Source organism: Vibrio sp. SG41-7 (genome assembly GCF_014164465.1).
Taxonomy (GTDB): Bacteria; Pseudomonadota; Gammaproteobacteria; order Enterobacterales; family Vibrionaceae; genus Vibrio; species Vibrio splendidus.
The window spans coordinates 41,034-98,704 of the sequence record NZ_JACJFF010000003.1 but is presented as its reverse complement, the minus strand read 5'-3'; the positions used below and the strand labels follow the sequence as shown (position 1 = coordinate 98,704).

The window sequence follows — 57,671 nt, the reverse complement described above, 5'->3', positions numbered from 1 at the left end:
TTTAGGATCGCGCTCGTTAAAGTGCGCCACAGTCCCCGCCCAAATGTCATCCAGTGTTGAACGGAATACTTGCTTCTCTAGCTTCAGACGCTCTTCTACTGGAATCGCTTCAATAGAATCGTAACGTGTATAAAGCTCGTAAAGTTTGTTGGCACGCATTGGGAACAAGGTGCCACGCTTAACCACTTGCAGTTTCACGCCCATTTCGAACATGTCTGCTGCCGGAGCCATAGTCACGTCTGCCATTTCTGTTGTTGAAAGCAGCTTACGTGTGTGTTCGCTCGCGCCAGCCTCAACACACGCTTGGTTGATTGAACCGGTAACAATGTAAGCAGCACCCATGTTAAACGTCGCTAGAGCAGCATCAGGCGTACCTATGCCACCACCACAGCCAACACGCAGCGGAGTTTTGAATTGGTACTGTGCTTGGATTTGCTCTTTCAGTGCAAGAATCGTTGGCAGTAGGGTAACCAGTGGGCGGTTATCGGTATGACCACCAGAATCGGCTTCTGCAGTAATGTCATCAGCCATAGGAACCAGCTGTGCCAGTTCCATCTGTTCTTCTGTGATTCGGCCTTCATCAACCAAAGCTTGCAGCATTTTTACAGGAGAAGGCTGCATGAATTTACTCGCGACTTCAGTACGGCTTACCTTAGCAATAACCTTGTTGCCAATCTGTATCTCACCTTGCGCATCGCGGCTAAGACCTGCTGCACGGTAGTGAACGATTTGCGGTGTTAGACCTAAGAAAGCAGAAGCCTCAACCGTTTTCACTTTGTGCTTCAAAAACAGCTCAACACTGCCACGCTCTAACGCGGGTTCGCTTGGGCTGTGAATCAGGTTGAACGCATAAGGGCCGTTTGGCAGTGCTGCTTGGATACGGTTTATCGCTTGCTCAACGCGAGATGGGATTAACCCCGCAGCGCCAAATGAACAAAGAATGCCTGCTTGGCCTAGCGCAATCACCAACTCTTCTGATGAGATGCCGTTTGCCATTGCGCCTGCGTAGTAAGCGTATTTCACGCCGTGGCAGCGACGAAAATCTTCGTCGCCTAGGCTTTGTGTACCAAGAGCCGGAGCAAAGGCGCTAACAGGTTGGCTGTTCGCCGAGCTTGCTGAATCGCCTGATGCAATCTCAGCTTGTTGGCTTACGCCTAAGCCTTTTTCTGGGTGGTTCACGACGTAACAAGCAAGGCTTAAGTCTTTCAATATTGTCGACATTGCTGCGTTATCAAAGCGAGTTGTGCTCTCTTGAATCTGCCAAGGCCACGGAGATAGCTTTTCGTTATTGATAGTGGTTTGAGTTGTCATAATTAATTCTTTCCTAGTTCTCTGTCTCTGTCACTAATGGCGGCTTATGCTTTATCGATAGCAGGGGCTTCTTCGATACAAATTGCGATGTCTTTCACTTCGTAAATACGCAGACCATCTTTGCTCAGGTTTGCGTCGCCAACGATGATGCGTTTTCCGTCTTCGTCTTTAATCGCAGTGATGTGTACATCCAGAGACATCTGTTTGTTCAGAGGGTTAATCTGACCACGGTATTTCCATTTCACTTCAGATTGGATTTGACCAAACTTCGGATTGCGGAAACCAGCGCCAAGATCTTTGTTTAGAGCGTAGGTTTGCATCAGTTCGATGATCGCTTCGACACCTAGAGAACCGGGCATTACCGGATCTTGATGGAAGTGGAACTGGAAGAACCAATCGCTTGGGTCAATTGTACGCTCAGCGTATAGGTAACCCAGACCGTCTTTACCACCATCGCTGGTGATCTGCACGGTATCGATAAAGTTCAAACGACCGCCAGCCAGTTGGTAGTGCTCTTGCACTTCACCAGTAGCAGAAACGGGTGCATTGAAGTAACGGGTCGTTTTGTCTAGTAGGTTGATGTTTACATCCGGCGTGCGGTTGTTATCAACGTGCCAAGGGTGAGTTACTTTACCGTTGTCCAAACCAAGTTGGTCTTTCAGTGCTGCGCCTTTAAAGTAACCAAATACCGCGGTACCTTGGTAGAAAGGCACGCCGTCAGTGCTCAGTTCAAAGCTGAAGCTCTGTACGATGTTGGTGCCCATCATAACCGTTGAAAGCAGACGAGAATCGTTGGTGATCGTTTTGCCGCGTAAGTCGACGTTACGCAACATTTTGCCGCTGCCATCTAGGTTGCGGAAAAACAGTTCTTCACCTGGGAAGCCCAGTGTTGTGCCCATGTAGCCAGAGATAAAGCCGTTTGGCTGCAGTGAAATCTCCATCAATACCGAGTAAGGCATTAGAGTCTGGTGGCTATTTTCATCAAAGTACCATGCATTTTCTGGCACTTCGTACTCTGCGATACACGATGAAGGTTTCTTGAAGTCACCACGCTTACCGTCGATCTCAACGACACGAGTGGTTAGCTGTAGGTCGCCACACGGAGTACGTGGTGGAATCATCCCACGGTAGATTGAGAAATCAGGACCAAAACATTTCTCGATATCGCCAGTCGCGAATTCGAACATATGGTATGGCGTGAACGGGACCGTATCGGGTGTGCGGTTTGGGTAATCAGGAGTTACCGGAGCTTCAACATGTTGAAGAGGAACCACACCTTTGTTAGGCGCTGTTTCTAGGTCTTCAATTTGTGCCATCAATGGTGCATTCGCTGAAGCCTGTTGGTTCACTGCTGGTGTATGGCCCAAGTTTTTATGGTCCAAGCTTTCGATAACAGGGGTCGCGACAGCTGTTTCTAAAGAAGGTAGGTAACGAGTACATTCGTCGTCTTCTTTGATCATCACACCCAAGTTTTGGAAATCAACAATCACTTTGCCGTTCAGTAATATATCGATGTTAGCTTTCGCGTATGGGCGAGGGCTTAGACCAATTTCAGTCACTTCCATGCGGTAAGTCAGTTCTGCCGATTGCGGTAGAACTTGGCCACGACAACGTACTTGTTGAGGGGCATTTTCAAGCGGTTGGAAACGGCCATTTTGAACAAGCGTGTGCATGCCAAGGTGCATCATGAAGAACTGAAGCAGTTGACCACAACCTTCTGCCATCAAAGAGCCAGCCATTACCGAGTCATCTTTGAAGTGACAAGGGAAGTACCAGTGCTCAGGCTCTAGCTGCTTGTGACCTTCAATCAGACCAAGTCCCCATGTGCCGCCTTGCGGTTCAACACGGCTAACCTTTTCGATCATCATGAACTTCTCTGAGCTGAAGCATAGAGAAGGCTGGTGGCGATTAGATTGGTGCGTCGGGCCAAAACACTCTGCAATGTTTGCAGTCAGCAGGTGACGCAGTTCTTGGTGGTTAAACTGGGTTTTAGGGCAGTGCAACATAGGGTCGAAGCGTTGCTTAGTTGCAAGCTTACGAGCCTTGATTTCATCTTCAGTGTGAATCACACCTTTGCCATCTGCTAGCTCTTCATCAGTGAAGAAGCCCGCACAGCCGTTATCCATTTTCAGGATCATCTTGTCGCCAACGAAACACTCGTACGAGAAGAAGAACAGTAATGTGTCGCCATTGCGAGCAAAGTTGTTGATTGAGATATCGTAACGCAGTGTATCGCCACCACGAGGCAAGTCGCCAAGGAAGGTCAGCGTACAATCAAGCAGGCGATAAACACGCTCGCCTTTGTTTTCAAAATCAATGCCTAAGTAGCTGATCAGCATTAGGTCACACTGACCAGATTCAACTGCAACAGCCCAAGGGATCTGACCATCAACAAGATACGGAGCATCAACTGGGATGTCGTATTCTGTAGTCATGGTACTTGGCTTGTACTCGTTAACGGTCGCGTTGAGCTTAGTGACACGAGATACCAATAGGTAGTCGGTGGTTGGCAAGCGAACGCGGCGCGAGTAGCTATCGATGATCGCGTAATCAGGACCAAATACGTTAGCGATGTCGCCTTCAGCGTATTCAACCAGATCATCGTAGTCCCAAATGCATGGCTTACGGATAGGTTTTACTGGTGCTGGTGACGCAAGTGCGTTTACTGGCGCTGACTGAACCTGAACTGGTTGAGCTTGAACAGGCTGAGCTGATGTTTGTTGACCATTCGTTTGTTGAGAAAGGGCATTGCTATCTAAACCAGATGTCACTGCGTTTAGCTGTGCTTTTAATAGCGCATCAGCCATTTGCATGCCTTGGGCACGTGTGTGCAGGAATGCTTTGTGTACTTGCTGCGCTGCTTGCTGGTTTTGAGCAAAAGCTTGGTTGTATGGTGTTACAGACGGCTGTGATGCTGCATCCGTATTAGCGTCGATATTCGATACGCCATTTTTAGCGGATAGGACATGAGTCATATTGCTGTGGTTACCTGTTAGCTGACTGTGGCGCGTTGGCGCCAGAGTAGGGGATACTGATGTAGGAGTTTCGATGACTGGCTCTACCGCGTTCTGCGCTAATGCTTTCTTCTCTAACTCTTTTTGCGCAAGGGCTGCTTGAATGCTTGCTGTCGTTGGAATCGACGCCACTCTTACTGCTTGTTTACCAGAAGCTTTCTGTTGAATCGTTGCCAAGTTGGTCACTGGGGTTTGGGCAATATGTTGATAGATATCACGACCACCAAGAGTAACTTGCTTAACTAATTGACGTTTAGCATCGCTCGCCAGTTCATTGCTTAAACGAACGGAAAGTGATTGAGATTCAACACTCGATTGGCTTAGTAGCAGCTGTGAACATTGTCCTTCGCTGATGTTGGCAACAATCGCGCTCTTAGAACTGACATTCGGATTCAGAGGTGCAAGGTTCAGGTTGAGCAGACCGTGTAGCAGGCTTGCCATACCAGAAGCAGCAGAGCAATGACCCACACGTTGACTTGCTTGAGTAGTCTTTGTGTTCCCTAAACTTAGAGACGAAAACTGATGAGATGAAGATTCTGGTGCATGGTTAAGCTCAAGCAGAGAAACATCGTTCGAGCTCATACCGACTTGAGTCAGTAACTCATCAACAACGGCGTTGTTACGCTCGCTTGAACCAAACGCTAATACGTTGATGCTGCCGTAAGCCGCATCTTGGTTGCTCGCTACTTGGTTTTCTTCAACAAGAACAATTGCACCTGCGCCTTCACCCACATTCCAACTGCCGTCTTGCGGTTGCCCGAATTTTGGAGAAAGTGACACTGGGCTCACGCTGTTCTTCAGAATCACATGTTCTGCACTGCCACTAAGGTCAACGGCTGCAATCACGACTGCATCCATGGATTCTTGCGACATCAAGTTTTGCGCGACATCGATACAACGAGCAACTGATTGTTCAGCGGCTGAAATCGTAAAGGCAGGGCCGTTAAAGTCCCATAATGAAGAGATACGCGAAGCCATGATGTTGCCGATGAAACTGGTGTATTGGTTCAGCTTGGCTGCGTCCATCACACTGTCCATCGCGATGGTTTCTAGCGCTTGGTATTCGTCTTGAGTTAGTTCGATGCCCATGTTGGTAAAGCTGTCAGCCAATTGGCTATGCAGGTTTACGCGTCCACGGAATTGGTGCATCTCAAGTTCAGTTTCCATCGCAACGAGTACTGCAACCTTTTGGCCTGCTACAAGCTTGGCATCTTTGATCGCTTCGTCTGCGACTTTCATCAGTAGCAACTGCTGAGAGATCAAACGGTCATCTTCATTTGGCGGCACTTTAAAGCGTAGGAAGTCGAGATCGAATTGATCGATGTACGCGCCGTTTGGAATACCGTGTAAACCAAACTGATTCAGCAGTTCTGGGTGTTGGTCTAAGCCTTTCCAGCGTTTCTTAGGCAAAGCAATGAAAGCATCGTTGTTGGTCTCAATCGCAGTGCTTAGCGCGTTGATGCTTTGCAGAGAACCGAAGTGAGACGCTAGACCAGTAATGCTTAAATTAGACGGTTGTAGGCTTGGAGATGCCGACTCTAAAGTCGGGTTTACATGACTGGTGTCTGAATACGCTTCAAGCAGTAAGTGAGCGTTACAGCCACCGAAACCAAAGACAGAAACACCCGCGCAGCGCTCTGAGTTGCCCGCTTTACTTGGCCAAGGTTGAACCTGCGTTGGCAGAGTCTGTGAGCCAAATAAACCTTCTGGCGACGATAGTGGCTTGTCTAAGTTAATACTTGGCGGAAGCACGCCTTCTTTCATCGCAAAGATCATCTTCATGATCCCCGGCATACCCGCCGCAGTCAGCAAGTGACCGAGGTTGGACTTCGCAGAGCCAATCAATGGCGGGTTAGAACCATTCAATTTGTCAGCAAAGAAACGCTCCATTGAGGTTAACTCAACCTTGTCACCTAATGGCGTGCCGGTTGCGTGACACTCAATCACTTCAATGCTGTCTGGTGTTAGGTTTGATGCTTCGTAAGCGCGTTCAAAGGCTTGTACTTGTCCTTTGCTATTTGGGCTTAATACGAACTGGCCACGGCCATCGTTCGACAAGCCAATACCGCTGACGACTGCGTAAATATTGTCGCCATCACGCTCTGCATCAGCTAAGCGTTTTAGGACTAAAACACCGGCACCTTCGCCAGCAAACAGACCTTTACTGTTGCTATCAAACGGAACCGAAACACCGTGGTCAGGGTAAGCGTGGAAGATGGAAAAACCCATGTTGATAAAGAATGGGTCAGCACCTGATACCGCGCCTGCCAACATCATGTCGGCCTTGCCCGTGTTCAAGTAATCACACGCTAACTTCAATGAATACACTGAGCTTGCACATGCCGCATCTAGGCTAAGTTGCACGTTGCCTAAACCTAGCGCATCAGCCACTAACTTAGAGGCGTTGTGTGCCGCTGCACCATTGATCGGATTGAGGTCTTGAGCGGTTTCATTGGTTGGTAGCAGTGAAAACTGGTCATTAGCCAATTTAGCTTGTAGTGCCTTTTCGACGACCGAGTGATACATCGGCAGAAACAGGTCGTTCGAGCGTGTGGTTGGGAACGAAAGGGCACCCATGATCACGCCTGTACGCTCTAAAACATCGGCATTTAAACTAATGCCTGCGTCAACTAACGCCTTACGACTGGTATCCAAAGCCCACAGGAAACTCTGGTCAACACCGTTGAACGATTCTGCTGTTAAGCGGTAGCCATTGCTGTCGAAATTGAAGTTTTCGATGTAGCCGCCTTTATCACAGTAAAAGCGGTCTGATTCACCTTGCACGCCCTGATAGCTTCCAGGTTTAGCCCCTAATTTTTCAGCGCTTAATGTGGTTCGAGAATCTTTTTTATTCAGCAAGTTTTGCCAAAAGTCTTTTGGCGTATCCGCTTCTGGGTATTGGTTCGCAATACCGACAATCGCGATCTTATTGCACTTCACTTGCTGCTTATTCTTAGTTTGAGTTTGAGCCTGATACTGGTTCGATTGAGAACTCATACTAGCTCTCCTTGATGATTCACTGCGCTGCCTTGAGACACACCACTTAATTGCTTCGTGGTGATCTGTTGTTCTAGGCCTTGAATAAGTGGCTCGACAGACAATGGAATTTGATGAGTAATGAGCTGACCAATGCACTTGATGAGCGTGACAACATCGTCACCGCCTTTGGCATTGGAAGCGATTGTGCAGTACTGGTCGGCTACGTCGTCGCTACGATTGATCTTGTCGATCAATGTGCTGGTTTGACGATCGGCACCTACTTCTACAAACAGACGCGCACCTTGTTGACGCGCACTTTGGATCAACGCGGTGAAATCTAACGTTGAACAGAAAGTATCAGCAATTGAAAGGGCGATGCTGTCGCTGTCGATATTGATCGGTGCGCCAGTCGGTAGACCTGCTGCGCTGATAAAGCGGATATGCTTTGGCAATTCGTCGAACAGTGGTTGCGTGTAAAAGTCACGCACTTGGCTATGCTGACTCAGCGCTGGTGTGGTGTGCATCGCAGTAACACGGTTAGCGGCAATACCACGTTTACCCAGTTTCTTGAGTAGTGCACGACATGTGCTTTCACAACCGGCCAGTACGCAAGTATCACCTTGGATGATGGCAAGATAAGCACGTGGGAATTCCGGTAGCAGAGCCTCAATTGCTTGTGCATCACTGCGAACCACAAAGCTATTCCATTGGATGCTTTCGTCGCTGTTCAGTTGCCAATCTTGACGCACTGCGGTGAGTTCGCCAGAAATAGCCGTGGTGAAGATAGGGCTAGTTTGAGTCATCTCAATCAGCGCATGTGGGTTTTTCCAAACATTTAAGCTGGCCCACATGGAGGCTTCACCTTTGGAGTAACCCAAGGCGAAATCTGGCTGCACTTTGAATTCATCACATAGCAGTTGTGTTAACAGATAACTACTGCCCACACCTGCAATTGCCAACTCACTAAGAGACATTTCTTGCGAGTCGTCAGCGTAGGTTTTGTCAGCCTGAAGCATCTCTTTCAAGTTACCTTCACGTTCTAAACGAGCAAATAACTGTGGGAAATGGTGGTGAAACTCGCGCAACATACCGGGATAAACCGTGCCAACACCAGGGTAAACAAATGCAACGCCACCTTTGCTTTGAGGCATCGGTGAGAAACAACTGCCCGCTGGCGTTTTGTATTGGCTATTGTCAGCCATTACTTTTGGCAACGCATTTTCTAGCGCTGTGATCTCTTGTAGTGCAGCATTAATTGAAGCCGCCTGAATCACGATGTTCGTGCCAAGGCCAGCATTGTGCTGAACGCTTTGAAAGTGGTTTAGGTTTGAATGCATCAAGCTGGCGATAGCAAGTTCGCTGTCCGCCGAATCGCTAACGCATTTAAGCTCTTCTCTTAACGAGGTTAACTGAGAAACTAATTCAGCTTGGTCATTGCCAGAAACCACAAACATCAAACGCTCGCTGGATAGCAATGGTTTTGGTTCGTGCAAACCGGTCGCTTGAGTCAATATCAGGCTGGTGGATTTCTGGTTTTCTTCGCTGAAGGTTAACGCAGCAACACGTGCTTTGTTCGGCTCAGTGAACCAATAGTGGCTCGGTAATGAATAGCTCGGCAATGAACGGCTCGATATCGCATTAACCATATTCAACAATTCATTAAACTGCTGCGAAGCAGATAGGGCTGAGTATTGCTGTTGATGGCTTAAGTCTGAAGCGGGGCGGCGTGACATATCCAGAGCAAGCTGAACGCTATCTCCATTCTCTAGATCGAGAGCTTCGACAAAACCCGCTAAATTCGCGTGTGGGTGAATCTTATTCTGAGCAGCATTCAGCGCACTTAACATCAACAATGATGGTGAGTGAGAATCTAAACAAAGTTTAATAACACTACCTTGAATGACAGCCTCAATCGCTTGAGCAAGTGCTTGACTAAAATTGCCATCAACCACAACAGTAACCATCTCTGGAAGCGAAGGTGATAAGTCGGCAGAAAGCTCAGCCGCGTTTGCTGGCTGAGCTAAAAGAGCGATGCGCAATGGCATCGCTTTATTAGTAGGAACAGTCACTATGACAATTGCTCCTTTTCTGCGTTTTTAGTCGCCTCTTTCTTTGATACTGCTGAGCTAGACTTCGGCAAAAATGCATCGTTTAAACTCTTGCTGATGGTGACTTTGGCACCTTTCATTACCGCACTTAAACGACCATCTTGGTGGTAAAGTGAGATATCAGCTTGCAGCGAACGAGCCGTGCTTTTTATCACGCTCAGCTCTAGCCAACCTTGGTCACCATTGTGCATCGGTGCGTAACAAATAAACTCACCGATTGCAGACGGTAGGCTTGCCGCGCCGTACTTCAATCGAGCCCATACCAGCATTGCTTGCAACAGATAATCTTCAGCAAATGGTTGGCTATCGCCAAAGCCTTGCTTAGGAATAAATGATCCGCAGTCGCTGTTTTCAATCTGAGGCAACTGGCATTGAGCCAATAAGCCTAAGTCGTCAAAGCGTTCAACTGAGGTAATACCTTGCAATCTTGGTCCATGAAACAGAGTGCCGTCACTGTATAGAGCTTGTGCCGTTGTTACTGGTGTTGAAGAGTTAGCTTCAAAGCGTTTTGTCGACGCTTGTTGAACATCTTCAGACACTTGCACAGAGGCAACTTGCAACTGAGCTTGATACTGTGGTCGCCCTTGGCAGCTGATTACTGCTTTTAGCTGATCTTTTGATTTAGCGTCTGAAGACAAGACAAGCGTTAGCTCTTGCACTTCATCAGTATCAAAAATCACACCCTTAAGCAGTTTATAGTTGTGAACGCTAACGTTCACCCCTAACAGTTGCTCTGCTATTTCACGCATCCATTGGATAGCACACACTGTCGGTAACACTGGGTTACCGGCAATGCAGTGATCTTGAATGAAAGGTAATGCCTTCGGATCAAGATGACGTGTCACAGTGATGCTTGTATTCAGCGGACTCTTTGCAAGATGCACAGACTCCGCATTAAGCTTTTTTACAGCAGCTTCCTTGTTGTCAGAACCTTGCATGCTCGTGCCAACCAGCAATTGAATTCCAGTTTCGTTCAGTAGCTGAGAACTAAACAGCTCTGCACCCGCCTGAAGAGGAATCACGTACACACCGCGCTCTGTGAACATACGTTTCAGTGCTGCGTTGACCATGCCACCGTCCCACGGTCCCCAGTTGAAGCTCATCACTTTCGCTTGAGGGTTACGTGCAGATAGTTGTAGAGCTGCTTTGTTTAGAATCTCGTTAGACATCGAGTAATCACTTTGGCCAGTGTTTCCGTAGAAACCCGCCGCCGAAGAGAACATCGCAATCAGTTTTAACTTACTGCTATCAAGACCACCAAGAACCGCTTCTAGTCCGCCCACTTTCGTGCCGTAAACCATGTTTAGCTCATCAAGCGTTTTGTCTTGAATGTGTTTGTCAGCCAGTACACCTGCACCGTGGATAAGACCTGTAATGTCGTCGAAGTTTACCAGTGTTTTCGCTACTGACTCATGGTTCGACACATCTAAGCTTAGGTATTCAGCGCTCGCGCCAATCTCGTTGAAAGCGGCAAGTGCTGCGTTGATTTCAAGGCTGCTCAATACAGGTTTTAGCAAGGTATCAACTTTCTTCGGCGTTGGTTTGTCACCTGTTGCTTGTAGGTGAGCGATAGCCGCTGGTTTTAGCTCTTTCTCTTGCTTGCCTTGTGCCCACTGAGGTAGCTCAGCTGAAGTAATATGCTTACTACGACCTGCAAGAATGAAGTGAGACTTACATTGCTTAGCAAGCGTCAGTGCACATTCAAACGTCACGCCTTTAGCGCCACCCGTCACCAGAACTTTGTCGCTCTTGGTGAGTTGAGCGCCTGTGTTTTTAGTTTGTGCAGCACCTGGTGTTGTCGCAATCAATGTTGCACGACCAGATTCACCGTTTTCCGCATGGCTAAGGCCGATTTCAACCGTGTTGGTATCGATATCGAACAGTTCGCCTGTGATAGCTTCAGCTAGGTGACGAGCATCAATAGAAGCGTCAGCATCCAATGCGCGGCAGAACACGTTTGACCATTCATGGCTCAGTGTCTTAGTTAGACCAGACAACGCGGCTTGGTTGAGTTCTGCATTCGCTAGTTGCTTAGTATCTAGGTAACCAAAGCCACCATCGATACGGCTTAGTGTGAAGAACACACTACGACCAGAAACGGCATTCAGTTGGCCATTTAGGTGCTTCGCGAATAAGAACGCTGTGGTTAGTGAAGCTCTGGAGTCTGCATTCAAGTTAACCGCTTGCTCGTTGCTTTGTTTCGCATCAACGATAGCTTGTAAATGAATGAAGCCAGCAATCACTTTGTTTGACGTTTTAAGGTCTGCTTCGATGTCGTTAATAACTGCAGTCACACCAGCATCATCGACGCTGTTGAGTGTGTAGCTTGCGATTTCACTGTTTAAAGGTGACGCGGCAGAAAGGGCACTACGCACTACGGCAACTTGAATGCCGTTAGCGGTCAACTTTTCTGCTAGAACACCAGCGTTGTGACCATCATCTGTGATCACGACGCAAGCGTCTTTTGAGAAACAATCGACGAGTTTATCTGCCGCTGGTAGCTTTTTTAGCGCTACCTCATTGTGTGGAGGAAGTTCCGCTGTCGCTGTTTCTGCGATAGGCGTTACTGACTCAGCTTTTGGAGTCGCTACGGGTGCAGCAGCGGATAGCTTGCTTTGCATGTAGGTAACGATTTCACCAAGCGTACGACACTCAGCTAAGTCTTCAGGGTTTAGCTCCGGCAGTGTTGGTAGCTGGTCTTGAACTGTACCTAAAATCTCAACACGTTTGATTGAGTCGATACCAAGGTCTGCTTCCATGTCCATCGCTAGGTCTAGCATTTCTGCTGGGTAGCCAGTTTTGTCGGCAACCACTTCCATCATGGTTGATTGAACATGAGCAGGATTTAGGTCGTTGCTCGTGCTTTCTACAGTTGCTGCAGCGACTTCTGTACTCGTAGTAGCAGTAGCGCCTAGCTTACTATTCATGTAGTCAACGATTTCACCCAGAGTACGACACTCAGCTAGATCTTCAGGGTTTAGCTCTGGCAATGTTGGTAGCTGGTCTTGAACTGTTCCAAGGATCTCAACACGTTTGATTGAGTCGATGCCAAGGTCTGCTTCCATGTCCATTGCTAGATCAAGCATTTCTGTTGGGTAGCCTGTTTTATCAGCCACTACGCTCAGCATTGTGCTTTGAACTTGCTCCGCGTTTAAACCATTTGATACTGCTTGCGTAGGTGCAGATACTTGAGCCGCTACTGGAGCAGAAGCTGGAAGTTTGCTGTTCATGTAGTCGACTATCTCGCCTAGAGTACGACACTCAGAGAGGTCTTCAGGGTTTAGCTCTGGAAGAGTCGGTAGCTCGTCTTGAACCGTACCTAGAATTTCAACACGCTTGATTGAGTCGATACCAAGGTCAGCTTCCATATCCATTGCTAGATCTAGCATTTCAGTCGGGTAGCCCGTCTTCTCTGCGACTACTTCTAACATGGTTTTCTGAACGACAGCCGCATCTAAACCGCTAGCTGCTTGAACTGAAGTTGCTGCAGTTTGAGCGACTACAGGTGCCAAAGCCGGAAGCTTGCTGTTCATGTAGTCAACGATTTCGCCAAGAGTGCGACACTCAGCTAAGTCTTCAGGGTTTAGCTCCGGAAGAGTAGGCAGTTCATCTTGAACCGTACCAAGAATCTCAACACGCTTGATTGAGTCGATACCAAGGTCTGCTTCCATATCCATTTCTAGATCAAGCATTTCAGTTGGGTAACCTGTCTTCCCAGCAACCACTTCTAGCATGGTTTGTTGAACGACTTTCGCATCAAGACCGTTAGCTGCTTGAACAGCAGCAGTTGCGCTTGGCTGTGCTGCCACAGGCGCTGATGCTGGCATCTTGCTGTTCATGCTTTTACTGTTCATGTACTCGACGATTTCACCAAGAGTACGACACTCAGCTAGATCTTCAGGGTTCAGCCCAGGTAGGTTTGGCATCTCGTCTTGAACGGTACCAAGGATCTCTACGCGCTTGATTGAGTCGATACCAAGGTCTGCTTCCATGTCCATTTCTAGATCAAGCATTTCCGTTGGGTAACCCGTTTTCTCAGCGACCACTTCTAGCATCACTTTTTCAGCATCTGCTGATTGTACTGCTACTGGTGCAGCCACAGGAGCCGGTTGCGCTTTAACTGGCACAGGTTGAGCTGCAACAGGTGCTGCTGCTTGAGCCGCTACTTGTGGTGCAGGAGCTGCTTTCTGTACTGGCGTAACTTGAACAGACTGAGCTTGAACTGGTGCGGCTTGGACAGGAGTCGCTTGTACTTGAGCTACAGGCTGTTGAACGATAGCTGTTGGAGTAGTAGTTGGAGCAGCTGGAGCTTGAATCGCTGGCTGAGCATTTACAGAAGCAACGAAGGTTGGTTGTGCCGTTTGTACTGAACCTTGCGTCAGCATATTAAGTGCTGAGTTGTTGCTGTGTGCTTGCATCTCTAGGTAATGAGCGTGAGCTTTTAGCGTTTCAGCTTGGTGCTGGTGGAACATTTCCATAGAACGTTGCAGGTTCTCTGGAATTGCTACGCCTGCTGTTGCCATTTTCGCTTGCTCAGACATTAGGGTGTTGAACGTGTCACCGTATTGCTGAGGAATCGCCAAGAATTGCTGATGTACTTCTGCTGCTTGTTGTTGAGCATTGAAGAACGATTGCAGTGAAGACTCATCAACTGTTACTTGAGCTGCTGGCTGAATAGTCGCTGGTGCAGGTTGCGCCATTTGAGGCTGCTGAGCTGCTGTTGCTACTTGCACACTTGGTGCTGGAGCAACTGACGGTTGTACATTTGAAGCTTGAGGAGCAGCCACAGGTACTTCAACGATTTCTGTTTTAATCACTTCTTTTTCCACGATTTTCTCGACTTCAACTTTCACTTCAACAATCTCAGTCTTTTCGGTGACGTTGCCCGAAGCCAATGATTGATCCATTTTCTTACGAGTAGCAGGGCTGATGTAGTTGGTTGCATTCAGCTTGATGTTCATTGGTGATGCCTTCGCAGGTTCAGCAATGTCAGCTTGGTAAGGGTCAATGTTGTCTAATGAAACACCTGCAACGCACAGTTGAACCGCAGCTAAACGAAGCTGTTGGTCACTGTCGCCTTTAGGGCTTGGGTTGATGCTGATTGCGTAAAGTTCTTCGTTCTTATCAGCCAATGTTTTTTCAACCAGCTTTTGAAGAATGTTCTTCGGACCGAACTCAACGAATACACGCGCACCAGCTTCATACATCGCTTCAATTTGCTCGCTGAAACGAACCGATTGCAGCATGTGTTGCTTGAACGCTTTCTTGATCGCTTTCGCGTCTTTGCTATGCAGTTTGCCTGTTGCGTTTGAATAAAGTGGCAGTGTTGGAGCGCTGAATGAAGCTTTATCAATTGCAGCAGCAAACGGTTTTTGAGCGTGAGCAACAAGTGGAGTGTGGAAAGCGCCGGAAACAGGCAGAGCAATCGCTTTGAAGCCTTGTTCTGTTAGCGCTTGAGCTGCTTGTTGAACCGTCGCTGTTGGACCTGCAATAACCAATTGAGTCGGAGCGTTGTAGTTGGCAATGCTCACGCCTTCGAATTGGCTGATGCAGCTTTCAACGGCTGGAAGCTTGTCTGCGTCTAGGATGACCGCAAACATAGTACCGCTGTCGCCTTGTTCTGGTGTCGCCGCCATCGCATCGCCACGAGCGAAAGCTAGCTGGTAGTAATCGTCTTGCGAGATAACACCTGATGCACATAGTGCACTTAACTCACCAAAGCTGTGACCTGCGACCATGTCGGCTTTGAAGCCAGCTTGAGTCATGATGTCGAACTGACCCATAGACACAGTACCAATCGCACTTTGCGCATTGGCCGTGTTGGTTAGCACCGCTTCTTGAGCTTTGGTTGCTTCTGGTGTGAAGGTTGGAATTGGGAACAGAATTTGCGACAGAGCCGTTTTCTTGTGCTGACCAAATACTTGATCCGCTTGAGCAAGCTGTTGACGCATTTCAGGGTAATGACAAGCAAGCTCGCGACCCATATTTAGGTATTGCGACCCTTGACCTGCAAATAGCGCTGCCACTTTGCCTGCACCATTTTCTGCAATCAGTGCCGATTCACGGTAGCTAGTGCCGTTTGGCATCTGCCAATGTGCTTTGGTTTGGCTCTCAAGCATAGAGACCGCTTGAGTCAGTTGCGCTTGAAGGTCTTCTTGGTCAGTCACGACTAAACCAATACGAGCATGCTTAGCATCAACTTCACGTAGAGCGTGTTTCTCAGCAAGCGTTTCCAGTTTGAACGCAGCGTCTGCAGCTTGAGTTGAAACCTGCTTGAGCTCATTGATCAGTGCTTGACGAGATTCTGCGCTGAATAACAGCGTTTGCGGCACTTGGCGCTGACGGTATTTGTCACCGCGAGCATGTTCTGGGGTGTACTCTTCCAATACAACGTGGAAGTTAGTGCCACCAAAACCGAATGAGCTGATACCTGCACGGCGTGGTGTGCCGTCGACACGTTTCATCCAAGGACGCGTTTGTGTGTTTAGGTAGAACGGTGAGTTCTCGATATCCAACTTAGGATTCGGAGCCGATACGTTAATCGTTGGCGGCAGTACTTTATGGTGCAGTGCTAATGCAGCTTTGATTAAACCTGCAGTACCCGCAGTTGATTTGGTGTGACCAATTTGAGATTTCACAGAGCCTAACGCAATGTGTTGCTTCTCTTCATTGTTCTCACTGAATACCGAGTTTAAGCCACCAAATTCAGCCACATCACCCGCTGCAGTACCTGTACCGTGTGCTTCTAATAGGCCAAGCGTATGCGGTGCGAAACCAGCATCATCGTAAGCACGTTTCAGTGCTTTTGCTTGTCCTTCAGGGCGAGGTGCGTAAATACTCTTGAACTTGCCATCCGAAGAAGAACCGACACCTTTAATCACTGAGTAGATTCTGTCGCCATCGCGTTCTGCATCTTCAAGACGCTTAAGAGCAACCATGCCGATGCCTTCTCCGATCATCATGCCTTTTGAGTCGATGTCGAAAGGTTGAATGGTTTCATTGGTGGTAAACGCAGGTGTTTTAGAGAAGCTCATGTACATGGTTGGTGAGTTATCAGTACACACACCACCTGTGATCATCATTTCACTGCGGCCTTCAACTAGCTCACTAAGAGCCATGCGCATTGCAGCTAGAGAACCTGCACAAGCAGCGTCTACTACACAGTTGATGCCACCAAGGTCAAAGCGGTTAGCAATACGACCTGAAATTACGTTACCCAATGAACCAGGGAATGAGTTCTCTTCCCAGTGGATGTATTGGTCTTGGAACTTTTTGATCAGCATTTCGCTGTCTTCGTCGTTGATGCCACTGCTCTTGAAGACTTTTTTCAAAACAGGGTATTGCAGGCGAGCATTTAGGCTTTGAGCGATCTTCTGACCACCACCAACACCGAGCGTGATACCTATCTTATCGCGATCGTAGCCTTCAGGCAGCTTGGCATCTTCAAGTACTTCTTTTGCCACGATCAGAGAAAGCAGCTGCGACGTATCAGTCAGTTCTAGGATATTTGGCGGAAGACCGAACTCCATAGGGTTGAAGTCCACTTCTGGGATGAAACCACCGCGCTTACAGTAAGACTTGTCTGGCGTAGTACGATCTGAGTCGTAGTAATCTTCTGGACGCCAGTGCGTATCGGGCACTTCAGTAATCGCATCGATCTTTTCGCTGATAAGGTCCCAAAATTTATTCAGGTAGCGAGAGTTTGCAAACATGCTCGCCATACCAACGATAGCGACAGGCATATCTTTAAGGCGTTTATTCAGTCGAGTATCGTCGACTGATTCCGGTGTATTTGTCTCGGGTTGGCTCATTATGAGTCTCCACTAGAAATCACAGAAAGTGATGTCGTGTTTTGAGGCTGCGCTTTTAAAATTAAAGAAAGAAAATCTGAAACAGATTTAGGGAAGCGCAGCTGAAAATTCAGGTTGCTGAGTGGCGGCAACCAGATAGAAATTAGGCTTTCGAAGTGCGTTGACTTACGAGAGTAGGGGAGGTGTTTCATGCGCGACGGTGGCATTCAAATTTTGAGGCGATGTCCATTAAAATCCTGTTCAAAGTCTGACTAAATGAAAAGTCGGTATCCGCAAAGAAAACGTGTGAATTTGTTTAATGGTTGAGCAGGCTACCCGAGGTGACTTATTGATACAATGCTCCCAGAGGCCACTATGATCTGTTCAGACCAGATGAATTTGGTATGGTTTTGATTTTTGCATTTTCAATTTCATTAACTTGTTGATAATTAATGGTTATGAGTTGTTACTTAGTGTTTTTACTCTACATTTTGATTTGGTGAGATCTATGTCATGTTTTTGTAAGTAACATTTAATGGATGCCTCTTGTGCAAGGCTAAGTGTGATCTGTGTTTTAATTTGTTATTATTTAAAAAATTGGTTTTAAGCCCGTATATGAAGGGTGTTTCCCTCCCGTATTCTCTAGGTTTTACTTAAATCATAGATGAGTTAAATTTGTTCGATTTGGTTGTTCCAATCGTGTTTTGAAGAGTGATTTCTAGAAGTGAGTTCGAGTTAAATGAAAACTTCCGTTGTTGATTTGTGGCTATGTTCTCTGAGTAATTTAGATGACCAGCCAGACAATGTATCGCAGCTCAAAAAGAGACTGACAGCCGATGAGATAGCCAAAGTTGAGCGCTATCGAATGCCCTCATCTCAAATTCAGGCTCTGTATGTTCGAAATTACCTAAGAAAGGTGCTGTCTCGCTATTCTGATTTGATGCCTGAAGCGTGGCGCTTTGAATATGGCGAGAAAGGAAAGCCAAGTTTAGTCGCCAAACAGCAACTCAAGACGGGGTTAAATTTCAATATTAGTCATAGCAAAGAACATTTGTTGATTGCAGTTTGCCAGAGAAAAGGGAAGCAAGTTCAATTGGGTGTTGATATTGAACACGCAAGAAGTTCGACCAATATCGACTCGATCATGAAGCACTACTTTTCAGATAAAGAATTGGCGGATTTACTTGAGCTCAGCAAAGAAGAACAGAGACAGCGTTTTTTCGATCTGTGGGCGTTGAAAGAGTCGTACATCAAAGCGACGGGTAAGGGGCTAGCCACATCGTTGCGAAGCTTTTCGTTCGAATTCTCCAATCTGACGGAGCAAACATTGCCAATTCACGCTTCGGGTTTTCAACCAAACTTGCAGGATGAAATTAGATTGCATGGTGAAATCAGCATATACAGTGGAGTTGGGTTGGATGTTACTGAGAAAGCCAATAGTTCTGCAGATTGGCAATGTTGTTTGGGGCGGTTGAATGAGCAGTATCGCTTTGCGGTTTCGCTTGGTGGAAATTTGCTACCCATGCAGATAGAGATGAGAACCTTTTCGTCGTCTCATCTCCTTTAAGCGAGTTTGGTGAGGTGAGGGAAGATGAGGTTAACTCGTTTCGCCAAGCATCGCTTTTAAGACTTCAGCAGGCACAGGCTGAAGTTGTTTGTCTTTATCTAAACAGACCATTTCGATATCCCCAATCACAGCAGGCTTGGTCGCATCTTTGCGCCACACTTCTTGTCGCCATAGCGTTTTGTATTTGCCATCGAGTTCAAAAGAGGTTCGGATGTCGCAGATCTCAGCGAATTCAACACCATCTTGAAAAGTCATGTTGGCTTTATAGACCGCAAAACCTAGTCCGTGCTCGTTCCACAATTCCGCCAATTTATCGCTACCCAAGACATGTTCGCGCGCACGCTCAAAGTACTTTAGAAAGTTAGGGTGATAAACCACACCTGAGTGATCGGTATCTTCATAGTAAATTTGTACTGGGTGATGGTAGATCTGACTCATTGGTATCAACTCTTATTAAGTGTAAATCTGACTAAGTTGTGCAGCACTCTACAGGATAGGTCGAAATTACTTCAAGGTATCATCGGCAATGTGGCTCTTGGTCAGACCTCATTCGGCCGTATCCATTAGTGATGCTTTGGTCAACTCCCACCCATTTACAAATATTCTATGTGTCATTTCCCACCCATTGATTTTTGCAGCGAGTTGGTGATTGCAGCAGGCAGATATCATGAAGCCTTATAGTTAAAGGGTTGTTAATGATTTGTGTCAATGTGGCGCGCTAATTGCCTTAGTGAAAGCACGCAGTTCCCATTGAAGGGCTGTTTTGTTTACTAAGGAGAATAATAATGTTTAAGCCTCTTACCCTGCTGTCTGTCTCTGCTCTGGCGCTCACAAGTTTTAATGCTGCTGCAAACTGTGATCCAGGTGAAATCGTGATTAAATTCAGTCATGTAACCAATACGGATAAGCACCCGAAAGGCATTGCCGCTTCTTTACTGGAAGAGCGAGTAAACACGGAAATGAATGGCAAAGCTTGTATGCAAGTTTTCCCTAACTCAACGCTTTACGATGATAATAAGGTACTGGAAGCCCTGTTAAATGGTGATGTTCAAATGGCGGCGCCATCGTTGTCTAAATTTGAGAAGTTCACTAAGAAATACCGCATTTTTGACCTTCCTTTCCTATTTGAAGACGTAGAAGCCGTTGACCGTTTCCAAAACTCAGAATCTGGCGAAAAACTGAAGAATGCGATGAAGCGTCGTGGCCTTCAAGGTCTAGCGTTTTGGCACAATGGCATGAAACAGATGTCGGCGAATAAGCCTCTTATCAACCCTGAAGACGCGGAAGGTTTGAAATTCCGTGTTCAAGCATCAGACGTATTGGTGGCTCAGTTTGAACAACTAGGCGCTAACCCACAGAAGATGTCTTTCAAAGAAGTTTATGGTGGCCTGCAAACTAAGGTTATCGATGGTCAAGAGAACACATGGTCAAACATCTACGGTAAGAAGTTCTTTGAAGTACAAGACGGCGTAACTGAAACCAATCACGGTATCTTGGATTACCTAGTTGTAACGTCAAACGACTTCTGGAAAGACCTACCTGAAGATGTACGTACACAGCTTGGCACTATCGTTCAAGAAGTCTCTGAAACACGTAATGCAGAATCTTCAAAAGTTAACCTAGCGAACAAAAATAACATCATCGAAGCCGGTGGTGAGGTTCGTACACTTACGCCTGAACAGCGTGAAGCATGGGTAGCTGCACTTCAACCAGTATGGAAGAAGTTTGAAAAAGACATCGGTTCAGACCTTATCGATGCAGCGTTAGCTTCAAACCAATAACACCGCTAAGGGAGTGGCGTGCATTTCGCCACTCCTTATTAAAATAACTATAAGCGGAGTCAATTATGGATAATCCTCAAATGGAACAACCAAATTCTAGCGAATCAGCACTGGAAACCTCTTTTTTTTCCAAAGTCGGAAGAGTTACAGATGTGATTGAAGAGTCATTAATCGCATTTTTCCTTGGCGCAATGACGCTACTTACTTTTGCCAATGTGGTATTCAGATACGCATTCAATGGCAATATCTTGTGGGCACTAGAACTGACTGTGTTCATGTTCGCTTGGATGGTGTTAGTGGGCGCATCTTATGGCGTTAAAAAACACTTCCACATTGGCGTTGATGTGATAATCAACCTTGCCCCAGAAAAGCTACGTAAAGTGTATGCGTTAATCGCCGTCACAAGCTGCCTAGCATTCTCAATCTTACTTCTTATCGGTTCTTGGAATTACTGGTACCCGTTCGCGACTGAGCGCGCTTGGTACGAGACCGATGATATTCCAATGCCCGAGATGCTTCAGTTTCTTGCTGACTGGCTGAATGAAGGCGAGCGATACGAGAAACTGCCACGTTTTATTCCTTATATGGCGCTGCCGATTGGTATGGCAATGCTGACGTTCCGATTCATCCAAATCGCTTATCAAGTGGCGACGGGCAAGCTTGACCGCATGATTGCAGGCCATGAAGCCGAAGAAGAGCTGGATGCATTGAAAGCTGATGTGTTAGCGGGTTCTGATGAAGACGCGACAGCGGTATTGGATTCGATTAAGCAAAACAAGGCGAACGAGTCGGGTACAAAATCTAACGGTAAGGAAGACTAATCATGGCAATGTTATTTCTATTTTTAATGGTAATTGCTTTCATGTTGGTCGGTGTACCAATTGCGATTTCCCTTGGTTTATCGAGCGTCATATTCTTATTGATGCATTCAGATGCGTCATTAGCTTCAGTCGCACAAACGTTGTTCAACGCATTTGCAGGCCACTACACACTCTTAGCGATCCCTTTCTTTATCTTGGCCTCCAGCTTCATGTCAACCGGTGGTGTGGCGAAACGTATTATCCGTTTTGCTATCGCAATGGTCGGCTGGTTCCGCGGCGGTTTAGCGATGGCGTCGGTTGTGGCATGTATGATGTTCGCAGCGTTATCTGGATCGTCTCCAGCAACGGTAGTAGCAATCGGTAGTATTGTTATCGCTGGTATGATCAAAAACGGCTACACAAAAGAATTCGCGGCAGGGGTTATCTGTAATGCGGGTACTTTGGGTATCTTGATTCCACCGTCAATTGTTATGGTTGTTTACGCTGCGGCGACGGATGTATCTGTAGGTCGTATGTTCCTCGGTGGCGTTATTCCTGGTCTGTTGGCGGGTGTGATGTTGATGATTGCTATCTACATTGCAGCACGTATTAAGAAGATTCCTGCACAGCCGTTTGTGGGCTGGGGTGAGATGTTCGCAGCAGCAAAAGACGCAAGTTGGGGTCTGCTACTGATTGTCATCATTTTGGGGGGTATCTACGGCGGTATCTTTACACCGACGGAAGCGGCAGCTGTTGCAGCGGTGTACGCGTTCTTTATTGCCAACTTTATCTACAAAGATATGGGGCCGTTTGCGGACAAGAAGAATACAAAGCCTGCTTTGGTTAAAGTGTTCCAAACGTTCTTCCACAAAGATACCAAAGACACGCTCTATGATGCAGGTAAGCTGACCATCATGCTGCTGTTTATCATTGCCAATGCTCTGATTCTTAAGCATGTACTGACAGAGGAACGCATTCCTCAGATGATCACTGAGTCTATGCTTTCTGCAGGCTTGGGTCCGATCACCTTCTTGATTGTGGTGAACGTTCTACTCTTGATTGGTGGGCAGTTCATGGAGCCATCAGGTTTGCTGATCATCGTTGCGCCGTTGGTATTCCCAATTGCAATTGCACTGGGTATCGACCCAATTCACCTAGGTATCATGATGGTGGTGAACATGGAGATAGGGATGATAACGCCGCCTGTTGGGCTCAATTTGTTTGTGACCGCCGGGGTCGCGAAGATGTCGATGATGAACGTGGTAAAAGCAGCGTTGCCGTGGGTTGGCGTGATGTTCTTGTTCTTGATTATCGTAACTTACGTACCTTGGGTATCAACATGGTTACCGACCACGTTGATGGGGCCAGAGATCATCACTAAGTAGATAGTGAAGTAACAACGAAGTGATGAGGAGGGTTAAACCTCCTCATCGATAATCTTGCCATATCTAGAACCTGAATCAATCTGCTCATACAGCGCTCTTTTTGCCTCTAATTCTGGCGTGTATAGATCGACATGATTGTCAGTATAAAAAATACCATCTATCTCGAAAGTATCGGTGATCGAGGGAACTCTTGTTTTCTCACCCATAGTTATTTCCTTATTACTTTGATTGCATAACATCCTGTTATCAAAATAAGTATAGGTGATCTTGCTCCCAAATCTAATTTAGTTTTCGTTTTGTCTGTATGACTCTTTCACTAGCTGGTGTTTTTGCATCTTATCGTAGAGTGTTTTTCGGGGAAGTTGCAGCCTATCCATCGTCTCTTTGATGCTGCCATTACACTCAATAAGCGCTTGCTTTAACGTGTTTTTCTCAAAATCACAAACCAGTTCTGCTAACGACAAATGTTGGGTCGACTCCGAAGTGCTGTCTGATAAGTGAGATAGTTTACCTAAAAGTACGAAACGCTCCGCAGTGTTACGCAATTCTCGTACATTTCCCGGCCAATCGTGGGCTAAAAGCTCGTGCAGTTCTTTCTGTGGAATTGCCGGGGCTGTTTTGCCATAACGTGCCGCAGCGACCAGTAAGAAGTGGTGGAAGAGTGCTGGGATATCTTCTTGGCGGCTTCTCAACGGCGGTAAATCTAGGGTGACAACATTCAATCGGTAGTAAAGGTCTTGTCTGAAAGTCCCTTCTTCAGCTGCCTTTTTCAAGTCCACTTTGGTTGCGGCGATTACTCGAATATCAAGTGGGACCAATCCGTTTGAGCCAACTCTTTCGATGACGCGTTCTTGCAAGACACGTAACAGGCGAATTTGTGCCTGCATCGGCATGGATTCGATCTCGTCTAAGAATAGGGTTCCGCCTTGAGCAAACTCGAACTTGCCAATGCGTTTACTCTCAGCACCTGTGAATGCGCCTTTTTCATGGCCATACAACTCACTTTCAATCAGATTTTCTGGAACCGCCCCGCAATTGACGGCAACAAAGTTTTGTTCTCGTCGACTGCTTTGCTCATGTAGGGATCGTGCGACTAATTCTTTGCCCGTACCTGTCTCACCAAACAACAAAATATCGGCGTTAGTGTCGGCAACGTGGGTGATGATAGAACGCAGTTCGGTCATTGATTGCGTGTCACCAATGATTCTTGGTCCAAGCGCTTTACTGGCCTTGAGAGAGCGCTTTAATTCAAGATTCTCAAGGGTAAGTTGGCGTTTTTCTATCGCTCGCTTAGTGGTTTCGATTAGACGTTCATTGGCGAACGGCTTTTCAATGAAGTCATAGGCGCCGTCTTGGATCGCTTGCACGGCCATGGAGATATCGCCGTGGCCAGTGATCATGATTACGGGGACTTCTTTATCTTTGTGCATTACGGTGTTGAGCAAGTCATGCCCGGAAATACCCGGTAAACAGATATCAGTGACGATCACGTGGGGTAAGCCGTTCTCTTGAATTGCGAGCAGAGCAGATTCGGCATCGGGAAAGAACTCCGCTTCAATATCGGCGAGCTCAAAGCTCTGTTCAATCGCCATTCTTAGATCGGATTCATCATCAATGAAATAGACGTGACACATAGTGATTCCTTTACTTCTTTGTATTCTGATTATCGCTGAGTTTTTTGCTTGTTGGTTGGCTCGCTTGTTCAATAGCTAGCTTGCTAACGGTTTAATCTCAGTCTGTTGTTTTTGTTTGGGTGTTGGTTTTTTTTCTTTTTGTTCTTGCTCAACAAGGGGCAACTCTATGCTGAATCGAGCGCCACCTTGAGGGCTGTGACCGGTAACGAGCTTGCCGTTGATTCCGCTGATTATTTGTTGAGAAATCGATAACCCAAGTCCAAGTCCGTTTTTCTTGGTGGTATGGAAAGGTTCAAAAAAATCTCCGCTCGAAGGGGAAGTGAAGCCGGGGCCATTATCATCGACATGAATCAGCAAGGTGCTGGCTTGTCGATGGTCGGATTCCCTAATATCTAACAGAATAGCCAATTGCTTGTTGTCTTGTTGTTCCATCGCCTGAATCGCGTTGGTCAGCAAATTAATGATCACTTGTTCCAATTGGATAGCGTTGGCGAGCACGCAAGCATCAAAGGTTTCAGGGAGTTCGTTAACCTTAACTCGTTCACTCTTGAGTTGTGGTTTCATCAGCTCTCTTGACGAGTGCAATACGGGAAGTATCTGCAACGTATGTAATTCTTCCGCGGTGGATTTCTTTGCAAAAGAGCGAAGCTGGTGGCTGATTTTCGCCATGCGATCAGTGAGCGCCGAGATTCGCGAGAGGTTGTCATCGACACGATCAGTCTTTTCTTTGGCAAGAAACAGTCGGCCGTTGTCGGCATAACTGCGAATCGCAGCGAGAGGGTTATTCAACTCATGGCTAATGCTTGCCGACATTTGCCCTAGCACTGCCAGTTTAGCGGCTTGGATGAGTTCGTCTTGTGTCTGCCTCAGTACATGTTCGGTTTCGATACGATGTTTAATCTCGACATGCAGCTCTGATGTGCGCTCAAGCACTTGAAATTCTAGCTTTTGCTTGGCTTCAGATTGCAGCCTATCAATTTGGGCACGCCTTTGTTGTCGATGGTGATTGAGCTGCATCGTTAGATAAATAATCGCAAAGATAAGGCTCAAAACCACTAGGTAAGCCACCAGATCCCACCAAACTAAGTGGGTCGGAGAAAATACTCGTATGGTGAGTTTCGGTTCGGCTAAGAAGCGTGAAGAGCTAAAGAATTGCTCTTGGACGAGCTTGTGCGGAGACTCAATATTGCTAGTAGCACTCTCGAAATCACCAGAGAAGTGAAGGCTTTCTATTTTGGTATCGAGATATTGTCTGCTTTCTTGAATTCGAGCTTGCTGTGCTTGGCTCAGCGGCTGAAGGCTTTTGAACAGCCATTCAGGATTACTCGACATGAATACGATTTGGTCTTTATCGTCAGCAACAAAAAAACTCTGTTTGCCTTTCCAACTTGCTTCAATCAGCGATAAATCCATCTTTACGACAATGACGCCAATAATCTCAGCGGCATAGGAGACCGGATAAGAATAATAATAGCCTCGCTTCCCAGACGTTGACCCTAGCGCAAAATATTGATTTTCATTGCCCTGAATGGCTTCTTGATAGTAGGGACGGAAAGCAAAGTTTCGACGAATAAAAGAACGCGGTTGATTCCAGTTACTGGCTGCGATAGTGGTGCCAATGCTGTCTAATAGATAAGTGTCGGACGCTTGAATCACCGAATTTACGTGCTCTAGATAGCGATTGGTGAGTTCGATTTGCGCAGAGTTACTTGGAGAGTGAAGGGCATCGACCAGCTCTTTGTCTTTTGAAAGCAGCTCGGGAATGTGCGCGAACTTATCCAGTTGGCTTGAAATATGAACCGAAAAGCGGTCTAGCTTAGATTGATGATCATTTAACAAACTTTGATGACTTGTACTCCACACCCAATGACCGCCAAATACCATCAGTAGACTGTATATGGCCATTAATAGTATTGGGATTCTAAAAGCTTGAAACATGAAGGCTCTCCGCTAATTTCTTTGGTAATCAATCAAGCCCGTCTTCTCTCATTTATGGTAGCAAATAGCGGTAGTTTTTGCTGAAAGGAGAAAGTCGACAGGTGGGGGTAGGTTAAGGGTTTGTAACGGGGATTGTTGAAAAAGTTATCGACTCTGAGGGGTAAAACAAGAGCAAGATCTCTTTTTAAGGTTTTTAGCAAAAAAAGCCCTCGATTCCCTTGAAAAAGTCGCTATTGTCCCCATTTCTGTTGTGCTAAGTGATGATTTGATCGTTTTTGTATCATTTAGTTGGACGAATTTAGAGCATTCATCATCATGCAGAGGTGAACGGCTCGACAGAGATTAAACAGATCGCTAGAATGTCGCATCTAAAATTTCTGTCCTGAGGCTAATCGGAGATACCTTTCTTGTTTCCGAAAACAAGCTTCACTGCTTTTTATAAGTGCGTGAAAACGTTTTATAACTGCGTGAGAACGTTCAATAAGCATGTGAAGAACGAAGATATCGCTGATTAGTCTGGTGTTTGGTTGAATAATCAATTCAGACATCAATGCTCGATTTTAAATTAGGTGTTCGGATAGAGCACTACACAAGAATGCAGCCAACAACGTCGGCTTTTGAATTAAAGCTAAGTTACGGCTCATATGCTCAGATTACTGAGCCAGTTTTGAGGTTTATATAATGCAAGTTACTGTTGAAACGCTAGAAGGCCTAGAGCGCCGTCTTAATATTACTGTTCCTGCTGCTAACATCGAAGATGCAGTTACAGCTGAACTACGCAACATCGCGAAAAACCGTCGTTTCGATGGTTTCCGTAAAGGCAAAGTGCCTATGAAGATGGTTGCTAAAATGTACGGCAAAGCAGTACGTCAAGACGTGATGGGCGAAGTAATGCAACGTCACTTCATCGAAGCGATCGTTAAAGAGAAAATCAACCCAGCTGGCGCACCTACTTTCGCACCAGTTGAAAACAACGAAGGCGCTGACCTAGTATTCAACGCAACTTTTGAAGTTTACCCAGAAGTTGAGCTGAAAGGTCTAGAAAACATCACTGTTGAGAAACCAGCAGTAGAAGTTAAAGAAGCTGACGTTGAAGAGATGATCGAAACTCTACGTAAGCAACAAGCAACTTGGACTGAAGTTGAAGCTGCTGCTGACGCTGGTTCTCGTGCAACTATCGACTTCGTTGGTTCTATCGACGGTGAAGAGTTCGAAGGCGGTAAAGCTGAGAACTTCCCACTAGAGATGGGTGCTGGTCGCATGATCCCTGGTTTTGAAGACGGTATCGTTGGTAAAACAGCAGGTATGGAATTCGAAATCGAAGTAAACTTCCCAGAAGATTACCACGCTGAAAACCTAAAAGGTAAAGCTGCTAAGTTCTCTATCAAGCTGAACAAAGTTGAAGCTCGTGAGCTTCCAGAACTAAACGAAGAATTCGTTTCTAAGTTCGGCGCAGCTGAAGGCGTTGAAGGCCTTAAAGCTGAAGTTCGTAAGAACATGGAGCGTGAGCTTAAGCAAGCTGTTAAGAACCGCATCAAAGAGCAAGCAATCGACGGTCTAGTTAACGAAAACAACATCGACGTACCTTCTGCTCTAATCGATCAAGAGATCGGTGTTCTACGTCAACAAGCTGCTCAACGTTTCGGTGGCAACACTGAAGCTGCTGACCAACTTCCACGTGAGCTGTTCGAAGAGCAAGCTAAACGTCGCGTAGTTGTAGGTCTTCTTCTTGGTGAAGTAATCAAGACTGAAGAACTAAAAGCTGACGACGAGAAAGTTAAAGCTATCATCGAAGAGATGGCTACAGCATACGAAGATCCAACAGAAGTTATTGCTTACTACGAGCAAAACGAGCAAATGATGAACAACATGCGCAATGTTGCTCTAGAAGAGCAAGCTATTGATGCAATCATCGCTAAAGCTCAAGTTTCTGATAAAGAAGTTAGCTTCAACGAGCTAATGAATCAGCAACCTGCTTAATATAGTAATATCTGACGTAGAAGGTTGACGTACGGTCAACAATTCTGCTAACAATGGTCCGTATGATTTAATCATTCGGGCCATTTATTTTAGGGACATAAGAATATGAGCTACCAAGAAAAAAATACAATGCCATCGATTATGGACGCACTAGTTCCTATGGTGGTTGAACAGACTTCCCGTGGTGAACGTTCTTACGATATTTATTCTCGTCTATTAAAAGAACGTATCATTTTCTTAACAGGTCAAGTGGAAGACCACATGGCAAATCTTGTCGTGGCTCAACTGCTTTTCTTGGAATCAGAAAACCCAGACAAAGATATCTATCTTTACATCAACTCACCTGGCGGTAGCGTAACAGCGGGCATGTCTATCTACGACACAATGCAGTTCATCAAGCCAAACGTGAGCACAGTATGTATGGGTCAAGCTTGCTCTATGGGTGCATTCTTACTAGCGGGTGGTACTCCTGGTAAGCGTCACGTGCTTCCAAACTCACGTGTAATGATTCACCAGCCACTTGGCGGCTTCCAAGGCCAAGCGTCTGATATTCAAATTCACGCGCAAGAGATCCTAACGATCAAACAAAAGCTAAACAAACTATTGGCAGAGCACACTGGTCAGCCTTTAGAAGTTGTTGAGCGTGATACAGATCGTGATAATTTTATGTCTGCTGATCAAGCAGTAGAATACGGCTTGGTAGATTCAGTTCTTAATCACCGCGGTCAATAATTGCACGGCAATTGTTTAACGCAAAGTGATTCAAATTGATATACACTCAAGCATAGAGAGTAAAGGCTAAGAGGTTAGCGAATGACAGACAAAAGCAAAGAGGGTGGTAGCGGTAAACTGCTTTACTGCTCTTTCTGTGGCAAAAGCCAACACGAAGTTCGCAAGTTAATCGCAGGTCCTTCTGTTTACATTTGTGATGAATGTGTCGATCTTTGTAACGACATTATTCGTGAAGAAATTAAAGATGTTCTTCCTAAGAAAGAATCGGAATCGCTGCCAACGCCGCGTGAGATTCGTGAGCATCTTGACGACTATGTAATCGGTCAAGAATACGCGAAGAAAGTGCTAGCAGTTGCGGTATACAACCACTACAAGCGTTTGCGTAATGGTGACACGACAGCTGAAGGCGTAGAGCTAGGTAAGAGTAACATTCTTCTTATCGGTCCTACTGGTAGTGGTAAAACGCTACTGGCTGAAACACTGGCTCGTTTCCTAGACGTTCCATTCACAATGGCAGATGCAACAACACTAACCGAAGCCGGTTATGTGGGCGAAGATGTTGAAAACATCATCCAGAAGTTGCTTCAGAAATGTGATTATGACGTAGCGAAAGCTGAACGCGGCATTGTTTACATCGATGAAATCGACAAGATTTCTCGTAAAGCTGAAAACCCATCAATCACGCGTGACGTGTCTGGTGAAGGTGTACAGCAAGCTCTACTTAAACTTGTTGAAGGTACAGTTGCTTCAGTTCCACCTCAAGGTGGTCGTAAGCATCCACAGCAAGAGTTCTTGCAAGTGGACACGTCTAAGATCCTATTTATTTGTGGCGGAGCGTTCTCTGGCCTAGATAAAGTGATTGAGCAACGTGTAGAAAAAGGTTCGAGCATTGGTTTTGGCGCAGAAGTGCGTTCAAAAGATGAAGCAAAAACTGTGGGTGAACTGTTTACTCAAGTTGAACCTGAAGATCTCGTGAAGTACGGTCTAATTCCGGAATTCATTGGTCGTCTACCCGTGACAACGACACTGACAGAACTTGACGAAGAAGCTCTAGTTCAAATTCTTTGTGAACCGAAGAATGCGCTTACTAAGCAGTACGCAGCATTATTTGAAATCGAAGAGACTGAATTAGAATTCCGCGACGATGCTCTACGTGCAATTGCGAAGAAAGCAATGGAACGTAAAACGGGTGCTCGTGGTCTGCGTTCTATCTTAGAGGGTGTTCTACTAGAAACTATGTACGAACTGCCATCTTCGACAGACGTAAGCAAGGTTGTGATTGATGAGTCGGTAATTAATGGTGAGTCAGAACCACTGTTGATTTACAGCAACTCAGATAACCAAGCAGCGGTTGCAGAGTAGGTCTTTTTTAGACAAGTCACTCAAATTGAAAAAGGAGGTAAGCAATTACCTCCTTTTTTTTATTCTTCCATTGAATCCAGTCGTTTAAGCCCCATATACTGCTTTATAAGTTAAAGCGGAAGAGAGAAATATATGAACTTGGAACGTTCCGAGCGTATCGAAATCCCCGTGCTACCTCTACGTGATGTAGTGGTTTACCCACACATGGTTATTCCATTGTTTGTCGGTCGTGAAAAATCGATTACTTGCCTTGAATCGGCAATGGAAGCTAACAAACAAGTACTACTTGTAGCGCAGAAAGAAGCGGACACTGATGAGCCTTCAATCGATGACCTATTTAACGTAGGTACAGTCGCTACTATTCTTCAGTTGCTAAAGCTGCCTGATGGTACTGTGAAAGTACTTGTCGAAGGTCAGCAGCGTGCAAAAATTCACCAGTTCAAAGAGAGTGAGTTTTTCTTAGCGGATGCCGAATACGTTGTAACCTCAGAACTTGACGAAAAAGAACAAGAAGTGGTTGTTCGCAGCGCGATCAATCAATTCGAAGGTTTTATTAAGCTAAACAAAAAAATCCCACCAGAAGTTCTAACGTCTCTGAACGGTATTGATGAGGCTGCACGCCTAGCTGATACGATTGCAGCGCACATGCCACTTAAATTGGTTGATAAGCAGCACGTTCTAGAAATTGCAGATGTGACTGAACGTTTGGAATTCTTAATGGGCCAAATGGAGTCAGAAATTGACATCCTGCAAGTTGAAAAACGCATTCGTGGCCGCGTTAAGAAGCAGATGGAGAAATCTCAGCGCGAGTACTACCTGAATGAGCAAATGAAAGCGATTCAGAAAGAACTGGGCGAGATGGATGACGCACCTGATGAATTCGAGACTCTGAAGAAGAAGATCGAAGATTCAAAAATGCCTCAAGAAGCTCGTGAAAAAACCGAGCAAGAACTGCAAAAACTGAAAATGATGTCGCCAATGTCTGCTGAAGCAACAGTAGTACGTAGCTACATTGATTGGATGGTTGGTGTTCCTTGGGCTAAGCGTTCAAAAGTTAAAAAGAATTTAGCGAAAGCGGAAGAGGTCTTGAATGAAGACCACTACGGCTTAGAGCGTGTTAAAGAACGTATCCTTGAATACTTGGCAGTACAAAATCGAATTAACAAGCTAAAAGGTCCAATCCTTTGTCTTGTTGGTCCTCCTGGTGTCGGTAAAACCTCGCTAGGCCGTTCGATTGCAGCGGCAACGGGCCGTAAGTACACTCGTATGGCTCTTGGTGGCGTACGTGACGAAGCGGAAATCCGCGGTCACCGTCGCACTTACATCGGTTCACTTCCGGGTAAACTGATCCAGAAGATGTCTAAAGTTGGTGTTAAGAACCCACTGTTCCTATTAGATGAAATCGATAAGATGTCTTCTGATATGCGTGGCGACCCGTCTTCAGCGCTTCTAGAAGTGTTAGATCCAGAGCAAAACGTTGCATTCAACGATCACTACCTAGAAGTAGATTACGATCTGTCAGACGTCATGTTTGTTGCAACGTCTAACTCAATGGACATTCCTGGCCCGTTACTGGACCGTATGGAAGTGATTCGTCTGTCGGGTTACACAGAAGATGAAAAGCTGAACATCGCTAAAAGTCACTTACTGGACAAACAAGTCCAACGTAACGGTCTTAAGCCTCACGAGATTAATATCGAAGATTCAGCTATCGTTGGCATTATTCGTTATTACACGCGTGAAGCGGGTGTGCGTAATCTAGAGCGTGAAATTTCGAAGATTTGTCGTAAAGCAGTTAAGAATATCTTGCTAGACAGCAGCCTTAAGTCTGTAACGGTTAACATTGATAACCTGAAAGAGTACTTAGGCGTTCAACGTCATGACTTCGGTAAAGCGGATGAGAGTAACCGTATCGGTCAAGTGACGGGTTTAGCGTGGACTCAAGTGGGTGGTGACCTACTGACTATCGAAACTGAATCAATGCCAGGTAAAGGTAAGCTAACGCAAACCGGTTCTCTTGGCGATGTGATGAAAGAGTCGATTCAAGCAGCCATGACTGTGGTTCGTTCTCGTGCGGAAAATCTGGGTATTAACACAGATTTCTACGAGAAACGTGATATTCACGTTCACGTACCGGAAGGTGCAACACCAAAAGATGGCCCAAGTGCGGGTATCGCAATGTGTACTGCATTGGTATCCAGTCTAACGGGTAATCCTGTGAAAGCTGAGGTCGGTATGACAGGTGAAATTACCCTTCGTGGTGAAGTTTTACCTATCGGTGGCTTGAAAGAAAAACTGCTTGCAGCACACCGTGGCGGCATCAAAACTGTCTTGATTCCTAAAGACAATGAGCGTGATTTGGAAGAGATTCCAGACAATGTAATCGCTGACTTAAAGGTGATTCCGGTCCAATGGATTGATGAAGTACTTAAAGTCGCGCTAGAACGAGATCCGTCAGGGGTCGAGTTTGACGTGAAAAAATAGTGATGCATAGCAAAAATAAGTAAAGAATTACGCTGATAGACCCGAAAAGGCTTGTCAGCGTTTTTTTTGGACGCTAAGTTATTTGACTAAAGCGGCAGCCCTTTTGCAATAAGGCTTGCGGCTAAATTAAAACCAAAATGGAACGTACAGTCATCGAGAAGTAGTCACAGATGACACATAGGGGAAAAACAGTGAATAAAACACAACTAGTAGAATCAATCGCAGAAAACGCAGACATCTCTAAAGCTTCAGCTGGTCGCGCTCTAGACGCTTTCATCGAAGCAGTTGGCACAACGCTACAATCAGGTGACCAAGTTGCACTTGTTGGCTTTGGTACTTTCAGTGTTCGTACTCGTGCTGCTCGTACAGGTCGTAACCCAAAAACTGGTGAAGAGATCCAAATCGCAGAAGCTAAAGTACCTGGCTTCAAAGCAGGTAAAGCACTTAAAGACGCATGTAACTAATTTTCACTGCTGAAACCTCGCTTTTAGAGAGGGGAAGGCAGTAAAATGCGTTTACTGTTTGAAAAATGATGTTTCATTCTTAGACAGTATGTGTGCAAAGCACATTGAACTTATTTAAATTATGCGCATCCTACTGATGCGCATTTCTTTTTCTGATAATATCGCGTGAATAGATTTTATTTTGAAGCCAATGCTTCATATCCGGAGAGCACTTAAATTATGATGGATCGATTACGCGAAGGCGTGAATAGCATCGCGGTAAAAATTATCCTTGGGTTGATTATCCTGTCATTCGTATTCGCAGGTGTAGGCAGCTACATCACCGGTGGCGGTAACAACGCAGCAGCTAAAGTTGGCAACACAGAAATTGCTCGTGGTGAGTTCGAACAAGCTTACCAAAACGAACGTAATCGTATGCAGTCTCAACTTGGCGATTACTTCGCTCAAATGCTTGCAGACCCTGCATACGTAGAGTCTTTCCGTAAATCAGTACTTGATCGCATGATCAACGATGTTCTACTTGAGCAGCAAGCTGAGTCACTAGGCCTACGAATCAGTGATTCTCAAATCCGTACAATGATTCTAGAAATGCCTCAGTTCCAAACTGCTGGTCAATTTGATCAAGAAGTTTACCAATCAGCCCTGCGTCGTGCAGGTTTCAGCGCAGAAAGCTTCGCTGAATACATGCGTCGTGACCTAATGCGTAACCAGCTTGTGACTGCGCTTCAAGGCAGTGAATTTGTTCTTCAAGGCGAAATCGATACGCAAAGCAAACTTATTGCTCAAACTCGTGACATTCGTACAGTGACCTTGTCTGTTGCTGATCTAGCGAAAGACATCGAGCTAACTGACGAGCAAATCGAACAGTATTATTCTGAGAACCCTCAAGCTTACACTCGTCCAGAGCAAGCTAAGGTGTCTTACATCGAGCTTTCAGCTGAAGCACTTAAGTCTCAGCTTGAAGTAAGCGATGAAGAAGCACAGAAATACTACCAAGAGCACCTAGACAAGTACTCAACTGAAGAGCAACGTAAAGTTAGCCACATTCTAGTTCAAGGCGATGACGAAGCGAAAGCTCAGTCAATCCTAGACGAGCTAAATGCAGGCGCTGATTTTGCTACGCTAGCGGAAGAGAAATCTGACGACTTCGGTAGTGCAGATGTTGGCGGTGACTTAGGTTGGATTGAACGCGATGTTATGGACCCAGCATTCGAAGACGCGGCTTTCGCTCTTGAGAATATTGGCGATACTACTGGCCTAGTTAAATCTGATTTTGGCTACCACATCATCAAGCTAGACGAAGTAAAAGCATCTCAAGCTCAGCCTTACACTGAAGTAGCGGCAGAGATTAAGACAGAGCTTCTAGACCAACACGCAGTTGATCAGTTCTACGAACAGCAAACTGAGCTAGAGAAAGTAGCGTTTGAATTCCCAGATTCTTTGGATGACTCTGCTGAAGCTATCAATGCGAAGATCACGACAACAGATTTCATCTCTCAAGTTGACGCTCCAGAAGTTCTGATGACGCCTGCAGTTATGCAAGCTATCTTGAGCCCTGAAGTGAAAGAAGACGGTCTGAACTCTGAAGTTATCGAAGTTGCACCTGAGCACGTGATTGTTGTTCGTGTAGAAGAGACTCGCGACGAGACAGTTCTTCCTCTAGCTGAAGTGAAAGATCAAGTTGTCGCTGCATTGTCTGCTGTACAAGCTGAGCAACAAGCAGTTGAGCTAGGTGTTTCTCTAGTGAACGAGCTTAAGCAAGGTAACGAAGCAGTACTTGCAGATAACAACCTTGAGTTCACTGAACTTGAAACGATTGACCGTAACTCGCCACTAGCGGCGTCTGTATTCGCTCTAGCGAAACCAGAAGTAGGTCAAGCTGTGTTCGGTCAATCTAAAGACCAAGACGGTAACATCGTTGTTGTTGAGCTTTCTAAAGTAACAGCTGAAATCAACCCAGCTTACAGCACTCAAATTGGTGCACAGTTGGAGCGAGTTGGTAATCAGCAAGACCTTACTAATGTACTAAACGTACTGCGTAAAAATGCAGACGTTGAATACTACGTAGTGGGTCAAGGTCAGTAAGATCAGGTTAGCTTGAGTTAGATTAGCTCGGTAGTTAAGCCTGTTTGGTGGCTGACTACCGAGAATCAACATGCGATGGTTGTTGTTTTGCAAATTAGGTTTATTCGATAAATAAGAATTGCGAGCCAACAAACAAGCTGATGAAAACAAGATGTATAACGAAGCGGGTCACTTAGGTGACCCGCTTTATTTTTGTCTGGTGATTGTGTTATCTAGTGCGGTAAATGCATAAGTTACGTTTTTTGTTCAAAGGAACGGTTTATGCGCACGATATATTCAACACTACTTCTTTCATTTCTGATGGCCCTAAGCTCCCCAGCGTTTTCTGATAGCCCAACTAAAGCTGAGCTTTACGATGGCATTGAGATTACGGTAAACATCAATACTGCGACGGCAGAAGAACTCTCAGCGTTATTAGTTGGTGTTGGGGACAAGAAAGCCCAAGAGATCGTCGATTACAGAGATCAAAACGGTGCGTTTACGACTGCTGATGATTTGGTGAGTGTGAAAGGGATAGGTGAAGCGACGGTTGAAAAGAACCGCGAAAGAATTCAACTTTGATCCGTTTTTCTACTTGTTAGAAATGAAGCGATAGATATGAAGCCTCCAGCCAATGCACCTGCTAGGTGGGCTTCAATCGCGACACGAGCATTAATCAGTTCGCCAGTCGTGCTAGAAGGGCCAATAAGCTGCTCCCAAGCGATTTTAGCGATTAATCCCAATACTAACAGCCAACTTGATCTCCTACCGTTTAAAGCCTCACTGAGCGCGAATAAGCCAAACAACCCATGCAAAGTGCCAGATAGGCCAACATAGATCTGAATACTCGAAAACAACAGAGCGATCCCAGTAACTAAACTAGTCACAAGCAGAGCAAGAACAAGCTGTTTTTTACTCGGTTGAAACAGATAGCTGATGATCCATAAGCCTGCTAGATTCATCAGAAGGTGCGAGTAGTTGGTATGTGAAAAGTTTCCTGTTAGGATCCGCCACCATTGCCCCTCGGCAATCGCATTGCTATCCCATACGACCCAAGCTTGTATTGGCTCAAATTGGAATAAGACGCATAAAAGTGAAGTGAAAATTAAAACAGGGTACACATTAAATCCATGTCTCGTTATTGCCCCCAATGCAGCAAGGCTTTGAAAGCTTGTATTTGTCAGTGGGTTACACCACTCGAATCTAATGTTGAGCTTATCATTCTTCAGCACCCATCAGAAGAGCATCGCCCGATGGGAACTGCGCGTATCCTCTCGTTATCTCTAAATAACAGCGTGACGCTTGTCGGTGAAGACTTTTCAGACAACGAACAATTGAACGCATTGCTGGCCGATGAACATTACCAACATGTGATTTTATACCCAAGCGAAAACTCTGTTTCAGTTGAATCTGCGACATGCCCAAGCAAGAAGCTGCGTGTGATTTTATTGGATGGGACGTGGAAGAAGGCGTTCAAGATGTGGCAGGTGTCGAGTAACTTGCATGCGCTGACCACAGTTCACTTACCGAAAGATCTCAAGGGTAATTATCGAATCCGTAAAGCGCCCAGTGAAAACAGCCTTTCTACCGTCGAAGCTGGCTATCATTTGCTTAGCTTGCTAGAGAGTGATGGCGACTTTAGCCCTTTGCTAACGGCATTTAACCAAATGATTCAGTTTCAAATCAATCAAATGCCGCCGGGTGTGTTTGAGAAAAACTACTTAGATTAAGCCGATTCATTGGTACGAGTCAGGAATTAAAACTCGGTATGAGCTGAGAACAATTGCTGATGCATTTTCTGCGCAAGGTCATCAGTCATTGATGAGATGTAATCCGCAATCACGCGCATCTTTCTTGATTCATCTTGATGTTGTAGCCATTGCTTCTTGATAGGCAGTGGCAGCAAGCGTTCAGGATCTGCGCTGAATGCTTCAAACATATCCATGATGATCTGTTGGCCTTTGTATTCGATGACTTGAACCTGAGGCACTTGAATCACGAACTCGCTGACAAAGTGCTTCAGTTTATCGAGTGTGGCATCCATGCTCGGTTCAAGCACGGCATTGTAAGCCAACAGCACATTCTCAAAGTTAGCATCCACTCGTTCAATCGAAATACTGGTCAACAGAGCGTTGACTATCCCACCAATCGCATCCTTTCGACGATACTGCTCACCAGAGAAAAGCATCTCTGTAATTGAATCTAGGTGTTCACAAATCCAAGGATCGGCCATCTCTTTAAGTTGAGGGTAAGCTGAATCTACCCATTGAGCTTTGGTCACAGAGCCAAGCACAATGGCATCTTCTAAATCATGTACGCCATACGCGATGTCATCAGCCAACTCCATGATTGAACAATCAAGTGACTTATATTTGGTCTTATTGTGCTCAAGTGGCTCGGTATGCGTTTTTCTTTTCTGTTTTAGAAGCTGTTGGTCGCTGCTTGAAAGCGGCTCCAGTACCCAGTTAAAAAGTTCTTCATCATGATCGTAGATGCCTTTTGCTGGCATCCAATCTTTGGCTCGGAGTTGTCGTTGGTGCTTAACAGGCTCAGACTGTAATTTAGCTTGAACTTCGCTAAGAAGTGAAGGGTATTTAATCAACCCCAACAGAGTGCGTCGAGATAGATTCATCCCGTGATGTTCGGTGTAGGGTTCTAATTGAGTCACTATTCGGAACGTTTGGGCATTGCCTTCAAAGCCACCATGGTCGCGCATCATGTAGTTGAGTGCGACTTCACCACCATGCCCATAAGGCGGGTGGCCAATGTCGTGAGCTAAACACAGTGAATCAATCAAGCTATCTGAGGGGAGAAGATCTCGAAACTCGGGCTGCTTTTTCTTGAGTTGAGCGACAATGCCAGTACCAAGTTGTGCGGCTTCTAGCGAATGGGTAAGGCGAGTTCGGTGGAAATCGTTTACCGTGGTGCCATGAACTTGAGTTTTTGCTTGGAGGCGACGAAAAGCCGCAGAGTGAAGCACACGCGCACGATCGCGTTGATACGGGCTACGATGGTCATCACGCCTTATTTTATGTTCATCGTCATTTCGATGTTGCCATTCTTGTTCGAGTTCAAATGGTGGTTCGAGTGGAGAAGTCAAAATAGCACCTATCAAATTGATTTTATTTAGATAATTACACTCAACTTATACCTAGCTAGCTGATTTCGTCTAGTGATAATTCGAAACTGGGTGCAAATGTCGTCAGAAAGTAATCCATCTCCGGGCTTTTGCGTTGTGATAGCGTCTCTTCAAGCCTGCGTTTGGCCTGTTCGTATTCGTGGTTTCCCGCGCTGAGTTCTTCCAAGCATTTGAGGTAAGCACAGATAGTGTCGGCTTGCTTGACGATGCTTTGCTCTTCTTTACTTGCTGTTCCAGATATCAAAAACGGAGCGAAGTCGTCTCGGAATTCTTCTGGCAGCATTGAAAGCAGTCTTTGCTCTGCTGCCGCTTCTATCTTTTTATACTCTTGTGCGATGTCTGGATTGTAATATTTAACTGGCGTCGGTAAATCCCCTGTTAGCACTTCACTGGTATCGTGATACATACCAAGCAGCGCAATGTGCTCGGGGTTGAGCTGGCCATCAAACTTCTTATTTTTAATTAATGCCAAGGCATGTGCGACGAAAGCCACCTGCAGGCTATGTTCTGAAATATTCTCGCTTGAGATTGAACGCATCAGGGGCCAGCGTTGAATCAGCTTCATACGGGCAATATGGGCAAAGAAATGGCTTTGTTTCATAAGAGTCCTTTCTAAACTGTGCTCCACTCGTATCATGTGTTCAACATAGTGATACGAGACAGCGGATACAAAAAAGGCTCCCAAACAGGAGCCCTTTAAGCATAGAAGTGATTGATTACAAGTTAAAGTCTTTTAAAACAGCAAATTGTAGTCATCTTTCTCTGTGTTAATTAACCTTCGATGAGGTCGTCTTGGTTGTAGGTCTGTAAGAAGCGCTCTAGACGACCAATCGCGATTTCTAGGTCTTCGATATGTGGCAGAGTCACGATGCGGAAGTGATCCGGTTTTGGCCAGTTGAAGCCAGTACCTTGAACCAATAGCACCTTCTCTTGCTTAAGGAAATCGAGCACGAATTTCTGATCGTCTTTGATGTTGTACATGTTGGTGTCGATCTTAGGGAACAGGTACATCGCGCCTTTTGGTTTCACACAAGAAACGCCAGGGATCTTGTTGATCAGTTCCCATGCACGGTCACGTTGCTCAAGCAGTCGACCACCAGGAAGAATCAGTTCGTTGATACTCTGATAACCACCCAGTGCCGTTTGGATGGCGTGCTGCATTGGTACGTTGGCACACAAACGCATCGAGGCGAGCATTTCTAGCCCTTCGACATAGCCTTTCGCAATGTGTTTCGGGCCCGTTAAGAACATCCAGCCACCACGGAAACCACATACACGGTAAGCCTTAGACAGACCGTTGAATGTCACCATGAGTACGTCTTCAGCAAGCGTTGCGACTGAAGTATGTACGGCACCGTCGTAAAGTACTTTGTCGTAGATTTCATCAGCGAAGATGATCAAACCGTGCTCACGAGCAATCTCAACAACTTGTAATAGGAAATCACGGCTGTATACCGCGCCCGTTGGGTTGTTCGGGTTGATAAGAACGATGCCGCGAGTCTTTGGTGAGATCTTCGCACGCATGTCGTCTAGATCTGGATACCAATCAGCATCTTCATCACACATGTAGTGAACCGGTGTACCACCAGAAAGCGCAACAGACGCTGTCCATAGTGGGTAGTCCGGAGCGGGAACTAAGATTTCATCACCATTATCCAGTAGCGCCTGCATAGACATAACGATAAGCTCTGATGCGCCGTTACCAATGTAAACGTCTTCTACATCAAGGTTACGTAGGCCTTTTTTCTGGTAGTGCTGAACAACCGCTTTGCGGGCTGAATAGATGCCTTTTGAGTCACAGTAACCTTGAGATGTCGGTAGGTTACGGATTACATCAACAAGGATTTCATCAGGGGCGTCAAAACCAAATGGGGCGGGGTTACCAATATTAAGCTTCAGTATTTTATGCCCTTCTTCTTCCATGCGCTTAGCATGTTTGAGTACAGGCCCCCTGATTTCGTAGCATACGCTGTTGAGTTTTGACGACATCCCGATATTTTGCATTGCCGATTTCCTGAAATTAATTTAAATACTTTATTAAAGTACCGCAAAATGGGGTTTGATAGAATAAAAATCTGATGAATGTCGCATTTCAGTGTCACGTTTGGTCTTTTTGTTGTCACTCTTTTCTAAATTTTAATTAATCGCTTTCTTTGTTGTTGTCTAAGATGAATAAAGAGGCTGGATCGCTTAAAATCACAGGAATGTTCAAAAGATATAGTAGATTCTTGATCTAAGTGGGTGCTGCCCATAAAGTATCAAACTAATATAATAATAATTTAGATGTGAACGAGGTCGATTTGTCACATTTCCAGCAAACTATCTCCGCTTTGATTGAGCGAGTACAAAATGCCCAAGCAAGTGAAGTTCGTTGTGTTGAAGTTCTAACGCAAAAACCATCGTTTGCATTTATAGAATGGCTTCATGCTCAACCGCTCTTTCCAAAGTTCTACTGGCAGTCACGTGACACTCGTGAAGAGGTCGTCGCGCTCGGTCAACTGCACACTTTTTCTGATCCTGCTCCCGCGTACGCAATTCTTGGTGAAGACCAACGAATCTGGGGTGGACGTTCATTTGATGGACATACCGCAAAGAACCGTCGTTGCATGGAATCGTTTTTCTTCCTTCCTCAGGTTGAATTAATCCGCTTTGACGACACTTGGTCGCTAGCGGTTAACTTGTCTCCTGATCGCGTTGCCTCCATTAATGCTTTGAATAAGCTTTCTGTAGAAGCGGCGATATTGGCACCTTTGTCGGCTCACATTGAACAGATTAACCACGTTCCAGAACGAGAACAGTGGGGTAACCTTGTCGATAAAGTGCTTCAGGGCATTAGCGACGAAGAGTACAAGAAAGTTGTTTTAGCGCGTAAAACCACGCTGCAGCTCGATGCGCCAATCTGCGCAGCTCAATTACTCAAGGCCAGTTACCTACAAAACCATCACAGCTTTCACTTTATGTTGGTATTGGATTCTAAACACAGCTTTATTGGCTCAACGCCAGAGCGTTTGTATAGCCGATATGGGACAGAGCTTGATACTGAAGCTCTAGCGGGAACCATTGGTCGCGGAGAAAACGCGACAGAAGATATGGAGTTAGCGAACTGGCTTTCTCAAGACAGTAAAAACCTCAATGAGAACCAGTATGTGGTCGATGACATCATTGAGCGCCTCACTCCTCATTCTCAAACGGTCCATGTTGAAAAGGATACGCGTCTTGTGCGCTTGCGTAAGGTGCAGCATCTTAAGCGTAATATCCACGCTCAGCTTAATAATGGCGTTAACGGTGTGCAGTTGCTTGCTGCATTACAGCCGACTGCTGCGGTGGCGGGTTTACCGCGTAAAGAGGCGATGGATTTCATTCTTGAACACGAACCGTTTGCGCGAGGCTGGTATGCAGGTTCTGTTGGCTATATCAGTCATCAGAGAGCGGAGTTTTGTGTCGCGATTCGAAGTGCGTTAGTTGTAAACGATCAAGTACAGCTGTTTGCTGGAGCAGGGATCGTGCCGGGATCGGTTGCTGAACATGAATGGCAAGAATTGAACAAGAAGATGTCGACCTTACTCAGCTTGATTTCGGATCACCCGCCGTTGGGTGTGGCGTCATGAATCATGACCAAGCCGTATTAAATAGAGTTTGGAGTCACACATTACTTGAAGAGCTAGCACGCAACGGTGTTGAACATGTTTGTGTTGCACCGGGCTCTCGCTCAACGCCGTTAACTCTCGAAGCCGAAGCTAATCCCAAGTTAACCTTACACACGCACTTTGATGAGCGTGGTCTTGGATTCTTAGCTTTAGGTTTAGCTAAAGCCAGTGATAAGCCAGTTGCCGTGATTGTTACCTCTGGTACTGCTGTCGCTAACCTTCTTCCTGCGACGGCTGAATCTGGGCTGACACGCGAGAAGCTGATCTTGCTGACCTCTGATAGACCCATCGACTTGGTCGACTGTGGTGCCAATCAAACGATTCAGCAACAGGGTATCTTTTCTTCCCACGTTGAAAGTGCTTTAAACTTACCAAGCCCTAGTACACAAGTTTCTCTGAATTGGTTACTGACATCGGTTGATCACGCCCTAGTGAAACAACGCAATGTTGGTGGTGCGATTCATATCAACTGTCCGTTCCCAGAACCTCTATATTCTGCGAATAGCGCGGAAATGTATGCGGAATACACATCCAGTGTCGCTGGGTGGAAATCGGGAACAGGTTGTTACAGCCAAACGTTTTTACCTAATCAAGTGAACACACAACCTATTGCTCCAGGTGAGTATCTTGGGCGTAAGGGTGTGGTTATTCTCGGTTCGCTCGATATTGAACAAGCGACAAAAGCTCAGCAATTTGCCACTGCATTAGGCTGGCCAGTTTTTTGTGACCCTCAATCAGGTGTCACAAGTGATTGGAAACATTATGATCTGTGGATGCAGAGTGACGTAGCGAAAGAACAACTTAATCAATGTGATTTTATCCTTCAGTTCGGTGAGCGCATTGTTTCTAAGCGCCTTAATCATTGGATAAAGTCGCAAGCATCATCATTCTGCTCATCACAGTATATTGTTGTGTCACCAGATATGCACCGAATCAACCAAGATCATTTGCCTCAAACCCATATCGTTGCTGCTATCGAGTCATGGGTGTCAGAGCAGCATTTACCCACCTTGTTAGGCCAGCATGCAGGCTGGGCGGCACCTTTGGTCGAAATCGCGAATACTGTTCAGCAACTCGCCCTCGCGCAAATATCCAACAATGACCAATTGACGGAACTCAGTGTTGCCGTTGACTTGTCGTCTAGACTTAAAGGCAGAGAGCTATTTGTGGGAAATAGCTTGATGGTAAGGCTGGTGGATATGCTGTCATCAATATCTGCGAATCAAGTTTACAGTAACCGTGGTGCATCGGGCATTGATGGCTTGGTGGCGACGGCTGCGGGCGTGGTGAAAGCCAACCAGAATCCTTTGTTGATGTTGATTGGTGATACCTCTTTGTTGTACGACCTCAATTCACTGGCTCTGCTGACTCATAATTTAACGCCGATGGTTCTTGTTGTGACCAACAATGACGGTGGTGCGATCTTTGACTTGTTGCCGGTACCAGAGCAGCAAAAACAGTCACTTTATCAAATGCCTCATGGTTTCAGTTTTGAACACGCTGCTGCGCAGTTCCAACTTGGTTACGCGGCGCCAGAAACCTTGAATTGCTATCAAAACATTATCGAACAACATTTCGAACAGGGTCAGGGTACCTTGCTCGTTGAAGTTAAGACGCCTCCCGAACAAGCGTCTACTTTACTGAAACAATTCAGTTCAATGCTCACCGAGGCATTAGCCTAAGGACTTTACATGCTTTACTCCAATTATTACCCAGCTGTACAAGAACCTTCCGACAAACCTTTGCTTGTTTTTTTACATGGTTTACTCGGAAGCGGGGATGATTGGAGTGCATGTCATCCATTTCTCGAGAATTTTCCTCTTCTTTGCATCGATTTACCCGGACACGGACAAAGTCGCTTTATCGATCCGGTAGGGTTTGATCATTGCTGCAAGAAAATTGTCCAGTGCATCACTGCTCAATTGGCGATAAACGATCTTCCTGCTGATTACCCTATCGTGGTGATTGGCTACTCTATGGGGGGAAGGCTCGCTATGTATGGAGTGACAAGCCCTTGCTTTGAGACGCTCAACCTAGAGAAAGTCATCATTGAAGGTGGCAACTTTGGTTTGGAATGTGATGAAGAAAGAGCACAAAGGTTAGTACATGATACGCAGTGGGCTGTTCGCTTTGCGCAGCAGTCGATTGAAGATGTTTTAGACGATTGGTATCAACAAAGCGTCTTTTCTTCACTAAATCATGAGCAAAGACAAACTTTGGTCATAAAGCGTAGTGGTAACCTTGGAGTATCCGTAGCAAATATGTTGTTATCTACTTCATTAGCTAAGCAACCGGATTTACGTGCCACATTGAAATCTCATGAGCATTTATTGCATTATGTGTGTGGAGAAAAAGATCGTAAATTCATGGAGCTAGCTGAGAATAGTGGCTTTGAATATAGTCAGGTCGACTACGCTGGTCATAATGTTCATTTTGAGCAACCAGAGTTGTTTTCAAACTTGATAATCCAATGTATCGCCAGTCGTCGCTAATCTGACTGAGCGGATCTCTAGTCTCAAGCACTATCAAAAGCAGAGCAACACCGTCACGACTACTTGTTGGTCGTGGTCTCTAATAGAACAATGGGAATCACCATGGCTAAAACAGTAGGCATCACAGAAGAAGAACTTTACGCGGCAGTTAACTGGAGCGATGAAAGCAGTCAATTCGAAGATATTCAGTACCACAAGTCTGACGACGGTATTGCGAAAATCACGATTGCGCGTCCTCAAGTCCACAATGCGTTCCGTCCACAAACCGTAAAAGAGATGATCAATGCACTGGCTGATGCTCGTTACGACGAGAAGGTTGGCGTAATCATTTTGACGGGTCTTGGTGAGAAGGCGTTCTGTTCTGGTGGTGACCAAAGTATTCGTGGTGACTACGGCGGCTACCAAGATGATTCAGGTACACACCACTTGAACGTACTTGATTTCCAACGTCAAATTCGTACTTGTCCAAAACCAGTAATCGCAGCGGTATCGGGTTGGGCAGTCGGTGGCGGTCATGTACTTCACATGATGGCAGACCTTACTATCGCAGCTGAAAACGCTCAGTTCGGTCAGACGGGTCCTAAAGTCGGTTCATTCGATGGCGGTTGGGGTGCTTCTTACATGGCTCGTATCGTTGGTCAGAAGAAAGCACGTGAAATTTGGTTCTTGTGTCGTTTCTACGATGCTCAAGAAGCATTGGACATGGGCCTGGTAAACACCGTGGTGCCTGTTGCCGACCTAGAAAAAGAAACCGTTCGTTGGTGTCGTGAAGTGCTTCAACATAGCCCAATGGCGCTGCGTTGCTTGAAAGCCGCACTAAACGCAGACTGTGATGGTCAAGCCGGTCTACAAGAGTTGGCGGGTAACGCAACCATGATGTTCTACATGACAGAAGAAGGCCAAGAAGGCCGAAATGCATTTAACGAGAAGCGTCGACCTGATTTCGACAAATTTCCGCGTAACCCATAGTCTTTCTCTTCTTTAAAATGAGTCGCTAATAGCGGCTCGTTTTGTTTTGATGTTCCCCGTTTTTTAGGAAACTTTATGAACTCAGTGAATTCTCAGCGTCACGCTAAACTCTACCGTTATCAATTGCCTATGGATAGTGGCGTGATTCTTCGTGACAATAAGTTGAACGAACGCGTTGGCTATATCATCCAACTAGAGTGTGATGGTAAAACTGGCTTTGGCGAAGTCGCACCTTTGCCAGGTTTTAGCCAAGAAGATGCCGAACAAGCTGGCATTCAGCTTCAACACGAATTAGAGCTTTGGAGCCACAATAACCCTCAAACGCCTTTTGATGAGCTATATCCTTCTGTTGCCTTCGGCTTTTCAATGGCGATGATGGAATTACGAGGCGAACTCAACGCTGAAGGTAACTACCAAGCCGCGCCGTTCTGTACAGGAGACCCAGATGAACTGATCCCTGTGCTGAATGAGATGAAAGGCGAGAAGGTCGCGAAAGTGAAAGTCGGTCTCTACGAAGCGATTCGTGATGGCATGTTGGTCAGCTTATTTCTTGAGTCGATCCCTGATTTAACCTTAAGACTTGATGCTAACCGTGCATGGAAGCCGGAAAAGGCTAAGCAGTTTATCAAGTACATTGCGCCTTCACTGCGTCAGCGTATTAGCTTTATTGAAGAGCCTTGCCAAAAACCAGAAGACAGCTTGGCATTTGCCATTGACCATGGCGTAGCGATTGCTTGGGACGAAACATTGCAAGAAGCGGTGCGAAGCCCAGAGTTTGATCTTAGCGACCTTACTGGTGTAAAAGCTGTCGTGATCAAGCCAACTCTTATTGGTTCTGTCGAGCGTTGTGTGGCAATCATTGAGCGTGCACAGCAACTCGGTATCAAACCAGTACTAAGCTCAAGCATAGAGTCTAGCCTTGGCTTAACTCAGATTGCTCGATTAGCACAACAATACTTGCCTAATGAAGTTCCAGGACTTGATACAATTGGCTTGTATCAGCAACAGCTAGAGGTTTCTTGGCCGGGTTGTCAGCTTCCGGTTTCTACTCTTGAACAGCAACAATTGATTTGGTCTTCTTAAGCTGATCGTTCGATTGGCTTAGACCGTTTTCAATCTATAACTTGGTTATCTTATGATGCGCCCACAATCTAATCATCACCCGCTTTGGGTACAGTGGGCGCAGCAAAACCCACATCAAACAGCGTTAGTGACTACTCACCACACTTATACTTGGCAGCAAGTGTCTGTGCTAGTGAGTGAGTACCAACAACAACTATCTCATCAAGGCCTATCTGAAGGTGATGTCCTGACGATTGTTGGTAAGAATCAATCAGAAGTGATTCCTGCTTATTTTGCCGCACTCAATTTGGGTGTTATTTGCGCTTTTACCATGCCTCAACCTCGCTTACGCCTGAAGCAAAAGCTCGATTCCTTATATCAAGCAGGTCAACAAAGCTACCTTTGGCTATTGGACAGTAGTGGGTTAGAGCGTTCTGATGCTGCTGATTTGAACACTAAGTTGGTGACGTTTCCTTGCCTAAGTGAAGTTAAGGTCGATAGTGATGGCCTACCTTTAACAATGCTGGAAGATTCCAGCTTCAATCCTCAAAACCTTGCAAGCATCGTATTCACTTCTGGCTCTACTGGAAACCCGAAAGCGGTGGCTCACACGTTGCAGCAACACTTATGTTCAGCTCAGGGTTTACTAGACGCTTTCAACTTTGAACAAGCCGACACTTGGTTACTGAGTTTACCTATGTACCATGTGTCGGGGCTAGCGATAGTTCATCGTTGGTTAGCGGCTGGTGGCTGCATCAAGATAGGCACAGGTCAGCTTGAGACTGATATAGAAGAATGCAGTCACGCTTCATTAGTCGCTACTCAGCTACATCGATTACTAAAGAGTAAGCAAGCACTTACTTTAACGCATGTACTTTTGGGTGGTAGCCATATACCTGAGGCTCTTGGGCTTGAAGCTCAACAAATGGGTATCGAAACATGGCTTGGCTACGGCATGACAGAAGCGGCTTCAACAGTGACTGCGAAGCCCGTTGATTCTAGTAATACTGCAGGTTTTGTCCTTAACCATCGCCAGCTGAAAATTGAAGAACAACGTATCTTTATTGGCGGCGATACGCTCGCTTCCGGTTATTACCACCAAGGTAAATTAACGCCATTAGTTGATAAGAACGGCTGGTTCGATAGCAAAGATCTTGGTGAGTGGGTTGGTGAACAAGTGTCGATTATTGGTCGCGCCGACAATCAGTTTATTTCTGGTGGTGAGAACATTCATTGCGAAGAGATTGAGCGAGCACTCAATCAGTTGTCTGAGGTTAATCAGGCGTTTATTGTTCCTATTGAAGACGATGAGTTCGGGTTTCGACCTGTCGCTATTGTGGATTGTACGGATTTACCAACCAAAGAATGGTTTACCGAGCAATTAAATGGCTGCCTGGAACGGTTCAAATTTCCTGTCGAGTACTATCGAATGCCTCATCAAGAGCAGCTAGGCATTAAGGTTTCACGCGCAGGATTGGCACAGTGGTTACAGCAGATACGTTCTAAATAGAACTGAGAACAATAAAATGAAGCGCAATACACGGTGACTAGTCGTAATTGCGCTTCAGGGGGTTGTGATGGTGGTGAAACCATCACAAATTCTTAATATTCTATCTGGTCATTAAGGCTTTTATCTGTTTGGCTTAAGCGAGTGCCTTCTTCATTTGTTCAGCAACCTTATCTACCTTACCTAAACCGATAATGACTTGTAGGCCACCTTTTCCGATAGGAACGACGCCTGCAGCACCTAGTTTTTTCAGTTTGTCACTGTCTGCTGCTGACGAGTCTTTTACTGTTAAGCGTAAGCGAGTAATACAGTTGTCCACTTCTAGAATGTTGTCTGCACCACCAATAGCTTCGATGTAGTTGTTGGTTAGGCTAACTAACGCTTCTGGAGATTTTGTCTCGCCTTCTGCTTCCATCTCTTCACCACGACCCGGAGTACGTAGATTGAACTTGATGATAGCGAAGCGGAAAATACCGTAGTAAAGCGCGAAGAACACCCCACCTTGAACTAATAACATGTACCAGTTAGTCGCTAACGGGTTTTGGCTTGATAGTACTAAGTCAACAAAGCCTGCAGAGAAGCCGAAGCCTGCCATCCATTCCATGCTTGCTGCAATGTAAAGCGACAGACCTGTTAACACTGCGTGCAATAGGAACAATACAGGAGCTAGAAACATAAAGCTGAACTCTAGAGGCTCAGTGATGCCTGTGAAGAACGAAGCCATTGCTGCGGCAAGCATGATGGCGAATACTTGGTTCTTGTTTTTCGCGTCAGCGCAGTGGTACATCGCCAATGCAGCTGCAGGTAAACCAAACATCATTATAGGGAAGAAGCCTGCTTGGTACATGCCTGTTTTACCCGGAATGCCCGTACCGTTAGCGATAGATTGTGCGCCGCCTAGGAAGTTTGGAATGTCGTTAATACCCACAACATCGAACCAGAACACAGGGTAGAGTGCGTGGTGCATGCCTATTGATAGGAACAAACGGTTGAAGAAGCCAAACAGACCAGCACCCACAGCGCCCATGCTTTCTAGCTTAATACCCAATACGATCAGAGCATCGTACACAGCTGGCCAGATGTATAGCAGAGCAAAAGAGAGCGCCATACCTGCGATTGAGGTAAGGATAGGAACCAAACGCTTACCGCTGAAGAAAGCTAAAGCTTGCGGAAGCTCAACCGTTGAGTAGCGGTTATAGATTTCAGCGGAAATGATACCGACAATGATACCCACGAATTGGTTGCTGATTTTTCCGAATGCCGCTGGTACTTCACTTAACTCAACATCCATCAATTGAGCAACTGAGCCCGGAGCAAGTAGCGTGGTAACGACTAGGAACATCACAAAACCAGACAGTGCCGCAGAACCATTCTTATCACGGCTTAAACCAAAGGCAACACCCACCGCGAACAGAACCGCCATGTTGTCAATGATCGCACCACCTGATTTGATCAAGAATGCGGCTAAGATACTTTCAGAACCCCAACCAACAGGATCCAACCAGTAGCCGATCCCCATAAGGATTGCTGCAGCTGGCAGTGTGGCTACGGGAACCATCAATGCCTTACCTACTTTTTGCATATACCCGAGTATATTCATACGTGCCCCTAAGTTTGTAATTAATTTTTTTAATGTTTCTGCTCGTCAACGTATGGAGTTAAATATTGATCGAGGCAGGATTTTAAGTAACTGCGGCTATTAGAAACTTATTTCTTAATGCAAACAAACGAAACGGGTAGTACTATGAATTAAAATTTTTAATGCATGAGTTCATATGGCTAACCATCAATCTTTACTGAGAAACCTTCATACATTTAATGTTGCTGCAGAGAAAATGAGCTTTACGTTAGCCGCGAAAAAGTTGCATTTGACTCAGGGAGCCGTTAGCCATCGAATCAAAGTGTTGGAAGGTGAACTCGGATTTAACCTGTTTGTACGAGGGACTCGTAAGCTGGAACTGACTGAAGAAGGTCAGCGCTTTCAACGAACGTTATCTAAGTCATTAAGCTCTATTTTTGGTGAGATCGAAGATATTACCAACACAGATCTGTATGGACAGATCAATATCGGAACCAGTCCTGCCTTTGCCAATAGTTGGCTACTGCCAAGATTGGCTGATTTTAAACAGCGATACCCTAAGTTTAACCTCAACATTTTCTCGCAAGAAGAGCAGGATTTTCATCAAAATCATCTCGATGTCGCTATTTACTATGGTGCTGAAGATCTCAAAGATATGCATCGACAGCGCTTGTTTGGTGAAAAGTATATTCCGGTATGTACGCCGAGTTATGCGGCTGAACACAACATCTTTGATGATGGTGTGGAGTCGTTACATCGGATTAATTTCATTCATGCATTAGGGTCAGACGTGTGGCAGCGTTGGATTAAGCATAACGGCTTAGATGTGAACTTGTTTGAGCAGTTTTATTGCGTGAGCCATCGGGATATGGGCGTAAAAAGTGCCCTGAGCAATCTCGGTGTCGCGATGGGGCGCTATCATTTCGTTAAGCAGTACATTGAGACTGGTGAACTCATAACGCCTTATCCGAGCATGGATACAGACAAAGGGTATGATTTGATCTGTCCGTTGGGCACGGAAAAGCGGCCTAAGGTTAGAACCTTTATTAAGTGGTTAGAGGGCCAATTACGCTAGGTTAGTTAATTTAGCAATTAGATAGTTCAAAACAGAATTTATTATCTTTATAACCATCCATCATAATAAGCCCTATAAATAACGGATTATAGAATAAGGTCTTATTATGAAAATTGCCCTCATCATTGCGGTTTTACTGCAGATAGGCCAAGCGGTCACTTCGTCAGGGTTGACTCGCTCGTTGGCTGAACTCACCGCATTTGTGTTGGTTGTGGTACTTGTTTTAATGAAAAGAGAGAGCAAGAAGAGTGATAAGCCCCTGTTTGATTTGTGATTGTTGCAACAAAGAATATCGTTACCACAAACGATAAAGGCAAAGCCCATTGGAGCTTTGCCTTTTTGTTTTGTTGCTCGCTAATCTGAGTGTCTAGGTAACCGAACAACCAGTTAAAGCGTTTCTTTGCGAACTAAGCAAGAGTTAACCACGCCAAAGAACCCGTCGAAATCATCGTCCACATCGTAATACCAAACATCAATGGCTTCGGCCCTGCTGCTTTTAACTTCTCTACAGAAATACCACAGCCAATTAAGAACAGACACACAACCAACGCGCGTTTGGACACATCAAAGATCCCTTGGTAGACCATCTCAAATTGTGGCAGCAAGTCACTGATAGCAATGGCGGCGCAGTAGAAGAAAATGAAGTAAGGAATCGTAATCTTCTTTTGATCGTTCTTGAAGATCATCGCGCTGACTAAAGCGATTGGGATGATCCAAAGTGCACGAGCGAGCTTCAATGTTGTCGCTGTCGTCAGTGCTTCTTCACCATAAGCCGAAGCTGCACCTACCACAGAAGATGTATCGTGAATTGCAATGGCGGCCCAAGTACCAAATGTTTGTTGGCTTAACTCAAGCGCGTGGCCAATCATCGGGAATAAGAATAGAGCTACCGAGTTCAACACAAATACCGTAGCTAGCGCCAAGCCAATCTGTTCATCGTCTGCTTTAATCGCAGGTGCCACAGCTGCTATCGCGCTACCACCACAAATAGCGGTACCTGAAGAGATTAGGTAACCCGTGGTACGATCCAATCCCATTCGTTTGGCTAAGAACCAACCAATGACTAACGTACCAATGATGGTCGTGACAATTAGACCAATACCGTCGCCTGTTACCGCCAATGCTTTTTCAAACTGAATGCCAAAGCCTAAGCCGACAATCGAGTAGGCCAGTAACTTCTTTGTGAGTTTGCCTACTTCTAGATGCTCAGGGACTAAACCTAAACTAGCAAGCAGGAAGCCAATAACGAGGGCCGTAGGAGAGCTTACCCAAGGTGTTAAGCAAAACAGTGCAGCAAGATAAAATGGAGCAGACTTTTTTAGATTCATTGTATTTAGAGTCTTGTTGTATTGTCGCGTTATTGTAATGAGACCACTATACGTTCAATAAAATGATAAGTAAGTCTAAATGAATTGAACAAACGTTAAGGAAAACTTAACGCTTGTTCAGCTGATATGAATAAAGGGCTGGTTAGCTAGCGTAGTGTTCCACGAAGGTCTGAGACTGACTGCCGAAGAGTTTTGCACGAGGCATCTTTAGCGAGAATTGGCTTGCCAGCTTCTATTTCTAACTTGGTCCAGAAACGGGTTGGTAACCCTTTGCAGGCACTGCCTTTATAACGACTGAAGTAGCTGCCCCATAGCCCTTTGAGAGCCATTGGAATGACTGACACAGGAGATCGTTTGATAATCAGCTCCATTCCACGCATGAACTCTGCGACTTCACCATCAGAGGTTAGCTTTCCTTCTGGAAAAATACACACGATGTGGCCTTCATGCAGGGCGCGTTCTACTTCTTTAAAAGCATTTCGAATCGAGCTACGGTTGGTTGCGGAGATTGGAATAACCCCAGCTCTTTTCAAGAAACGTCGAATAGGCGGCAACTTGGTGTAATCTTCTTCCATCACAAAGCGGATCAAGCGAGGGCAAACGGCGCTCAGTAATAATGCATCCATATAACTCACATGGTTACAGATAATCAATGCGCCGCCTTTTTCTGGCAGGTGATGTAAATTTTTATGTTTAACTCGGTACATGGTGTGAGTGACCACCCACGTAAAGAAACGGAAAGCGTAAATAGGCACCTGATAAAACAGATACAGCATAACCAAAGTGTTTCCTATCGCGAGCAGTACAAACAGTTGTGGAATTGAAAGCTCCAGAATACTAAGGCAAACAATACCTAAAACAGCGCTCCCGACCATGAATAGCGAGTTGTAGATATTGAGCCCGGCGATTACTTGAGCTCGCTCATTTGGCTTTGCCCGAAGCTGCATTAGAGAGTAAAGCGGAACAATAAAGATACCGCCAGAGATCCCCAGAAGTAGAAGATAAGCAAACAGCGGCCATAGTTCTGAATACGTCACAAACTGATGGAAAGAGTTAAAGTCAGGCAAAGACTCTGGAATGGATATCGCCATCAACAGGCCGAAGATCGAAATACCCAGGCTGCCCATTGGCACGATGCCGATTTCAATACGGTGATTAGATAACTTATCGCAAGCCAACGAGCCAATCGCAATGCCTACCGAGAACAGTGCCAACAAAAACGCGACAGCGCTTTCAGTACCGTTTAGGTAAACCTTGGTGAAGTTGGGAAACTGAGTGAGGTAAGCTGCACCGAGGAACCAGAACCAGCTGATCGACATCAGTGCTTGAAAGGTTGGGCGGTCTTTTTTGGCAATAGCGAGTGTTGCGCGAGTTAGCTTTACTGGCTGCCACTTTACTTTCAGATCTGGTGCGTTACTTGGCGCTTCTGGGATAAAGCAACTTGATACATAGCCAAGCACGGCGAAAGAAACAATACATATCGCAGCAATGAGCTTCGCGCTTTCTTCAGATGCAATAATACCAGCACCTAGAGTACCGATTAGGATGGCTAAGAATGTGCCTGTTTCAACCAAAGCATTTCCGGACACAAGCTCTTTGGTTTCTAACTGTTGCGGGAGTAGGGCGTACTTAACGGGGCCAAAGAAGGCACTTTGTGTCCCCATCAAAAACAAAAGCAGTAGTAATATTTCGTAGCTTTCGTAGATAAATCCGACCGCACCCAGTGACATTATCACCACTTCAAGAAGCTTAACTTTACGGATAAACCACGATTTTTCATATTTGTCAGCCAGCACACCAGCCAAAGCAGAAAACAGGAAGAAGGGCAGAATAAAAAGGCCAGCGGCCAAATTAATAAATAAATTGCTGGAAATAGGTAGCGTGTCTACGCTTGCGAAAGCAACAAACAGTAACAGAACATTTTTGAATATGTTGTCATTAAAGGCTCCCAGAAATTGGGTAATAAAGTAGGGTAGGAACCTTTTTTGCGTTAACAGCGAAGATTGGCTGCTGTTGTTCATTGTCTTTCCTTGGATGATTACCAGTTGGTTAAGTAGTTTGAGACTAGGTTATTGATCAACTCTTTACCATCGATAGGCTCAGAGGCGAAAAATTTATCATCAACGCTAAGTAGAGTAATTCCATGTACTCCAGACCATAGTACACGGCTGGCTTTAACGACTTCGCTTTCAGTATGTTCAGGAGCAATCGCGATTAATAGTTGCTCTAGCATACCTGTCATTCTATCGATACGGTTCGATTGCCATTCAGGAAGGTTTTCACCGTTCATGTTGTGCTCGAAGATAAGCTGCCAACGGTGAGGGTGTTTTTGTGCAAAATCGTGGTAGCAGTAGGCAAGGTTGAATAGAGCTTGCTGAGGATTGCTCGATTGTTCAACTGCTACAGCAGATTCTGACGCCAGTTCATCTAATGTTTGAGCAACAACATGCAATAGCAATAGGTTGTAGTTGCCAAATACATTCACCAAGGTACTTGGAACATAACCAATCATATTGGCGATTTTACGCAGACTTAGCTCGTGATAAGAGTGCTCTTCTAAGAAGTCGGTCACCGTTTTTAAGGTTAATTGCACTAATTGTTCGCGAGTATGATCGTTTCGTCTTGCCATGGGTACTTTCTATTAAATGAACATCGTTCAATATTTTAATGCTGCCCCAGAGTGCCGTCAATCCCTTCGCTAGTTTAGTAATCAATTAATAGCCGCAATATTATGATACATGTGTAAACGCCGTGAATATTTCATTGTTCTTTGTTAACGAGTATGATTAAGGTGTCGAAAGATAAAAAACCTATAAAGGATAATAATGAAACGATTTTTCTCACTAGTCGCGATCCTGTTGGTAACAGTCGCGGTGACGCCAATCGCGGAAGCGAAAAAGTTTGGTGGTGGTAAGTCATTTGGCAAAAGCTTTAAAACGGCTCCAGCACCAAAACAACAAAACACGAATTCGATCCGTCAAGATCAAACGGGTAAGAACACAGCAGCTAACTCTAGTAAGAAAGGCCTTATGGGCGGTCTGCTAGGTGGTTTACTTGCTGGTGGTCTTTTAGCTGCATTCTTTGGTGGCGCATTTGAAGGTATCCAGTTCATGGATATTCTGATTATGGGTCTGATTGCTTTCCTAGCGTTTAAATTTCTACGCGGAATGTTGGGTGCGAAGCAGGGCTCAATGAATCAGCAGAATGCACGTGGTCAACAGCCAGCATTCGGCGGCATGGGTCAGAACAAGTTTGAACAACCTAAGCAACAGCCAAATGTTCATAACTTCGAGCAAGCACAACCTCAATCACAAGGCGCTGCTGGTGGTTTCGGTTTTGGTGCACAAAGCGATGTTCCACATAACTACCCACCGGGCTTTGATCAAGCGGCATTCATCAACGGTTCTCGTGAGCACTACCGTACACTGCAAGGTGCATGGAATCACAACGAGCTAAACACGATTGAAGAATATGTATCTCCAAGCCTATTTGAAGACCTAAAAGCTGAGCGTAATAAGCTAGACGGTGATCAGCACACAGACGTAATGTACGTTGATGCTGAAATCGTTCGTGCAGACCACGATGGTAGCAAAGCACAGCTAAGCCTTCAGTTCAGCGGTCGTTACCGTGACACTGCGGATGGCGTTGAAGAAGATATCACAGATATCTGGCACCTAGAGCGTGACCTAACAACTGACAATGCACCTTGGTTAATTGTTGGTATTCAAGGCTAATTAGTCCAGTTTCGTGATTAAACGAAGAGCCCTCGCCAAATAGGTGAGGGCTCTTTTTTATATTCAGAAAGCAATTAGTACTGAGAGTGAGCTATGGCGCGTAGTTCAGTGTATGAGTGTGCATGCTTCCCCAATCATAGATCTCAAACTTTAGCTGGTTATCGCCAGTCTTTTTGAGGCTGATGCTCTCTTCGACACCGCTTGTTCCATCATAGTAATTACTCCAAGGACTATCAGGGCGCTGTTCACGTAAACTTTCAGACTGAACGCTAAGTTTGAGCGAAAGGGTGTTTGAAGGTTGACCGTTATTGATAAACGTATAGTCACCTGATTTTACGGATTCAGTTTTGAATACGTTCGTTCCGTTAATACTGCAGTCCCCATCTTGATAAGTCACCTTTGTTAGTGTGTAACTGTCTTGCGATAGCGCGAGTTGGTATCGTGCATTATCTGATGGTACGGGTGAGCATTGGTTGGTGGTTTCTGTCCAAGTTCCATAAAATGCCTCAATACCAAAGGCTTTATGTAGATTTTTCCAAGGGCTCTTTTCATCAATTTCAATGGCAACTGGCAGTGATGCGATTTCATCATCTTGGTCTCGATAGCGATTGAAGCTGTCGAGTGAGAGTTCAGCTGGGTAGGTAATTGAAGAGCTAGTGTCTTTGATTTTGACAATACCAATCCCCGGTGAAAACCAAAGTTCTTGCATTAGTGATACTTGATCTAGGTTGATCGTCCCATAGGCAGGCGTATCGACCGTCACATCAAACGCTAGGGTGAACTCGATGTGCACGGCCTCATAGTAACCGTGTTGAGTTACTATGGTTTCAATACCATGATTTTTCCATATCGGTAGGACATTTGTATATGCGGGGCCTATATCTGGTGTAATGGTGGTTACGGCAGAGGTATAGCTTGTGTCCAAGCGTCCTCCTAATTCAGCGTAAGCCGGTAGAAGGGTAAATGGAGTGTTTGAAATATCAAAGTGCGCTTTGTAGTGAACACCATTAACCCAAACTTGATTGAAGGTGAGACCTTTTAGATTCAGCTGATCATCTTTGTATTCGAAAGATTGGGTAAATCCACTGTGGACCCAATTCAGTGAAAATGTCTCAATACCATTAGCATCAATGGTTACTGGAGAACTGGTGACTTGATAGCTTTGCCCTGTATTGTCATCACTATATTGCCAAACAGCGTTATGCTGCGCTGGCATATATTGATTGGTAGAAATATATGATGATGCGGGAGCCGAAGGAGAACTGGACCCTCCGCCGCCACACGCTGTTAATCCAATAAGACACAGATTCATCATCCAATAGTTGTTATTCATGATTTATTTCCCTTACTTAGCCTAAACGACATTGTGCGTTTTAATGAGTATTTGCAGGAAAACCTTATGCTCATTGTTTTATAAAATATTGATATATCTCAATAGATTAATAAGGGATGTGATTATTTGATTATGGAATCTAAGAAGTATTGAATACATCAAGTTCTGTAGGTCTACATAGTTTGAATAGAGTCTACGATTGTATTGGGCTAAGAAGGGCTTTGCAGGAAGGCTCGGAAACGAAAAAAGCCAACTCAATGAGTTGGCTTTTCGATTTTCCAATTAAGGAGAATATGGTGGAGGGAGACGGATTCGAACCATCGAAGGCAGTGCCGGCAGATTTACAGTCTGCTCCCTTTGGCCACTCGGGAACCCCTCCAGGGTGTGTCTTACTCTTCACAAAGTAAGCCTAA

39 protein-coding genes, 1 tRNA gene and 1 pseudogene (1 of these 41 only partly in view) are annotated in these 57,671 nt (G+C 45.6%); 22 read left to right on the top strand and 19 right to left on the bottom strand.

Features of this window, described 5'->3' with window-relative positions; genetic code table 11:
- The 5 genes in view from pfaD to H5300_RS28455 are tightly spaced (at most 44 nt apart) and all read right to left on the bottom strand, a layout consistent with a single transcriptional unit that may run on beyond the window.
- A protein-coding gene (gene pfaD, locus H5300_RS01580; RefSeq protein ID WP_182795288.1) for an eicosapentaenoate synthase subunit PfaD crosses the window boundary here: on the bottom strand, positions 1 to 1,311 show its 5' portion. It extends 327 nt beyond the left edge of the window; 1,311 of the gene's 1,638 nt are visible here — the first part of the coding sequence; it begins with the start codon at positions 1,309 to 1,311; its stop codon lies beyond the left edge, outside the window.
- Positions 1,312 to 1,355: 44 nt separating this feature from the next.
- On the bottom strand, positions 1,356 to 7,322 hold the full coding sequence (locus H5300_RS01575; RefSeq protein WP_182795287.1) for a beta-ketoacyl synthase N-terminal-like domain-containing protein: 5,967 nt from the start codon (positions 7,320 to 7,322) through the stop codon (positions 1,356 to 1,358).
- Positions 7,319 to 9,373 (bottom strand): PfaB family protein, encoded by a 2,055-nt coding sequence (locus tag H5300_RS01570; RefSeq protein ID WP_182795286.1) that lies wholly within the window; start codon positions 9,371 to 9,373, stop codon positions 7,319 to 7,321. The genes H5300_RS01575 and H5300_RS01570 overlap by 4 nt, the downstream gene beginning before the upstream one ends.
- The gene (locus tag H5300_RS01565) at positions 9,373 to 17,223 is read right to left on the bottom strand and encodes a type I polyketide synthase (protein WP_182795285.1); all 7,851 of its coding nucleotides are present in this window, start codon (positions 17,221 to 17,223) and stop codon (positions 9,373 to 9,375) included. Before H5300_RS01565 ends, H5300_RS01570 begins: the two co-directional genes overlap by 1 nt.
- Positions 17,223 to 17,414 (bottom strand): hypothetical protein, encoded by a 192-nt coding sequence (locus H5300_RS28455; protein WP_017076779.1) that lies wholly within the window; start codon positions 17,412 to 17,414, stop codon positions 17,223 to 17,225. Before H5300_RS28455 ends, H5300_RS01565 begins: the two co-directional genes overlap by 1 nt.
- Before the next feature lie 527 nt (positions 17,415 to 17,941).
- Between H5300_RS28455 and H5300_RS01560 the strand changes: the two genes are divergently transcribed.
- Entirely contained in the window at positions 17,942 to 18,769 is an 828-nt protein-coding gene (locus tag H5300_RS01560) for a 4'-phosphopantetheinyl transferase superfamily protein (protein ID WP_182795284.1), read from the top strand.
- Positions 18,770 to 18,799: 30 nt separating this feature from the next.
- Here H5300_RS01560 and H5300_RS01555 read toward each other — a convergent pair whose 3' ends face one another.
- Positions 18,800 to 19,207: a thioesterase family protein gene (locus H5300_RS01555; RefSeq protein ID WP_004736070.1), complete on the bottom strand. Its 408-nt coding sequence runs from the start codon at positions 19,205 to 19,207 to the stop codon at positions 18,800 to 18,802.
- 347 nt (positions 19,208 to 19,554) lie between these two features.
- On the opposite strand from H5300_RS01555, the gene H5300_RS01550 reads away from it, so the two are divergent.
- The 3 genes from H5300_RS01550 (at position 19,555) to H5300_RS01540 (ending at position 22,735) form a co-directional block, all read left to right on the top strand.
- Positions 19,555 to 20,550: a TRAP transporter substrate-binding protein gene (locus H5300_RS01550; RefSeq protein ID WP_004736072.1), complete on the top strand. Its 996-nt coding sequence runs from the start codon at positions 19,555 to 19,557 to the stop codon at positions 20,548 to 20,550.
- Positions 20,551 to 20,615: 65 nt separating this feature from the next.
- Complete coding sequence (locus H5300_RS01545) at positions 20,616 to 21,371, top strand: TRAP transporter small permease (protein WP_182795283.1); 756 nt, start codon at positions 20,616 to 20,618, stop codon at positions 21,369 to 21,371.
- A 2-nt stretch (positions 21,372 to 21,373) separates the two neighbouring features.
- Positions 21,374 to 22,735 carry a TRAP transporter large permease gene (locus H5300_RS01540; RefSeq protein ID WP_004736074.1) on the top strand — a complete coding sequence of 454 codons (1,362 nt, stop codon included), beginning with the start codon at positions 21,374 to 21,376 and terminating at the stop codon, positions 22,733 to 22,735.
- A 32-nt stretch (positions 22,736 to 22,767) separates the two neighbouring features.
- On the opposite strand, the gene H5300_RS01535 is transcribed toward H5300_RS01540, so the two are convergent.
- From H5300_RS01535 to H5300_RS01525, 3 genes are all read right to left on the bottom strand, one after another.
- Complete coding sequence (locus H5300_RS01535; RefSeq protein WP_004736075.1) at positions 22,768 to 22,941, bottom strand: hypothetical protein; 174 nt, start codon at positions 22,939 to 22,941, stop codon at positions 22,768 to 22,770.
- Between the two features lie 78 nt (positions 22,942 to 23,019).
- A complete protein-coding gene (locus H5300_RS01530; protein WP_054541698.1) occupies positions 23,020 to 24,369 on the bottom strand; it encodes a sigma-54 dependent transcriptional regulator in 1,350 nt (449 codons plus the stop codon).
- Between the two features lie 75 nt (positions 24,370 to 24,444).
- The gene (locus H5300_RS01525) at positions 24,445 to 26,307 is read right to left on the bottom strand and encodes an ATP-binding protein (protein WP_182795282.1); all 1,863 of its coding nucleotides are present in this window, start codon (positions 26,305 to 26,307) and stop codon (positions 24,445 to 24,447) included.
- 163 nt (positions 26,308 to 26,470) lie between these two features.
- Between H5300_RS01525 and H5300_RS28300 the strand changes: the two are divergent.
- The 8 genes and pseudogenes from H5300_RS28300 to H5300_RS01485 all read left to right on the top strand — a co-directional run.
- Positions 26,471 to 26,653, top strand: a pseudogene (locus tag H5300_RS28300) (hypothetical protein); the annotation flags it as partial.
- 335 nt (positions 26,654 to 26,988) lie between these two features.
- A complete protein-coding gene (tig, locus tag H5300_RS01515) occupies positions 26,989 to 28,287 on the top strand; it encodes a trigger factor (protein ID WP_004736079.1) in 1,299 nt (432 codons plus the stop codon).
- Between the two features lie 105 nt (positions 28,288 to 28,392).
- Positions 28,393 to 29,019, top strand: coding sequence for an ATP-dependent Clp endopeptidase proteolytic subunit ClpP (gene clpP, locus H5300_RS01510; RefSeq protein WP_004736080.1), 627 nt, complete (start codon positions 28,393 to 28,395; stop codon positions 29,017 to 29,019).
- An 81-nt stretch (positions 29,020 to 29,100) separates the two neighbouring features.
- Complete coding sequence (gene clpX / locus H5300_RS01505) at positions 29,101 to 30,381, top strand: ATP-dependent protease ATP-binding subunit ClpX (RefSeq protein ID WP_004736081.1); 1,281 nt, start codon at positions 29,101 to 29,103, stop codon at positions 30,379 to 30,381.
- Positions 30,382 to 30,513: 132 nt separating this feature from the next.
- Complete coding sequence (gene lon, locus H5300_RS01500; protein ID WP_017076773.1) at positions 30,514 to 32,865, top strand: endopeptidase La; 2,352 nt, start codon at positions 30,514 to 30,516, stop codon at positions 32,863 to 32,865.
- Between the two features lie 170 nt (positions 32,866 to 33,035).
- Positions 33,036 to 33,329: an HU family DNA-binding protein gene (locus tag H5300_RS01495; protein WP_012604504.1), complete on the top strand. Its 294-nt coding sequence runs from the start codon at positions 33,036 to 33,038 to the stop codon at positions 33,327 to 33,329.
- A gap of 219 nt (positions 33,330 to 33,548) precedes the next feature.
- The gene (gene ppiD / locus H5300_RS01490; protein WP_182795281.1) at positions 33,549 to 35,414 is read left to right on the top strand and encodes a peptidylprolyl isomerase; all 1,866 of its coding nucleotides are present in this window, start codon (positions 33,549 to 33,551) and stop codon (positions 35,412 to 35,414) included.
- Between the two features lie 261 nt (positions 35,415 to 35,675).
- On the top strand, positions 35,676 to 35,975 hold the full coding sequence (locus tag H5300_RS01485; protein WP_004736087.1) for a ComEA family DNA-binding protein: 300 nt from the start codon (positions 35,676 to 35,678) through the stop codon (positions 35,973 to 35,975).
- On the opposite strand, the gene rrtA is transcribed toward H5300_RS01485, so the two are convergent.
- Positions 35,966 to 36,514 (bottom strand): rhombosortase, encoded by a 549-nt coding sequence (gene rrtA / locus H5300_RS01480; protein WP_054541701.1) that lies wholly within the window; start codon positions 36,512 to 36,514, stop codon positions 35,966 to 35,968. The genes H5300_RS01485 and rrtA overlap by 10 nt on opposite strands.
- Before the next feature lie 9 nt (positions 36,515 to 36,523).
- Here rrtA and H5300_RS01475 point away from each other — a divergent pair, with 9 nt between their 5' ends.
- On the top strand, positions 36,524 to 37,123 hold the full coding sequence (locus H5300_RS01475) for a tRNA-uridine aminocarboxypropyltransferase (RefSeq protein ID WP_054541702.1): 600 nt from the start codon (positions 36,524 to 36,526) through the stop codon (positions 37,121 to 37,123).
- 26 nt (positions 37,124 to 37,149) lie between these two features.
- Here H5300_RS01475 and H5300_RS01470 read toward each other — a convergent pair whose 3' ends face one another.
- The 3 genes from H5300_RS01470 to H5300_RS01460 all read right to left on the bottom strand — a co-directional run bounded on the left by H5300_RS01470 (position 37,150) and on the right by H5300_RS01460 (position 40,536).
- Entirely contained in the window at positions 37,150 to 38,493 is a 1,344-nt protein-coding gene (locus tag H5300_RS01470) for an anti-phage deoxyguanosine triphosphatase (RefSeq protein ID WP_054541703.1), read from the bottom strand.
- A 55-nt stretch (positions 38,494 to 38,548) separates the two neighbouring features.
- Positions 38,549 to 39,133 (bottom strand): 5'-deoxynucleotidase, encoded by a 585-nt coding sequence (gene yfbR, locus H5300_RS01465; protein WP_054541704.1) that lies wholly within the window; start codon positions 39,131 to 39,133, stop codon positions 38,549 to 38,551.
- 170 nt (positions 39,134 to 39,303) lie between these two features.
- Positions 39,304 to 40,536: a pyridoxal phosphate-dependent aminotransferase gene (locus H5300_RS01460; protein ID WP_017084554.1), complete on the bottom strand. Its 1,233-nt coding sequence runs from the start codon at positions 40,534 to 40,536 to the stop codon at positions 39,304 to 39,306.
- Between the two features lie 296 nt (positions 40,537 to 40,832).
- On the opposite strand from H5300_RS01460, the gene H5300_RS01455 reads away from it, so the two are divergent.
- The 6 genes from H5300_RS01455 to menE all read left to right on the top strand — a co-directional run bounded on the left by H5300_RS01455 (position 40,833) and on the right by menE (position 48,212).
- On the top strand, positions 40,833 to 42,140 hold the full coding sequence (locus tag H5300_RS01455; protein ID WP_004736095.1) for an isochorismate synthase MenF: 1,308 nt from the start codon (positions 40,833 to 40,835) through the stop codon (positions 42,138 to 42,140).
- On the top strand, positions 42,137 to 43,861 hold the full coding sequence (gene menD, locus H5300_RS01450; protein ID WP_182795294.1) for a 2-succinyl-5-enolpyruvyl-6-hydroxy-3-cyclohexene-1-carboxylic-acid synthase: 1,725 nt from the start codon (positions 42,137 to 42,139) through the stop codon (positions 43,859 to 43,861). The genes H5300_RS01455 and menD overlap by 4 nt, the downstream gene beginning before the upstream one ends.
- 9 nt (positions 43,862 to 43,870) lie before the next feature.
- Entirely contained in the window at positions 43,871 to 44,671 is an 801-nt protein-coding gene (menH, locus tag H5300_RS01445; RefSeq protein ID WP_017091509.1) for a 2-succinyl-6-hydroxy-2,4-cyclohexadiene-1-carboxylate synthase, read from the top strand.
- A 102-nt stretch (positions 44,672 to 44,773) separates the two neighbouring features.
- On the top strand, positions 44,774 to 45,640 hold the full coding sequence (menB, locus tag H5300_RS01440) for a 1,4-dihydroxy-2-naphthoyl-CoA synthase (RefSeq protein WP_029222208.1): 867 nt from the start codon (positions 44,774 to 44,776) through the stop codon (positions 45,638 to 45,640).
- A gap of 75 nt (positions 45,641 to 45,715) precedes the next feature.
- Positions 45,716 to 46,723 (top strand): o-succinylbenzoate synthase, encoded by a 1,008-nt coding sequence (menC, locus tag H5300_RS01435; protein WP_182795280.1) that lies wholly within the window; start codon positions 45,716 to 45,718, stop codon positions 46,721 to 46,723.
- Between the two features lie 52 nt (positions 46,724 to 46,775).
- A complete protein-coding gene (menE, locus tag H5300_RS01430) occupies positions 46,776 to 48,212 on the top strand; it encodes an o-succinylbenzoate--CoA ligase (protein WP_054541708.1) in 1,437 nt (478 codons plus the stop codon).
- Between the two features lie 133 nt (positions 48,213 to 48,345).
- Here menE and nagE read toward each other — a convergent pair whose 3' ends face one another.
- Positions 48,346 to 49,791 (bottom strand): N-acetylglucosamine-specific PTS transporter subunit IIBC, encoded by a 1,446-nt coding sequence (gene nagE / locus H5300_RS01425; RefSeq protein WP_182795293.1) that lies wholly within the window; start codon positions 49,789 to 49,791, stop codon positions 48,346 to 48,348.
- A gap of 193 nt (positions 49,792 to 49,984) precedes the next feature.
- Between nagE and H5300_RS01420 the strand changes: the two genes are divergently transcribed.
- Complete coding sequence (locus H5300_RS01420) at positions 49,985 to 50,863, top strand: LysR substrate-binding domain-containing protein (RefSeq protein WP_054541710.1); 879 nt, start codon at positions 49,985 to 49,987, stop codon at positions 50,861 to 50,863.
- A gap of 106 nt (positions 50,864 to 50,969) precedes the next feature.
- Positions 50,970 to 51,137, top strand: a complete 168-nt coding sequence (locus H5300_RS01415; protein WP_004736103.1) for a hypothetical protein — start codon at positions 50,970 to 50,972, stop codon at positions 51,135 to 51,137.
- A 133-nt stretch (positions 51,138 to 51,270) separates the two neighbouring features.
- Here H5300_RS01415 and H5300_RS01410 read toward each other — a convergent pair whose 3' ends face one another.
- The 3 genes from H5300_RS01410 to H5300_RS01400 all read right to left on the bottom strand — a co-directional run bounded on the left by H5300_RS01410 (position 51,271) and on the right by H5300_RS01400 (position 54,820).
- Positions 51,271 to 52,191 (bottom strand): YeiH family protein, encoded by a 921-nt coding sequence (locus H5300_RS01410; RefSeq protein ID WP_004736106.1) that lies wholly within the window; start codon positions 52,189 to 52,191, stop codon positions 51,271 to 51,273.
- Between the two features lie 146 nt (positions 52,192 to 52,337).
- Positions 52,338 to 54,212, bottom strand: coding sequence for an MFS transporter (locus tag H5300_RS01405; RefSeq protein WP_017084561.1), 1,875 nt, complete (start codon positions 54,210 to 54,212; stop codon positions 52,338 to 52,340).
- Between the two features lie 17 nt (positions 54,213 to 54,229).
- A complete protein-coding gene (locus tag H5300_RS01400) occupies positions 54,230 to 54,820 on the bottom strand; it encodes a TetR/AcrR family transcriptional regulator (RefSeq protein WP_004736110.1) in 591 nt (196 codons plus the stop codon).
- A 196-nt stretch (positions 54,821 to 55,016) separates the two neighbouring features.
- Here H5300_RS01400 and H5300_RS01395 point away from each other — a divergent pair, with 196 nt between their 5' ends.
- A complete protein-coding gene (locus H5300_RS01395; RefSeq protein WP_017076759.1) occupies positions 55,017 to 55,925 on the top strand; it encodes a Tim44 domain-containing protein in 909 nt (302 codons plus the stop codon).
- A 91-nt stretch (positions 55,926 to 56,016) separates the two neighbouring features.
- Here the strand turns inward: H5300_RS01395 and H5300_RS01390 are convergent, their stop codons facing one another.
- Together H5300_RS01390 and H5300_RS01385 are read right to left on the bottom strand one after the other, a co-directional pair.
- Positions 56,017 to 57,258: a hypothetical protein gene (locus H5300_RS01390; protein WP_017095604.1), complete on the bottom strand. Its 1,242-nt coding sequence runs from the start codon at positions 57,256 to 57,258 to the stop codon at positions 56,017 to 56,019.
- A 294-nt stretch (positions 57,259 to 57,552) separates the two neighbouring features.
- Positions 57,553 to 57,637: transfer RNA gene (locus H5300_RS01385), tRNA-Tyr, on the bottom strand.
- Positions 57,638 to 57,671 lie beyond the last annotated feature (34 nt).

What these genes read in the sequence shown, in the direction of transcription:
- H5300_RS01575 (WP_182795287.1), bottom strand. Translation starts at nt 7,322, where the DNA reads ATGAGTTCTCAATCGAACCAGTATCAGGCTCAAACTCAAACTAAGAAT.
- H5300_RS01565 (WP_182795285.1), bottom strand. Translation starts at nt 17,223, where the DNA reads ATGAGCCAACCCGAGACAAATACACCGGAATCAGTCGACGATACTCGA.
- H5300_RS28455 (WP_017076779.1), bottom strand. Translation starts at nt 17,414, where the DNA reads ATGAAACACCTCCCCTACTCTCGTAAGTCAACGCACTTCGAAAGCCTA.
- H5300_RS01560 (WP_182795284.1), top strand. Translation starts at nt 17,942, where the DNA reads ATGAAAACTTCCGTTGTTGATTTGTGGCTATGTTCTCTGAGTAATTTA.
- H5300_RS01555 (WP_004736070.1), bottom strand. Translation starts at nt 19,207, where the DNA reads ATGAGTCAGATCTACCATCACCCAGTACAAATTTACTATGAAGATACC.
- H5300_RS01550 (WP_004736072.1), top strand. Translation starts at nt 19,555, where the DNA reads ATGTTTAAGCCTCTTACCCTGCTGTCTGTCTCTGCTCTGGCGCTCACA.
- H5300_RS01545 (WP_182795283.1), top strand. Translation starts at nt 20,616, where the DNA reads ATGGATAATCCTCAAATGGAACAACCAAATTCTAGCGAATCAGCACTG.
- H5300_RS01540 (WP_004736074.1), top strand. Translation starts at nt 21,374, where the DNA reads ATGGCAATGTTATTTCTATTTTTAATGGTAATTGCTTTCATGTTGGTC.
- H5300_RS01535 (WP_004736075.1), bottom strand. Translation starts at nt 22,941, where the DNA reads ATGGGTGAGAAAACAAGAGTTCCCTCGATCACCGATACTTTCGAGATA.
- H5300_RS01530 (WP_054541698.1), bottom strand. Translation starts at nt 24,369, where the DNA reads ATGTGTCACGTCTATTTCATTGATGATGAATCCGATCTAAGAATGGCG.
- H5300_RS01525 (WP_182795282.1), bottom strand. Translation starts at nt 26,307, where the DNA reads ATGTTTCAAGCTTTTAGAATCCCAATACTATTAATGGCCATATACAGT.
- tig (WP_004736079.1), top strand. Translation starts at nt 26,989, where the DNA reads ATGCAAGTTACTGTTGAAACGCTAGAAGGCCTAGAGCGCCGTCTTAAT.
- clpP (WP_004736080.1), top strand. Translation starts at nt 28,393, where the DNA reads ATGAGCTACCAAGAAAAAAATACAATGCCATCGATTATGGACGCACTA.
- clpX (WP_004736081.1), top strand. Translation starts at nt 29,101, where the DNA reads ATGACAGACAAAAGCAAAGAGGGTGGTAGCGGTAAACTGCTTTACTGC.
- lon (WP_017076773.1), top strand. Translation starts at nt 30,514, where the DNA reads ATGAACTTGGAACGTTCCGAGCGTATCGAAATCCCCGTGCTACCTCTA.
- H5300_RS01495 (WP_012604504.1), top strand. Translation starts at nt 33,036, where the DNA reads ATGACACATAGGGGAAAAACAGTGAATAAAACACAACTAGTAGAATCA.
- ppiD (WP_182795281.1), top strand. Translation starts at nt 33,549, where the DNA reads ATGATGGATCGATTACGCGAAGGCGTGAATAGCATCGCGGTAAAAATT.
- H5300_RS01485 (WP_004736087.1), top strand. Translation starts at nt 35,676, where the DNA reads ATGCGCACGATATATTCAACACTACTTCTTTCATTTCTGATGGCCCTA.
- H5300_RS01475 (WP_054541702.1), top strand. Translation starts at nt 36,524, where the DNA reads ATGTCTCGTTATTGCCCCCAATGCAGCAAGGCTTTGAAAGCTTGTATT.
- yfbR (WP_054541704.1), bottom strand. Translation starts at nt 39,133, where the DNA reads ATGAAACAAAGCCATTTCTTTGCCCATATTGCCCGTATGAAGCTGATT.
- H5300_RS01460 (WP_017084554.1), bottom strand. Translation starts at nt 40,536, where the DNA reads ATGCAAAATATCGGGATGTCGTCAAAACTCAACAGCGTATGCTACGAA.
- menD (WP_182795294.1), top strand. Translation starts at nt 42,137, where the DNA reads ATGAATCATGACCAAGCCGTATTAAATAGAGTTTGGAGTCACACATTA.
- menH (WP_017091509.1), top strand. Translation starts at nt 43,871, where the DNA reads ATGCTTTACTCCAATTATTACCCAGCTGTACAAGAACCTTCCGACAAA.
- menB (WP_029222208.1), top strand. Translation starts at nt 44,774, where the DNA reads ATGGCTAAAACAGTAGGCATCACAGAAGAAGAACTTTACGCGGCAGTT.
- menC (WP_182795280.1), top strand. Translation starts at nt 45,716, where the DNA reads ATGAACTCAGTGAATTCTCAGCGTCACGCTAAACTCTACCGTTATCAA.
- menE (WP_054541708.1), top strand. Translation starts at nt 46,776, where the DNA reads ATGATGCGCCCACAATCTAATCATCACCCGCTTTGGGTACAGTGGGCG.
- nagE (WP_182795293.1), bottom strand. Translation starts at nt 49,791, where the DNA reads ATGCAAAAAGTAGGTAAGGCATTGATGGTTCCCGTAGCCACACTGCCA.
- H5300_RS01420 (WP_054541710.1), top strand. Translation starts at nt 49,985, where the DNA reads ATGGCTAACCATCAATCTTTACTGAGAAACCTTCATACATTTAATGTT.
- H5300_RS01415 (WP_004736103.1), top strand. Translation starts at nt 50,970, where the DNA reads ATGAAAATTGCCCTCATCATTGCGGTTTTACTGCAGATAGGCCAAGCG.
- H5300_RS01410 (WP_004736106.1), bottom strand. Translation starts at nt 52,191, where the DNA reads ATGAATCTAAAAAAGTCTGCTCCATTTTATCTTGCTGCACTGTTTTGC.
- H5300_RS01405 (WP_017084561.1), bottom strand. Translation starts at nt 54,212, where the DNA reads ATGAACAACAGCAGCCAATCTTCGCTGTTAACGCAAAAAAGGTTCCTA.
- H5300_RS01400 (WP_004736110.1), bottom strand. Translation starts at nt 54,820, where the DNA reads ATGGCAAGACGAAACGATCATACTCGCGAACAATTAGTGCAATTAACC.
- H5300_RS01395 (WP_017076759.1), top strand. Translation starts at nt 55,017, where the DNA reads ATGAAACGATTTTTCTCACTAGTCGCGATCCTGTTGGTAACAGTCGCG.
- H5300_RS01390 (WP_017095604.1), bottom strand. Translation starts at nt 57,258, where the DNA reads ATGAATAACAACTATTGGATGATGAATCTGTGTCTTATTGGATTAACA.